The organism is Kitasatospora sp. NPDC051702 (assembly GCF_040681575.1).
Classification (GTDB): Bacteria; Actinomycetota; Actinomycetes; order Streptomycetales; family Streptomycetaceae; genus Kitasatospora.
On the sequence record NZ_JBFAZB010000009.1, the window covers coordinates 167,217 to 208,482 of the forward strand.

23 protein-coding genes (1 of these 23 running past the window's edge) are annotated in these 41,266 nt (G+C 72.2%); 14 read left to right on the forward strand and 9 right to left on the reverse strand.

The features are described 5' to 3' along the window. Positions 1 to 3,207 carry the 5' portion of a hypothetical protein gene (locus tag AB0N04_RS11210; protein ID WP_360213421.1) on the reverse strand. It extends 480 nt beyond the left edge of the window, so 3,207 of the gene's 3,687 nt are visible here — the first part of the coding sequence; it begins with the start codon at positions 3,205 to 3,207; its stop codon lies off the left edge, out of view. Positions 3,208 to 3,271: 64 nt separating this feature from the next. After that, positions 3,272 to 7,942 (reverse strand): hypothetical protein, encoded by a 4,671-nt coding sequence (locus AB0N04_RS11215; RefSeq protein WP_360213420.1) that lies wholly within the window; start codon positions 7,940 to 7,942, stop codon positions 3,272 to 3,274. 796 nt (positions 7,943 to 8,738) lie between these two features. Between AB0N04_RS11215 and AB0N04_RS11220 the strand changes: the two genes are divergently transcribed. The 3 genes from AB0N04_RS11220 to AB0N04_RS11230 all read left to right on the forward strand — a co-directional run bounded on the left by AB0N04_RS11220 (position 8,739) and on the right by AB0N04_RS11230 (position 13,304). Beyond that, positions 8,739 to 9,905: an exonuclease SbcCD subunit D C-terminal domain-containing protein gene (locus AB0N04_RS11220; RefSeq protein ID WP_360213493.1), complete on the forward strand. Its 1,167-nt coding sequence runs from the start codon at positions 8,739 to 8,741 to the stop codon at positions 9,903 to 9,905. Beyond that, on the forward strand, positions 9,905 to 12,910 hold the full coding sequence (locus AB0N04_RS11225) for an SMC family ATPase (RefSeq protein ID WP_360213419.1): 3,006 nt from the start codon (positions 9,905 to 9,907) through the stop codon (positions 12,908 to 12,910). The genes AB0N04_RS11220 and AB0N04_RS11225 overlap by 1 nt, the downstream gene beginning before the upstream one ends. Positions 12,911 to 13,076: 166 nt before the next feature. Continuing rightward, the gene (locus tag AB0N04_RS11230) at positions 13,077 to 13,304 is read left to right on the forward strand and encodes a hypothetical protein (protein WP_360213417.1); all 228 of its coding nucleotides are present in this window, start codon (positions 13,077 to 13,079) and stop codon (positions 13,302 to 13,304) included. Between the two features lie 17 nt (positions 13,305 to 13,321). Here the strand turns inward: AB0N04_RS11230 and AB0N04_RS11235 are convergent, their stop codons facing one another. Next, positions 13,322 to 13,855 (reverse strand): hypothetical protein, encoded by a 534-nt coding sequence (locus AB0N04_RS11235; RefSeq protein ID WP_360213415.1) that lies wholly within the window; start codon positions 13,853 to 13,855, stop codon positions 13,322 to 13,324. Positions 13,856 to 14,646: 791 nt separating this feature from the next. On the opposite strand from AB0N04_RS11235, the gene AB0N04_RS11240 reads away from it, so the two are divergent. The 5 genes from AB0N04_RS11240 (at position 14,647) to AB0N04_RS11260 (ending at position 20,726) form a co-directional block, all read left to right on the forward strand. Beyond that, the gene (locus tag AB0N04_RS11240; protein ID WP_360213413.1) at positions 14,647 to 14,976 is read left to right on the forward strand and encodes a helix-turn-helix transcriptional regulator; all 330 of its coding nucleotides are present in this window, start codon (positions 14,647 to 14,649) and stop codon (positions 14,974 to 14,976) included. Between the two features lie 7 nt (positions 14,977 to 14,983). Further along, positions 14,984 to 17,197, forward strand: coding sequence for a hypothetical protein (locus AB0N04_RS11245; RefSeq protein ID WP_360213411.1), 2,214 nt, complete (start codon positions 14,984 to 14,986; stop codon positions 17,195 to 17,197). After that, positions 17,194 to 17,901: a helix-turn-helix domain containing protein gene (locus AB0N04_RS11250; RefSeq protein ID WP_360213409.1), complete on the forward strand. Its 708-nt coding sequence runs from the start codon at positions 17,194 to 17,196 to the stop codon at positions 17,899 to 17,901. Before AB0N04_RS11245 ends, AB0N04_RS11250 begins: the two co-directional genes overlap by 4 nt. Positions 17,902 to 18,020: 119 nt before the next feature. Then, complete coding sequence (locus AB0N04_RS11255; protein WP_360213407.1) at positions 18,021 to 20,366, forward strand: Helicase associated domain protein; 2,346 nt, start codon at positions 18,021 to 18,023, stop codon at positions 20,364 to 20,366. A gap of 66 nt (positions 20,367 to 20,432) precedes the next feature. After that, a complete protein-coding gene (locus AB0N04_RS11260; protein WP_360213405.1) occupies positions 20,433 to 20,726 on the forward strand; it encodes a hypothetical protein in 294 nt (97 codons plus the stop codon). Between the two features lie 109 nt (positions 20,727 to 20,835). On the opposite strand, the gene AB0N04_RS11265 is transcribed toward AB0N04_RS11260, so the two are convergent. Next, on the reverse strand, positions 20,836 to 20,961 hold the full coding sequence (locus AB0N04_RS11265; protein WP_360213403.1) for a hypothetical protein: 126 nt from the start codon (positions 20,959 to 20,961) through the stop codon (positions 20,836 to 20,838). 24 nt (positions 20,962 to 20,985) lie between these two features. On the opposite strand from AB0N04_RS11265, the gene AB0N04_RS11270 reads away from it, so the two are divergent. Beyond that, the gene (locus AB0N04_RS11270) at positions 20,986 to 21,837 is read left to right on the forward strand and encodes a hypothetical protein (RefSeq protein ID WP_360213401.1); all 852 of its coding nucleotides are present in this window, start codon (positions 20,986 to 20,988) and stop codon (positions 21,835 to 21,837) included. A 33-nt stretch (positions 21,838 to 21,870) separates the two neighbouring features. Here the strand turns inward: AB0N04_RS11270 and AB0N04_RS11275 are convergent, their stop codons facing one another. Next, positions 21,871 to 22,272 carry a hypothetical protein gene (locus AB0N04_RS11275; RefSeq protein ID WP_360213399.1) on the reverse strand — a complete coding sequence of 134 codons (402 nt, stop codon included), beginning with the start codon at positions 22,270 to 22,272 and terminating at the stop codon, positions 21,871 to 21,873. 133 nt (positions 22,273 to 22,405) lie between these two features. On the opposite strand from AB0N04_RS11275, the gene AB0N04_RS11280 reads away from it, so the two are divergent. Further along, on the forward strand, positions 22,406 to 22,531 hold the full coding sequence (locus tag AB0N04_RS11280; protein WP_360213397.1) for a hypothetical protein: 126 nt from the start codon (positions 22,406 to 22,408) through the stop codon (positions 22,529 to 22,531). Between the two features lie 379 nt (positions 22,532 to 22,910). Here the strand turns inward: AB0N04_RS11280 and AB0N04_RS11285 are convergent, their stop codons facing one another. Then, positions 22,911 to 23,561, reverse strand: a complete 651-nt coding sequence (locus tag AB0N04_RS11285; protein WP_360213395.1) for a DUF6215 domain-containing protein — start codon at positions 23,559 to 23,561, stop codon at positions 22,911 to 22,913. A gap of 751 nt (positions 23,562 to 24,312) precedes the next feature. Here AB0N04_RS11285 and AB0N04_RS11290 point away from each other — a divergent pair. From AB0N04_RS11290 to AB0N04_RS11300, 3 genes are all read left to right on the forward strand, one after another. After that, on the forward strand, positions 24,313 to 26,385 hold the full coding sequence (locus tag AB0N04_RS11290; RefSeq protein ID WP_360213393.1) for a trypsin-like serine protease: 2,073 nt from the start codon (positions 24,313 to 24,315) through the stop codon (positions 26,383 to 26,385). A 363-nt stretch (positions 26,386 to 26,748) separates the two neighbouring features. Then, positions 26,749 to 30,654, forward strand: coding sequence for an ALF repeat-containing protein (locus tag AB0N04_RS11295; protein ID WP_360213391.1), 3,906 nt, complete (start codon positions 26,749 to 26,751; stop codon positions 30,652 to 30,654). A gap of 844 nt (positions 30,655 to 31,498) precedes the next feature. Next, positions 31,499 to 32,389, forward strand: a complete 891-nt coding sequence (locus AB0N04_RS11300; RefSeq protein WP_360213389.1) for a hypothetical protein — start codon at positions 31,499 to 31,501, stop codon at positions 32,387 to 32,389. Positions 32,390 to 32,607: 218 nt separating this feature from the next. On the opposite strand, the gene AB0N04_RS11305 is transcribed toward AB0N04_RS11300, so the two are convergent. From AB0N04_RS11305 to AB0N04_RS11315, 3 genes are all read right to left on the reverse strand, one after another. Beyond that, positions 32,608 to 33,096 (reverse strand): hypothetical protein, encoded by a 489-nt coding sequence (locus tag AB0N04_RS11305; RefSeq protein WP_360213387.1) that lies wholly within the window; start codon positions 33,094 to 33,096, stop codon positions 32,608 to 32,610. After that, positions 33,093 to 35,222 (reverse strand): hypothetical protein, encoded by a 2,130-nt coding sequence (locus tag AB0N04_RS11310; protein ID WP_360213385.1) that lies wholly within the window; start codon positions 35,220 to 35,222, stop codon positions 33,093 to 33,095. The genes AB0N04_RS11305 and AB0N04_RS11310 overlap by 4 nt, the downstream gene beginning before the upstream one ends. A 413-nt stretch (positions 35,223 to 35,635) precedes the next feature. Next, positions 35,636 to 36,493, reverse strand: coding sequence for a replication-relaxation family protein (locus tag AB0N04_RS11315; RefSeq protein ID WP_360213383.1), 858 nt, complete (start codon positions 36,491 to 36,493; stop codon positions 35,636 to 35,638). 715 nt (positions 36,494 to 37,208) lie between these two features. Here AB0N04_RS11315 and AB0N04_RS11320 point away from each other — a divergent pair. After that, positions 37,209 to 38,810 carry a replication-relaxation family protein gene (locus AB0N04_RS11320; protein WP_360213381.1) on the forward strand — a complete coding sequence of 534 codons (1,602 nt, stop codon included), beginning with the start codon at positions 37,209 to 37,211 and terminating at the stop codon, positions 38,808 to 38,810. The last annotated feature ends 2,456 nt before the right edge of the window (positions 38,811 to 41,266 follow it).

The following is a 41,266-nucleotide window of genomic DNA, read 5'->3' on the forward strand; positions in this document are numbered from 1 at the left end:
GCATCGCAGCTGCGGTGCGGGGTGCTGTACCCCGGCCACCCGCAGTGGGAGCCCGAAGCGCCCGGCTGCCGTGCTCCAGCGCGAGCAGTCGTGACCGACCCTCAGCTCGTAGACGTAGAAGCCGAAGAGCTCCGGCGCGTCGGGGCCGAGGCCTTCGGGCAGTGGTAGCAGGTAGTGCAGGCCGTCCGCGGCGGGGATCAGCTCCTGCATGAGCGCGTGGCCGGCGCAGTCGGCGGAGCTGCTCGGGGTGACGACCCGGATGGGCTCGGCGACGTCGAGCGGCGGTTCGGCGGGATCGGGCCGCTCCGGGGCCCCGCGCAGCAGCATCGGGTCGGGGGCGCCGGCCAGGACGCGGGCGAAGTAGCGGTCGGCCGGGTCCTTCGGCGGTTCGGCGAGTTCGAGGTAGAGCAGGCGGCGCCGCTCCCCGGTCGCGGTGTAGCGGTCCTGGTCACGCTGGTAGGGGGTGGCGGCGATGCCGGCGGACCGAAGCCGGGGGACCTGGCCGGGCGGTGTGGTGATCGGCAGCCGTAGCGGCCATTGCTGGACCGGGTCCTGCCGGACCGGGTCCTGCTGGGCCGGCGGCGGGCGGAAGGCGGGCACCAGGCTGTAGGTCAGCCGGGTCTCGCTCGGGGGCTTGTCGACGGGCGGTTGGTCGTCGTAGGCGTCGAGGAAGAGGAGCTCGGTGCGGTCCCGCGCCTGCGGGTCGCCGTCCCCGTCCGCCGGGCCTGTCCCGTCCGGCCGGCCCGTGGCGCCACGGGCGAGGGTGCGCGGCAGCGTGAGGGTGCCGACGGGGGTGCCGTCGCGGAGTACCTCGAAGGCGGCGGGCTGCAGCGCGTCCCAGCTCCAGTCCCGCTCCAGGCTCAGGTGCAGGCAGACCAGCCAGCGGTGGGTGAGCTCGGTCCTGGTCGCGAAGGTGATCGCGTCCCGTTCCGGGCTGAGCGTGTGCCGCAGCCCGGCCGCCGCGCCGAGGACCAGCCGGCGCCCGGCGCGTGCGGAGAGGGTGAGCGCGGAGCGGGTGAGGCCGAGCTGGCGGGCCAGCCGGTCCACCAGGTCCGACGGCGCGTCGACCCGTTGCCCCGAGACCGCCCGCTGCGCCGCGGAGGCGGGGTTGTCCTCCGGGTCGGGCTGCAGGAAGACGGCCTGGACCTGGGGTCCTTCGGGTGGGGACTGCAACAGCTGCCGCTCGTCGGCGGACGGTGCCCGGAGGTACACGCTCACGGGCGCCGCGCCGGTGCGCGCGCGGTCGCTGCCCCAGTAGCCGAGCTCCTGGTCCTCGCGTCCGAGGGCGGTCAGGACGAGGCGGACGTCGCGGGCCGTCGGCAGTCGCAGCGGGTCGGGGTCGGGCAGGGGGGTGGGGCCGGTCAGGGTGAGGTCCGTGAGCCGGTCGGTCGTGGGGAGGTCCTCGAAGACGGCGCGCAGCGTCAGCGGCTGGTCGGCCGCGGGAGGGAAGGCCTTGACCGCCGTGTACAGCGGGCGGAACGGCTGGGCGGTGTCGGAGTCGGTGCCGGAGTCGGTGTCGGCCGCAGGGTCCCCCTGGAGCGTGCGCACCGACACGTCGATGCGCAGCTGCGTGACGTCCGGATCGGGCCGGACGGCCTCGCGGTACTCGCTCTGGGCTGCGGGCAGGTCGGCGAGCAGCGCGTCCATGGCGTCCGGGAAGCCGGTGTACACCAGGTCGGGGTAGCCGAGCAGTGGCCGGTGGACGGTGTAGCCGGCGCTGCGGCCGTCCGCCCCGAGCCCGCTGTGGTCGACCCGGACGGCTCGCGGCGGGACGAAGCGGCGGAACGGGACGACGGCGACCGGCGCGGGCGCGCTCGGGTCGTGCTGGTCGGTGACGAGCGGACCGCCGCCGGCCAGGTCCGTCAGCCGGACGCGGAACTGGTAGGTGTGTCCGTAGCGCAGCGGGACGGCGTCGGCGTCCACCGCTCGGTAGACCGTGTCGGCGTTGGCGCCCTTGCGCCCCGAGACCTTGATGGCACTCGGATCGGCCAGCACCAGTGACCCGCCGCGCCAGGCGGTGAAGTAGGCCGGCAGCCAGAACTCGTCCTTCGCCTGCAGGGTGTGGTTGACGGGCGTGGTCTCGACGGCCAGTTCGCCGTCGAAGTGGCCGAACCCGAGCGGGCCGAGCGTGAGGTCGCCGGCGACGTGGGTCAGTGAGTGCCAGGGCGCGTCCGGGGCGCCGTCCTCGCGGACGTCCACGCGGTACCCGGCGACGCCGAGCGGTGAGTCGGGCGACGGCTGGGTGTCGTGGGCGTTGACGCCGAACTGGCGGTTGAGCCAGACGGTCACCTGGTCGTCGTCCCAGCCGAGCCGGATGCCGGTGTCCTTGACCGGGGGCAGTGCTCCTTCGGGCGGTTCGACGTCGTGCTCGACCTGTGCGGCGCTGCGCGACTGCGCTCCGTGCACCACGCGCGCGAAGCCGTGGTCGTAGGCGTCGGCCTCGACGAAGACCTGGTCGAAGTCGCCGGTGCCGGTGACCGGGAAGAGCACGGCCGCGAAGACCGGACGCGCGGTGGTCAGTGGCGGGATCCGGGCGGCGTAGCGTGCGAGCAGGGCCGGATTCGTGTTCGCCTCGGCCCGGTAGGCGCTGCCCGCGGCCGGGTCGGCGAAGAGGTAGCCGCCCTGGTCGACCGGGTCGGTCGTGCCCGGGGTGAGTGTCGTGTCGTACAGCAGGCCCAGTTCGCGGGCGAGTCGGGGCTGGCGCAGGACGAAGGTGAGCACCTCCTCCCATTCGAGCCGTGTGTCGGGCCGGTCGGGCGGCGGGACGTGGGGCTTGGTCTCCTTGAGTACGCAGTCGTAGGAGCGGTCGGTGACCAGGAAGCGCGAACGCGGCGTGGTGTAGCCGTTCGCGGCGCGGAAGCTGGGCGGGAGGAACTTGCGGACGGCGGAGGGCGGGCCTTCGGGCGGCAGGCCCGAGGGGCGGATCCGGAAGAGTGCGGCCAGTTCGTCGAAGAAGGCGCGACGGCGTGCGGGCCGGGTGGTGGTGAGCGCGGTGCGGCGGGCGCTCGCGGGGGTCGGCAGGTCGGTGAGGGTGGGCACGAACATCGCGTCGAAGGTGAGGTCGGCGTCGGCGAACGCGGTGCCGGTGCCGGGCAGGGCCGCTCGCGGGTCGCCCTGGGGCAGGACGAGCAGGGTCAGGGTCAGCGTGGGAGGCTGCCAACGCCCGGGCAGCAGAAGGATGTTCAGCGGTGCGCTGTTGATGGGCATCGGGGCACCTCCACGATCGGGCGGCACGGGGCAGGCGGTCCCGGCGCACGAGGGGCAGCTGGTCTCAGGGCACGGGGATCAGCCCGGCCTTGGCGGCGCCCGCGACGAGTTGCCAGTCGACGGTGACGTCGAAGGCGGTGTGGAAGGACTTGCGGGCCTTCACCAACCACGCCGCGGTGACGGTGCCGGCGACCAGGATGTCGCCGTGCAGCCTGACCGAGATCTCCCGGACGTCGACGCGGTCGACGTCGAGGTGGCCGTCCACGGAGAAGCTGAACCCGAGCAGCCCGGACAGCAGCGTGGCGCGGCCGTCCATGCCGAGCACGATGCCCGGCTGGAAGCGGTCGCCGGCCCGTCCGATGAAGTAGCCGTACTTGACGCCGGCTTCGAGGTCGATCAGGCCGGGGATGAGCGTGCCGCCGACCGAGCCGACTGCGCAGGCGTCCAACTCGACGGTGGTGGCGCCGGTCTGATCCGCGCCGATCTTGAAGCGCAGCAGCCCGCCGCCGTAGACCGCGGGGAAGATCTGTTGCTGGTAGCTGCCGGTGATCTCCAGGAAGACCGATCCTCCGCTCTTCGCGGCCACCAGGTCGGCGGCGATGTCGGCGCCGACCTTGAGGTGGCCGAGCAGCTTGCCGAACCCGCACTCGACCGGCTGTCCGTCCGGGTCGGCCACCGCGAAGTCCGCGACGGCGGTGAGGCGTACGGCGGTGCCGTCGCGGGTGAGCGAGACCTGCAGCGGGCCGGGCAGTCCCGGTGTTCCGTGGCTCGGCACCAGGCTGTTGAGCAGGTTCATCACTTCGGCCACCGGCTGCAGCGGGCCGGCCAGCTCGACTGCGGGCGTGGGGAAGTCCGTCGAGCCGGCGGTCGGCGAGTCGATGTCGTGGACGATGGTGAGGATCTCGCCGAGCGGCTCGAACCGTAGGTGCTGTTCGACCTGCTGCTGCACGATCCGCCAGTCCTTGTCGGACTCGACCCGCACCGTGGACGAGGCGTACTGCGTGCGCGCCGTCCACGAGTCGGCGTTCACCAGGAGTTGGTCCACCGCGGCGGGGAAGGAGACCGTGCCCCCGGTGAACCGCAGCCGTCCGGCGTCCAGCGTGAGTGGGAACGCCTGCGGAGGGTCGTTCGGGTCGAAGGGGACGGCGTCCGTCGTCGGCGGTGGGAAGAGCCCGCCGGTGCGCAGCAGGGCGTACGGATCGGCCAGCCGGGGTGTGTCGACGCTGGTGATCTCCGCCGTTCCGGTGTCGATCTTCGGCCGTGGGTAGAGGATCCGCTGGGTCTCGCTCGCGAACAGCAGGGCGTAGTAGTCGTCCGGGTGGTCGTTGAAGAGATGGGCGGGGTCGGCGAACCGGAAGGGGTACGGGTCGGCTCCGGTGGCCGTGGCCTCGCCCCGGCGGATCAGCGGCACACCCCGCTGGGCGTCCACCGGGGCGACGGTCTGGTCCGGTTCGACCCGCACCACGCTCCACTGGCCGGGCGCGGGGAGCGCGGGCGTGCCGTGGACGGCGACGGCGAACTGCCGGGAGGCGGGGTCGGCGCTGTCGGCGTGGACTCCGGTGACGCGCATCAGGTGCGGCGAGTCGCCGATCCGGATGGTGCAGTCCACCGGGCCGCCGAGCGGTCCCTGCAGGGTGAACAGCTGCTGGAGCTGGCCGGGCGTCAGTGCGCCGACGCCACTGCTGGAGACCTGCTCGGAGAGCGGGATCCGCTGGACGAAGCCCAGGTGGCGGTGGGCCGGGATCCGGCCGTTCGCGCCCCCGGCCGTGAGACCGTCGATCTCGACGTCGGCGTCGAAGTAGACCGCCTGGAGGCGGGGACCGGGCGCGCCGGCGGCGCCGTCGAGGTCCACGTACAGCGAGGTGTCCCGGATCTCGCGGATGTCGAACAGGCCCCGTACGACGCCCGGGTGGAAGGTGATGCCGGGAGCCTTGGGGTGGTGGAAGAGCCCGGGTGTGCTGGCCAGCCAGCCGCTGTCGAAGCGGACCACGGCCGCGCTGCCGCGGCGTTCGAGCGTGATGGTGCGTACCAGCGTCGCCTGGCAGGGCCAGAGGACCGTGGTGAACTGCACGCGCTCGAAGGCCGTCCGGCCGTGGAAGGCGTCGAAGGCGACCTGCGTGATCGTCACGGCGGACGTGGAGTCGTTCACCCAGCGGCTGAACACGTTGGCGCCGTAGCCGCCGAGTTCGATCCGGTTCAGCGGTACCTCGGTCCGGAAGAGCGCGTCGAAGTCGCCGGCGAGCAGGCCGAGGACGGAGCCGACGGACGACCCGGGCGTGAGGTTCTCCAGTTGCCTGGTGGCGCCGCCCAGCAGGGGGACCGGGGGGACCACCGCGGGAGCGTCGTCGGTGCCGGCGCTCACTCCGGCCCGCAGGCTCAGCTGGCGCGCGCCGGTCATCCGGTCGGCCGGCTGGCCGCTCGGTGCGGTGAAATCGGGGCTCCGCAGGTCGAGTTCGGGCGGCTTGCGGTACCGGCGGTCGTGTGGATCGAGCATGGCCAGGGCGATCAGGCCGAAGGGCAGTGTGAACAGCGCGCTCACGCCGGCGGCGTCCTGCCGGTAGCCGCGGACGACCTCCTCGGCCAGCGGGACCGGCACGAACGGGACGAGCGCGACGGAGTCGGCCAGGACCAGGGCGGGGAGGCCGTCGTCGCCGGAGCGCAGCGGCCCGTCGACGTCGCCGGTCATGGGGTTGGTCAGGTTGTGCACCGTCTCCCAGTGGAACTGGGGCAGCAGGAAGATCCGGGCGTTGCCGGCGGCGGTGTTGAGCATCAGGTCCTTGACCGTGACCGGGAGCCGGGCGGCGGCGCTCAGCGGGATGCTGACGCCCAGTTGGTCGGAGTTCGAGGAGAGGTCGAGCAGGGTCAGGCCGGTGGACGGGCCGAGCTCGTCGAAGACGGTGAGGAGCCAGTCCAGTGCCTGCTGCGCGGGCGTGGGGGGCTGGGCGGGATGGTCGGAGGGACGGAAGCCGAACACCGGTCCCGGTGGCGGGACCAGGTCGGGCGGCAAGGCGTCGTCGGTGCCGAGGCCGATCGTCAGGTCGGGGGTCGCCGGGTCGGACCAGGCGACCCTGGCCTGCACCGTCACCGCTTCGGCGGGCGGTTCACGGTCCGTGAGGACGGTGAAGTTCGCGGCGTAGGGGTCGGGGAGCATGGGCAGGACGTGGAGCAGCCCGAAGTCCAGCGTGAGTGTGCCGGAGTCCAGCCGGTCGGGTGCGGCCAGCGGCCCGGCGACGGTCAGGCGGGACGGCGGGGTGGTGGACAGCAGCACGTTCGCCAGGGACAGCGCCGTCCGGTCCGCAGGCCGGGGTCGGTCGGGTACCGCGGTGAGCAGGAGCCCGACTCTGCCGGGCTGTTGGCCCAGCATGCACGCCGCCTTCAGCGGAGTGTCGATGGGCTCGCCCGCGGCAGTACGCGGCCGGTCCAGCCGGGTACGGGCGGTGCCCGCGGTCATCAGCAGGTCTCCGGCGGGGAGCACGCTCTCGTAGTCCAGGGGGAACTCGTGGGGGAAGCGGATCTCGACCGAGGAGCGGACGTCGGGTTCGGACTCCCGCCACAGCCGGAACTCCTGGCGGGCCCGGCAGGCGGCGGCCCGTGTGCAGACCACGGACAGCGACTGCCCGTGGGCCAGGACGTCGACGGGGCCCAGGACGGCCGGCCCCCCGTCGAGGCCGGGCCACCTCGCGGTCAGCCCGTCGCTCACGGAGAGCAGCAGCGCGCCGGTGCCGGCCGCCTCGCCGAGTCCCTCGGGGGCCGATCTGACCACGGGCAGTGCCCAGGCCGCGCGGGCGACCGCCGCCGTGCCGGACGGAGTGAACAGGTCGGCCCGGGTCCGGGTGATGGTGAGCCGGTCGGGCGTGGGGGTGAACGGGATCAGCAACCGGCTGGAGCCCTGGTCGTAGGCGGGTGGCTGCGCGTTCGCCCGCAGGGCGAAGGAGCTGCCGTAGACGGTGAGGGAGGCATCGGGGCTGCTGACGGACCCGGCGGACGGCTGGAGCAGGAGGACCACCTCCACGGGGAAGCCCGCCGTGGTGCCTGCGGCCTCGGCGCCCGGCCCGGTGCCTGGTCCGGACCCGGCCGGGGGATCGGGCGTGAGGGTCAGCCGCAGGTCCACGGAGGGCGGCACCGTCAGCCGCCCGTCGGAGAGCTGCGGCGCGGCGCCGACGTGGAGGGTGCCGCTCTTGATCCGCAGGCCCGCCCAGCCGTCGCCCGGGGCCGAGCCGACGAGCTGGTCGACGGCGATCCAGACCGTGCCGCCCGGCAGGTCGAACTGCCCCAGGCCGGGCACCCCCTCGCTCGCCGGCGGCAGCGCGAGGATCGGCGGGCCGGCCGCACCCCGGTGGACGGTCAGCCAGGAGTGCGGCTGGAACAGGTCGAACCAGACCCGGCGGTCCGCGCCGTCGAGGAAGGGGCCGAAGGTGCGGGCCGGCCGCTGGGCCACCGCCCTGCCCGGGGCGGACGGGTCCAGGCCCGGGGCGAACGTCTCGCGGCGGATCAGGCGGGGCGCGGGGCCGGGCGGCCGTGGCGCCGAGGCGTGCCGGGCGATCAGGTAGTCCAGTTCGGCGCGGAGGGCGCCGTCCACGGTCGGAGCGGTTCCGGAGGCCGGAGACGGGCCGCCGGGCGCGCCGTCGAGCAGGGCGCGCCGCAGGTCCGTCAGTTCTGCGGGCGTGGTGTCCGGGCCGGGCCGCAGATCCCCGGTGTGCGCGATCAGCAGGCTGAGCAGGTCGGTGTCGGGCATGACGGTAGCCCCTCTACGCGCGCTGCAGTGCGTGTCGGAGGTGGTGGCGTCCGCGCGCAGCAGTTCCGGGGCCGGTCTCCGCGCGGCTACGCAGGTGGTGCCGGGCCTCCTGCGGCAGCTGCCCCTTCGGGGCCGTGTCGGGCCGCGACCGTACGGTGGAGCCCGCAGACTCCTGAACGGCCGCCGGTCCGGCTGGAGTCGTCGCGGCACAGGGCCGCAGTTCCAGCGTCCCGCGATGGCGCGCGGACCGCCAATGGACGCGTCAGGCGGGCGGTCGGGGTGCCGACGGCAGCAGTCGGTCCTCCCCGGACCCGGTACGTCGCGCCGGTACCTACACGCCGGCACTGACATTTCGCGGGGCCCGAGGCCCGCAGAAATCGAACAGATGATCTTCTCCGGCTGTGGTGCGCTCCGGGCCGCACCCCCAGCGGTTCCTCTCGGAGGTCTCGCATACGGCCCTGATCTGCACGAAGGCCCTTTCCCCGGCAGCCCGGCACCGCGTCCTCTCCGCCGTCCGCCGGCAAGAGCATGGTCTCGCTTCCCGCGCCCCGGGCGCCACCGTGCTCACCACCGGCAACCCCTGCACCACCTGTACGGGCGGATACCGCGATGACACCGTGGACAGCGGGGGCGTACTGACTCACACCGCTTCACCGGGGACGACCGCTCGCCACCTGCGGCAATGTCGCTGTGACCGACCTCGTGACAACCGCGCCTCGTAACAACCATGCCTCGTAACAACCATGCCTTGTAACAACCGTGCAGGGAAAAGGAGTTCCTATCGATGCCCGACACCATGCGACTGCTCCACACCTCGGACTGGCACCTGGGTCGGACCTTCTACCGCGAACCGCTCATCGACCACCAACGGGTCTTCCTCGACCACCTGCTGGCCACCGTGCAGGAACGCGAGGTCAACGCGGTCCTCGTCGCCGGCGACGTCTACGACCGTGCCATCCCGGGGCTGGACGCGGTCGCCCTCTACGACCATGCCCTGAACGCCCTGGCCGACCTCGGTGTCCCCGTCGTCATGATCAGCGGCAACCACGACTCACCCCGTCGGCTGGGCGTGGCCTCCCGCCTGATCGAGCGCGCCGGCATCCACCTGCGCACGGACCCGGCCACCTGCCACCTGCCCGCCGTGCTCCACGACGCCCACGGCCCCGTCGCGTTCTACGGCCTGCCCTACCTGGAGCCGGCCATGACCCGCGACGAGCTCGGCGCCGGAGCCCCCACCCACGAAGCCGTCCTCGGCGCGGCGATGGACCGCGTCCGCGCGGACCTCGCCGCCCGGCCGGCGGGCACCCGTGCCGTCGTCCTCGCCCACGCCTTCGTCACCGGCGCCGCGGAAAGCCGTGACAGCGAACGCGACATCACCGCGGGCGGAATCCCGACGGTGCCCGCGTCCGTCTTCCACGGAGTCGACTACGTCGCCCTGGGCCACCTCCACCGTCCTCAGCGGATCACCGACCGCATCCGCTACAGCGGTTCCCCCCTCGCCTACTCCTTCGACGAAGCCCGCTATGCCAAGACCATGTGGATCGTCGACCTCCACCCCGACGCCGCCCCCGCCATCGAGCCCGTGCCCTGCCCCGTACCCCGCCGGCTCGAGACCCTCACCGGCCGTCTGGACGACCTCCTCGGCGACCCGGCCCACGAGGCGCTGCGCGAGGCATGGCTGCACGTCACCCTGACCGACCCGCAACGCCCCGTCCACGCGATGGACCGGTTGCGTGGCCGCTTCCCCCACACCGTCCACCTCGACTTCGCCCCCGAAGGCGGAACCGACACCACCGCCACGTCCTACACCGCCCGCACCCGCCACCGCACCGACATCGAGATCACCCGGGACTTCATCAGCCACGTGAGGGGAGGGCGCGAACCCGACCCCGCCGAGGCAGGCCTGCTGCTGCGAGCCGTGGAGGAAGCCCGGGTCGAGGAAACCGTGAAGGAAACCGCCTGATGCGTCTGCACCGTCTCACCCTTCAGGCCTTCGGCCCGTTCCGCACCCGCGAGAGCGTCGACTTCGACACGCTCCGCCAAGGAGGCCTGTTCCTGGTCCACGGCGCCACCGGAGCCGGCAAGTCCACGGTCTTCGACGCCGTCTGCTTCGCCCTGTACGGGAACGTTCCCGGCAAGCGCCACGCGATGTCGCTGCGCAGCCATCACGCGGATGCCGCCACCGTGACCCAGGTCGAGCTGGAATTCACCATGGCGGGGCGCAGGCTGCGGATCACCCGTACACCCCAGCAGGAGAAGCCGGGCCGTGCCACCGCCCTGTCGGCCACCGCCCACCTGCTGGAACGGCACGCCGACACCGCCTCCGGACAAGAGGTGTGGAAGCCGGTCATCTCCGGGCATCAGGAGACGAACAGCGAGATCAGCGCCTTGCTGGGGATGAGCCGGGACCAGTTCTGCCAGGTCGTGCTGCTGCCCCAGGGGGAGTTCGCCAGGTTCCTGCGGGCCGACGCCACCGAGCGGGGCGCGGTCCTGAGTCGGCTCTTCGGCACCCACCGCTTCACGGCCGTCCAGCGCTGGCTCTCCGACCACGCGAAGGAGACCGGCCGCCTCCGTGACGAGGCCCAGGCGGGGGTGTGGCGCGACGCGGACCGCATCCAGCACGCCGCCGCGGGGGTGGGCATCACCACCACCGCACCCACCCCTTCCCCCGACGCCCCGGACCTCACCCCCGCGCAGACGCTCGAGTGGGCGCACGTACTGAGCACCGCTGCAGGCACGGCCCACCACGATGCGCGGACCGCGCTGTCGACAGCCCGCGACGGGCATTCCGCCGCGACGAGGCACGCGGAGACCGTCCGTGCCCTCGCCGAGCGCCAGCACCGCCACCGCGCTGCGGCCCTGGCACTCGCGGAACTCCGCGCCCAGACGGACCACTTCGGGGCACTGGAGCAGACTCTGGAGCGTGCTCTGCGCGCCGAGCCGGTGCGCGCACTGCTGAGCGCCCTCGACGCCGCCGACCGTGAACACGCCGCGGCCGCCGAAGCACGGGACAAGGCCACGCAGAACCTGCCCGAGCCCCACACCCAGGCCGGCGACGCGGACCTGGCCACTGTCGAGAACCGGCTGGCGAACGACCTCGGACACCTGGACGCCCTGCGGCACGACGAGGAACGAGCCGCCGAGCTGACCACCGCCCTGGCGGCCCTGGACGCGGAACTGGAGCAGGCCGAAGCCGACCAGACGGAGATCGCCGTCCGCCTGCAGCAGGCGGACGAGGAACGCGCCGAGCACACCGCCCGGCTGGAAGCGGCCCAGCACGCCCACGTCGAAGCCGTCCGGCTCGGCGCCACGCTGCCACAGCTCGCACGGCAGCTGGAGGCGGCCCGCCGAAGCGACGCCCTGGCCGGCAAGAGTGCCAAGGCCCGCGCCAAGGCCGAGAAGTTGAAGGAAGCCGCGCTCACGGCCGGACAGCAGGCCAGGGACCTGCTCGACCGGCGCCTCGAAGGCATGGCCGGTGAGCTCGCCGGACAGCTGGAGGCCGACCGACCCTGCCCCGTGTGCGGCTCCCCGACCCACCCCAGGCCCGCCACCACGGGAGAGGGCCACCCCACCCGGGAGGACGCCGCGCAGGCCGACAAGGAATTCCGCAAGGCCGACCGGGCCTGGCAGAAGGCCGAAGTGGACGCCGCGACGTACTCCACGGAAGCCGAGGCGGCCCGAGAACAAGCAGGCGACGCCACGACCGCAGACCTCGAGCAGGCCCACCAGGACGCCGAGCGTACGCACGCCGAACTGCTCGGCGCGGCCGCCGACATCGCACCCGCCGAAGAACAGCTGAGGCTCTTCGACGAACAGCACACCGAGCGCACCAGGGAAGTCGCGGCGCTCGGCAAACGGATCGGCGACTACGTCGGACGGCAGGAAACCCACGCCGGCGAGGCCGAAATCCTCGGCCGACGGCTGAAAGAAGCACTCGACGGGCACCCGAGCGTGGCCGACCGCATCGCCCACCTGACCGGACAGCGGGCAACCGTCACCGCCGCCCGCACCGCGATCCGGCATGCCGACACCGCGGCGGTCAATCTCGCCCGGGCCCGCAGGGGCGCCGAGGAACAGGCCACCGACGCCGGTTTCGACACGCTCCCTGACGTTCGGGCGGCACTGGTCCCGCGGGAAAGGACCGACCACATGGCGGAGGAGCTCGCCGCGTGGCGCACCGAGCAGGCCACCCGGGCGGCCACGCTGACGGACCCGGCCGTCGCGGCGGCCGCGCAGGAGGACCCGGCGGACCCACAGGCCGCCGACACGGCCCTGGCCGGGGCCACCGAAACCCTGGCCACCGCCACCGCGGCCGAGACCGCGACCCGTGCCTGCCGCGAAGCCCTGGCCTCACACCTCGACGACCTCACCGCGCACACCACCCGTCTGGGCCCGCTGGTCGAGGAGCACGCGCGCGCCAAGCACCTGGCCGAACTCGCGGCCGGGACCTCCACCGACAACCAACTGCGCATGCACCTGGAGGCCTACGTCCTCGCCGCCCGGCTCGAGGACGTCGCACGCGCCGCCAACACCCGCCTGAAGCGGATGTCCCTGGGCCGCTACCAGCTCTCCCACACCGACACCCGCTCCGGCAGGGGCCGCTCGGGCCTGGGCCTGGAAATCCTGGACCAGTGGACCGGCCAGACCCGCGACACCAAGACCCTCTCGGGAGGGGAGTCGTTCTTCGCCTCCCTGGCCCTGGCCCTCGGCCTCGCCGACATCGTCGCCCACGAGGCCGGCGGCAGCCGGCTGGACACCCTCTTCATCGACGAGGGCTTCGGCAGCCTCGACGAGGACACCCTGGACGAGGTCCTCCAGGTCCTCGACGAACTGCGCTCCCACAGCCGGGCCGTCGGAGTTGTCAGCCACGTCGCGGACCTGCGCCGCCGCATTCCCACACAGATGCACGTGCGCAAGCACGAGAACGGCTCGACCATCAGGGCCCTGGAGTGCGCACCGGCCCACTGACGCGACCCGCGGCAGGCGACACCCACGACGGAGAACCCGTCCCGGCGTCGCCTGCCGCGCAGCCGGCGCCGCTCGGCAGCCCGCGCACCCCGATCCCCGCATGTGCGCTGCAATGTGCGATCCAGGGCGACTTTCAAGCTGTGGCGTGCAGCGTGGAGGTGAGGTTGTGACTGACGACCTGTTCGCGTCGATCGACGCGTTGCCGGCGCGGCCGCGTCCGGTGGACGACCTGCCCGTGCCGGCGGAGCGGGAGCGGCTGCGCAAGCTGGGGGAGTACACCCAGGAGACGCGCCGCCCCCGGCCCGTCACCACACGGCTGCCAGGGCACTCCGCCGTGGGACCGGACGCTGCACGCGACGCTCTACTCGGCGAAGGGGCGGCGGGTGCGACCTGACAGGGAAGGGCTTCCTGCTACCGGGCCGGGACTCCGGGGGCGACGCCGGGGGCACTCGACCTGCGCACCTTGACCTTGGTCTTGGTCAGCCGCGTGAGCGCGGCCGTGACGTCGGCGGCCTGAGCGTCGGTGAAGGCCGTCTTGAGGATGGTCGCGGACACGGGGGCTCCGCTCGGCCTCTTCACCAGGACCGACCAGGCCAGGGGAGTGTCCGTGGCTCGGGTGACCGACGTCCACGGGAACCTCAGCTCCCCGGACGCCGTACGGATGACGGCCTCCTGATCGGTCATCGCGACCGATGTGGGACCCGCCTGGCGCTGGGCGGCACGAGCAGCGAGCTTCTTGGCAACCACTGCGATGTTCTGGACCTGGATCAGGCAGGCGATGAGCGCGGCGACCGCGAAGAGGACACCGCCCGCTGCGAGGCAGAGCAGCGAGAGCAGCAACCAGGCGCCGGCGACCGCCCAGCGCACAGCCGGTGCGGGGAAGTTGGCTCTCACCGCGGCGGCGAGCTCCTCAGGTGCTGCGTCGTACTCCACCTGGACGTTCACGTTCGTTCCTTTGTTCGCGAGGGCACATCATGGCTGGGACACCGAACCCGGCACAAACGCGATGCGGCAGCCCCGGATGGGACGCCTACGACCTGTGTCGGAGGGCCCGCGAGACGAAGGCGCGCCAGGACACCGGGAGCCGATGCGGACCCTGGCCCGGGCCGACTGCGGCCAGGTCCCGAAGGAGGAGACCACCTGGGAGTACCGCCCAGGTCGGCCGGTCTCCCGCCCATGAGCAGGCCGCATCCTGGCCTGCACCCGCTCCGTCCGTCCTGCCGTCATCCGGCTCTGCCGCGTCGGCTGCCCTGGTGCTGCGCTGCCGCGCCCGGGACGGCCGCCGAGCGGGCCTGCGTGGTCGAACGTGCCGTTGGTCAGCCTGGTCAGACGCTCCGGGATGTGTGGGGTGCGGGCGCGGTGGAACCCGAGCTTCGGTGACCAGCAGCAGGGGTTGGTCTTGAAGGGGCCGGCGGAACTCGGGCTCGTCCTCCGGTCCGTCGCGCGACCAGCGGCGGTCATCCCAGCCCTTGTCTAGGGGGCTGGCAGGTGCGCCCGCGGTACGCGGGATAGCGGCCGTCGGGCCCGGTGCGGAGGTGGGGGCGGTCGTCGTCACGCCCTGCGAATGCCGCCCCGCCCCGCCCGGACACGGGAACGGCGCCGAAGCCAGTGGTCATGGTCCTGCCCGGCCGGGCACTGTGAGCTCGTTGTGTGGTCACAAATGCGATGTTTATGCGATGAATAATGTTGCATTTAGAGAGTTCTTCTGCGATATCTTCTTTGCTGGGAGGTATGTGATGTCTGAGATTTTCGCGGCGGTGGACGCGCTGCTGGCCAAGGCCCGGGACGGCGGGGACCTGCCGGAACCGGTCGAGCGGGAACGGCTGCGCAAGGCCGCCGGCCTGACGCAGGTCGAGGTGGCCGCGGCTCTGGACACCCGGCGGGAGACGTTCGCGAAGTGGGAGGCCGGGACGGCGCAGCCGCGGGCGCCGAGGCGGGGCGCGTACGCCTTCCTGCTCGCGGGCCTGGCCGAGATCCACGGCGTCCAGGGCCCGGACGGCTGGCTCACCCTCGCCCGCCAGGCCCGTCCCCTCGAGGCCGGCACCGAGACCACGGAAGGGAAGTGACACCCTGATGGACCGCAAGACGTACACCGCCGAGCTCGCCGGTCTGCGCGAGCTGCGCACCGAGATCACGGCCGCGGAGAAGGCGGTCGCTGCCGCGCAGAGGGAGCTGGACAAGCTCAACCAGCAGCGTGCGCGCCGGGTGGCCGGGCTGGCGGGGTACGAGGGCGCCCAGGCGCCGGCCATCGCGAAGGCCTCCGGGCTGTCAGTCGGTGACGTCGTGCGGATCGCGCCGCTGCTGGACCCGACCCCGGCCGCCGTCCGCGCCCCCAAGGCCGATGACCAGGCCGCCGCCGCCGCTGCGCCCGTCGAGGCGCCGAAGGCCGCGCCGGTCGCCGAGCCCGCCGTCGCGGTCGCCCCGGCGCTGACCCGCCCGGCCCCCGTCGTTGAGCAGCAGGCCCCGGCCGTCGAGGCGCCGACCGAGGTCGAGGACCAGGCCGCCGCCGTCGAGCAGCCTGTCCCGGCCGCGCCCGCCGCTGCGCCGGTCGTCCCGACGGCTCCGGTCGCTCCGGTCGCTGCCGGGCCGCGCGAGCTGCCCACCCTCCCGGAGGGCCCGGCCGGTGCCCGGTTCGAGGCCGTCACCACGGGCCTGGTGTCCAAGCGCCCGAACTTCACGCAGCAGGCCCGCGCCACGGTGTTCCTGGACGCGGCGACCGGCGACCTGGCGGTGCGCGACCGCGTGGTGCGCCTCGACCTCGGCGCCCGTACGCCGGGCGAGATCCTGGACGCCGTCCTGCACACCGCGCCCGGCACCGAGCGGATCTACATCACCGCGGGTGCCCCATGGCACGACGGTGCCGAGCGCTACTCCACGCTCAAGGACGCCGTGGCGGCCTGGCTGAACACCTCCAGCGAGCGGTGGACCACCGCGGTCGGCTCGGGCCGGGACAAGCTGGCCGGTCACTTCGTGCACCAGCGCCAGCCGGTCGGCCGCTACGCCCCCGCCGCGTCCCCGGAGGGGCCGGTGACGGAGGTCCGGTCGATGGGGGAGTGGTTCGACCCGGACGGCGCGGACGTGGTGACCTGCCGTCAGGCGTTCACGCTGTTGTGGCAGGCGCTGCGGCGGCACTGGGACGACGCGGTGCTGATGGGCTCGCCGTCGCAGACTGGCCGGGACCTGTGGTCGCGCACCATCCCCACCACGGGTAAGTGGGCGGGCGGCTACCCGGTCCTCTCGGAGGAGCTGCGCGGGCTGCTGCACGCGACCGGCGGGCAGGGCCGCACGGAGCTGCTCATGCCGCCGCGGGTGCCGGAGCAGCTCCCGGCGCTGGTGGAGTACGACCGCACCTTCGCCTACGCGAAGCACCTGTGGAAGTCTCCGGTCGGCACCCCGCGCCGGATCACCGCCGCCGCGTTCGCCGCGATGACCGAGGCGGAGCAGGTCAAGGCCTTGATGTCCTGCTCGCACTGGAACGTGCGCGTGACCGTCCCGGCGGGCTGGAACCACGTCGGCCTGCTCCCGGCCCCCGTCACCGGTGACCGCGCCTGGATCTACCCGTCCGAGCCGGGCACCACGTTCACCACCTGGGCTGGCGGCGCCGAGGTCCACCTCGCCCTGTCGAACCACCTCGCCCCGTGGAAGGTCGAGATCCTCGGCGGCCTGCTGTTCGAGGACGGCAAGCCGCTCGACGAGTGGGGCAAGCGCCTCAAGGCCGCCTGGGCCGACCTGACCAACCTCTCCCGGATCCACGGCGATGAGCGGCAGCGCACCGCCGCCTACCTCGCCAGCCGTGCCGTTCGCTCCGTGCTGCTGTTCGGCCTCGGCGGCTTCGCCCAGCGCCCGCGCCTGGTCTCCGGCACCACCCCGCTCGGCGAGGCCCTCCCGGCCGGGGTCGAGATCCTCGGCCAGGACGGCGAGGTGGTCACCTGGCAGCGGCAGGCCGGCTTCTCCCGCGACCCGTACGCGCACCCGGAGTGGGCCGCGTACGTGTGGTCGGGGGCGCGGGCGGCGCTGCTGGACATGAAGTACCGCCAGGGCAAGGAGGTCATCGGCTACGCCGGGGCCCTCCACGCGAAGCCCGGCACTGTCGTGTACTTCGGCACGGACGGCATCGCCCTGACCGAGCGCCAGCCCTGGCCCTACCGGGGCGAGCCGGGCGACTACCTCCTCAAGGGCCACCTCACCGGCCCCATCCAGCACCCCACCACCCAGGAGCAGTACCTCAAGCTGCGCGGCCTGGGCCGCACCGAACTCGCCGCCACCGAGAAGGGAGCTGACCAGTGAGCCCGGCCGACCCGAACAACCCGAACGAGGCCGCGCGCCTGACCCAGGAGCTGATCGACCAGGGCTACACCAAGCGCCAGGTTGCCAAGATGCTCGGCCGCGACGCCTCGCTCGTCTCCCAGTTCTTCACCAAGGGCAAGGGAGCGGCGTTCGTCGGCGCGCTGCGCCAGGTCGTCCGCGCGGTGCGCGGCGGCGAGCGCGACACCGAGGCGCTGTCCGGCATCGCCGAGGCGAACACCAAGCGCCGCACCACCAAGACGGGCCAGAAGGCCCGGACGCGGCAGAAGGACGTCGTCGGCAAGCCCGGCGAGTCGATGGCCGGCCGCGCAGGGAAGCAGGCCATCAAGTCCGGCGCGAGCCACCTCGCCCCGGTGGTGCACGAGACCGGCCAGGCCGGCGGCCGCCTGGCCTTCACGGTCCGGATGAAGGCCAACCAGTACGTCTACAGCGCGGGCTCGGAGAAGGACTCCGGCGGCGTCCGGCGCGGGTTCATCCCCCGCGCGGACGGCACCGAGGAGCGCACCTACGGCTCCGCCTCCACCGGCGGTTTCGACGCCGCCGAGTGGTCCCAGCGGGTCGCGGACCACCACGGCGACGTCACCGAGGCGATGCGGGAGTGGCTGGTGGAGACCGGCCGCGCCGTCGAGGACGCCGACATCGCCTACCTCGAGGTAAGAGGTTGGATCCCCGAGGACCAGCAGTAGGTCCGGCCGGCCTCTCCCCATCCATGACCTGGCCCCGGGGAGAGGCCGCCCGCACGGACCCTCCCACAGCACCGCCCGCGCCGCCCCGCCGTCTCAGCATCCGAAGGAGAAGCACCGCCGTGGAGACCACCACCGCCACCGAGGCCGACGCGCCGGCCGCGTTCCGCGCCGCAGCCGCTCAGCCGGTCCCCGCGCAGCCGACCGGGGCGCTCAACCCCTTGCCACTGCACTGGTTCCAGAAGGACGCGGTGGCGGCCGCAGTGCGCGAGGTGAAGGACGGCGGCCGCGCCACCGTCGTCGCCGCGACCGGCTCCGGCAAGACCCTCATCGCGGCCGGCTGCGCCCGGCGCCTGGCCGCGAAGGGCCGGGTGCTGGTGCTGGTCCCGACGATCGAGCTGCTGGAGCAGACCGCCGAGGCCTGGTCGCTGCGAGGCGGCCGCCGGGGGCTGGCCGTGGCGGCGTGCTCGCGCGAGGAGGCGTTGGAGAGCGCAGAGGCCGGCGGCCGGATCCACGCCGAGGTGACCACGCAGGCGGCCCGGCTTACCGACCTGGTCAACGGCGCACCCGACAACCAGCCGGTCACCGTGTACGCCACGTACGCCTCGCTGGAGCGCATCGTCCAGGCCCACCAGGGCTGGGGCCTGGCCCAGTGGGACCTCGTGATCATCGACGAGGCCCACCGAACCGCAGGCGCCGAGGGGAAGGCGTGGGCCGCGGTCCACAACGACGCGCAGGTCCCGGCGAAGCGCCGGCTGTACTTCACCGCCACGCCCAGGATCGCCGACGACCGGCGGGCGAAAGACGGCCTGGCCGACCTCGTCGACGCAGACGGCCAGGCGCTGCCCGTGCTCTGCTCCATGGACGACGAGGAGATCTACGGCAAGGTCTGCTTCACCTGGACGCTCGGGCAGGGGATCGAGCACGGCTACCTCGCCGACTACCGAGCGCTCGTGCCGGTGGTCACCGACGAGGACCTGCGCGAACTCCTCAACCTCCCGGCCGTCGCCGACCTGCGCTCCCAGCGCAGCAACGAGGAACTGCTGCGCCTGGCCCTCCAGGTCGCGGTGCTGCGCGCGGTCGCCGACCTCGGCCTGCGCCGCGTGATCACCTTCCACTCCCGGGTCACGGCGGCGCGGGAGTTCGCCGGCAGCCTGCTGGAGACCTCGGAACTGCTGCCGGACGCGGAGCGGCCGGAACGGCTGACAGCGCTCGCCGTGGCCGGTAGCGACCGCCTCAAAGACCGCCGCGCCGCGTTCACCGAGTTCAAGGCCCACACCGGCGAGGACGGCGAGGAGTGCTGCATCCTGTGCAACAGCCGACTCCTGACAGAAGGAATCGACGTCGCCGCCGTGGACGCGATCGTCTTCGCGGACCCCAAGTCCTCGGTCATCGACATCGTCCAGGCCGTCGGGCGGGCGCTGCGCCAGTCCTACCGGCAGGGCAAGGTGTCCTGGGTCATCATCCCGGTCTACCTGCCCACCCCCGAGGTCGGCGACGACACAGCGGCCGCGGAACCGTCCGAGGTCCACGACGCCGGCGAGGCCGTGAAGGCCGAGGCCGACGCCGAGATCGAAGCGTCCTCCTTCCGCACCATCTGGCGGGTCCTGCGCGCCCTCGCGGCCCACGACGCCCGGGTGGTCGGCCGGATCACCGAGCTGCGCGCCTCCCGCTCGCAGGGCACCACGCACACCACTGCAGCCAAGCCGGCCGAGGGCGAGGCGGCCGCGGCCGGGGAAGGCGAGCAGCAGCCGGCCCCGGTGGAGTCGCCGATCGAGTGGCTGCGGATCAACGCGAAGCAGCACGCGGCGCGGATTCTCCAGACCGTCAAGCTGCGGGCGTTCAACCCGCGCGCGGTGGAGTGGCAGCGGATGCACGCCGTCGCGGCGGTCTTCCACCTTCAGCACGGCCACCTCGACCCCACCGACAAGGACAAGCACGGCGAGCTGATCTCCTGGCTCACCCGCCAGCGCCACCTGAACGGCCAGGGCCTGCTCGACCCGGCCCGGGTCTCCGAGCTGGACGCGCTCGGCATGATCTGGTCGAAGAACGCCAACGCCTGGGAGCGCGGCTACGCCTACGCCGCCGCGTTCCACCACCAGCACGGCCACCTCGCGATCCCGGCCACCGCGAAGCTCGACGACTACGCGGTGGGCGCGTGGATGCGCCGCCAGCGCAAGGCCGACAACCTCACCAACGACCAGGTCGCCAAGCTCGACGCGCTGGACGAGCTGTGGCGCCTGGAACCGGACTGGAACCGCTCCTACCGCCGCCTGCTCGCCTACCTCGCCGCCGGCGGAACCCTCGATGGCCCCGCCAACCGCACCGGCCTGGGCGACGACCCGGCCTTCCGCCCCGGTACCTGGCTGCGCAAGCAGGACAAGGCCCGTACCGAGGGCAAGCTGACCGACCACCAGACCGCGCTCCTGGACGCCCTCACCCGGCACACCGAGACCGTCGCCGGCTGACCCGCACCGCACACCCCGCCGTCTCGGCCCAGCCAGGCCGGGACGGCCACCTCCCGGAGGAGACGAGTGACCATCCTGGCCAGCCAGGCACCCGCACAGCACCCCACGGCCAACCCGGGGCCGACCGGCTCCCCGCGGGTGCTGGTCCTGGACCCCAGTGCCATCGCCGACCCGGTGGAGCGCGAGCAGGCGTTCGTGCAGCTGCTCCGCTACCAGGCCCAGGTCCGCACCAGCCACGTGCGCCTGGAGGAGGGGGACCGGGTGGAACTGCTGGAGCCGGTGCACGCGACGTGGATCGACCCGCGAACGGGGAAGGGGCCCGGATCCACGGCGGATCTCGGCCCCTTCGTCGTGGGGTGACAGCGGTGGGCCCACCAACACCACCAGCAGGGAGAAGGGCCGGCAGCCGAAGATCCGCCAGGACGGGGTGAGCCGCTGGAAGCTGCCGAGTCGGGGGAACTCGTTGAAGTCACCGAGCAGGTAGGCGTGCGCCGAGCACGCCCTGGACGTCGCCGCCACCGCCGGCCTCCTCGCCCGCGCCGGCTTCGGCCACCTGGCCGCGTTCACGACGGAGGTCGAGCACCCGGTCCCGCACCGCCGCTCCCTGTTCACCGACCTGGTGCTGCGCGACCCGGGCGCGAAGGTGCCGGTGCTCCTGGTCGAGGTCGACCGCGAGAACGAGGGCGTCGGCACGCTCGTGGAGAAGCTCGTCTCCTACCGGGCCTGGTGCGAGCTTCCGGCGAAGGGCACGGCGAAGGCGGCCTTCGAGGCCTCGCTGCGCCGCCCCGGGCACCGGACGCACACCCTGCGGCTGTGGCCGACCCGCTACCCGCCGACCGGCCACGAGGGGCTGCCGCCGGTCGCCCTGGTCCTGGAGGCCGGCCGCAAGCGCGACCAGCCCGGCAAGCGGCTCACCCCGCAGCAGAAGGCGGAGAAGGCCGAGCGGGACCACGAGCGGCTGATCAACCGCATGACCGCGGTCGAGGCCGCCTCCAAGGCCACCTGGCACGCCCCCGCGTACGGCGGCGACGCCGTCCACGCCCGCAACCATCACCGCGCCCTGCCCGTCGTGGCCACCACCTTGGCGCTGCTGCGCCGCCACGGGGCCGGCGGTCCGGTCTGGTGGCGGTTCGGCCGGGACGGCTGGCACACCCTGACCGAGGCGCTGGCGAACCCGGACGGCGACGAGCTGCTGGCCGTCGAGCGGGCGGAGGCGGATCGGGCCCGCCGGGTGCGGGAGGCAGCGGAGCGGGAACGGCGCCGTCCGGCCTGCCGCCGCTGCTCGGCTCCGTTCTCGGACGAGCGGTGGGCCGAGAAGGAGCGGGGCTGGGGCGACGACGGGCTGTGCGCCGGCTGCCGCCAAGCCGACGCCGACCAGGCGGAGCGGGAGGCCGCCGAGCGTGACCGGGCCGCCGCCGAAGCCGCGGCCGCCGAGGCGAAGCGCACCGGTACCTGGTGGCGCCGCGCCTGACCCACCCTCACCCGCCAGGGACGGCCGGGGAGGTCACCACCGGCGGCTGGGCTTCGGGCGCTGGCCGCCGCCGTGGTGGTGGCGCAGCACCACCTCGGCCACGTGGACCCAGGCCCGCTCGATCCGGTCCTCCTCCCTCAGGGCGGCCTCGCGGGTCCTCTCGCTCAGCCCCGCCTCGCCGACCACCGCGGCCAGCTCGGTGTGCAGATCGCCGACCATCTCGTCCCAGCGGGCCAGGGCCCGCAGCGCGGCCCGCACCCGGGAGGTGACCGCGTGGGCCGGGTCGGTGCCGGCCGCCACGGCCTCGGCGGCCGCGCCGCGCAGCTCAGCGACCGTCAGGTTCTCCAGCCCGGCCCGCCACTGCTCGGTGCGCACCGCGTGGGTGGCCAACAGGACGGCCTGCTGGACGAGCTGGTTGGTCGAGGTGCTCGGCACGGGCGTGGACTGGTCTGGGCGGGGAGTCGGCACGGGCAGGCGCCCCGCCAGCGCGCCACCGGGGCCCAGTGCCCTGCGCTGCTGACCGCTCACCTTCCCCACACCGCGCCAACGAGCAGCCGGCCCGCCGGACATGGGCCGGGCCGGCACCGAAGCGCGGCAGGGCGCCGGTGTGGGTGGCGCCGAGGGCAAGCTGACCCAGCAGCAGACCGCGCTCCTGGACGCGCTCACCCGGCACGCCGAGACCGTCACCGGCTGACCCGCCCCCGAGCCGCCGTCGCGAGCAGAGGGTCTGTCCATCGGCCGCCGCTAACTCAACCCACCCGAGTTACACCGTGTTCAATGGACAGACCCCCTTCTCGCGCTGCGCCGGAGTCACCTGGGCTCCGCGCTCCTCATGGAGGCTTCGCGAACCCTGCGACCAATCGATGACGTCCATGACCTGCCGTACGCCGCGAACGCGCCGGCGCCCGCGTCCTTGATGAGGACCTGCGGGCGGACGTCGAATAGCCGCTGATCACCGTTGGGCAGCACCGTCAGGAAGTCCGGGGTGTGCTGGGCCGGCGGTGGACGTGCTCGAAGTCCAGGTTGTGGTGTGATGAGTCCGGGCGCGAACCGACTCCCGTCCTGGGGCGGCCTTACTGGGTGGGATTCCAGCCGGGGAGGGTCGGCAGCACCGCTTCGGCGACGCGGCGCAGGTCGGCGTCCTCGGGGGTGTGGTTGTCCTGTCGGAAGACGGCGAACTGGTAGGCCGGGCTGCCGGGGTCCTTGGGGTCGGTGGCGACGATCAGGTTCCGCGTGACAGGGCCCGGCTGGTCGTGCTTTCCGATGATCACCAGTGCGTTGCTCGAGTAGGTGACCGCGGGGTGGCCGAGAACGGTGGCCCGTTCGGTGTGGAACTGCTCGCTGCCGGCCATCGTCCAGACCGACGACTGGCTGTCCGTGACAGCGACGACGCTGCGCTCCAGGCGTATCTCCGCCACCGCGACCCCGTCCGAGAACATGCCGGGTCCTGCGCTCGATACGTGGTCACCCGGTGTTCCGAGCAGGGACGGCAGGTCCGGGCGGTTGAGCGCGGTGCACAGATCCAAGTACTTCGGCGGGTCCGCGGGCCCGGGCTGGCCGCAGACCTTCGGTCCCCGCTCCTGCTCGAACGCGCCCGTTCCCCACAGCCCGGCCATGACCACGGCGACCAGCACCGCCACAGCCGCCACCTTGACGCCCGTCCGGTCCTTGACCTGTTCGGCGCTCTTCTCACCGTCCTGCTCGACGACGACCTCGGTCTCCACCCCTGAACCCTCTCCACACGAAACTCGACCATGATCGTAGCGGTCGCACACGCATGGTCTGAGTTCTGCGGGTTTCCTCCGCTGGGTGCGGATGCCAGAAGGTCCGCGCGAGTCCCGGGCGGCGAGTGGCTCAGCATCGTCGAGGCTGCCTCGGTGAGGGTGATTTCACCGACGTGCCGGTCACCGGTGTGGGCAGCCGGCAGCCGGATGGTGGTGGGGGTGGGCGGCATCCACGCGGCGGCGCGGGCTGCCGACATGGCCGCGTCCCGCCGCCAGCACCCGCCATCCCGGTTCGGGGCGGAGGACTCCCGAGAACGGGGATTCGTGCACCAAGCGGAATCCGGGCAAGCAGCGACTGAGCGAGTATCTGTCAAAGGGGCTGCGGTGAGTGAAACGTGACCGAACTGCAATAGCCGCGTTCGGGCAGTGACTATTGCTATATATGTCCGGATTGGCGACCCCTCCAGCTTCTCTTGCGGCCCTCAGGGCTAGGGGTTTTGACTGCAGGTCACGTGGGTGTCAGTGGTGTGGTGCATGCTTTGACGTGCACGGATGGCGGTAGATAGCGTCCGCTTGTCTGTTCATTGCCAGCCCGGGGGGCGTTGGCCTCTCCCGGCATGCCCTTTTTCTGTTGGGAGTTTCTGTGCGTATGGTCCGTAGATTGGCCTGGCCGCTTGGTGCAGCCCTGGCGGCACCGTTGGTGGCCGGTTCGATACCGGTGGCGGCGGCAGCGGCTGAGGCCGCGGCCCCGGTGGCTGTGGAGGATTTCTCCTACCCGGACGCCGCGAAGATCCTCGCCGAGCGGAAGATCACTCTCAAGGCCGGGGACGGGCACATCGTGCTCGCCGACTGCGGTTCGGCGCCGAGTCTGGTGGAGCTGTATGCGCGGGCGGCGACGCCGAGCCGCGTCTGCTTCAAGGTCACCGGGCAGGCCGGCTACCTTGCACTGCAGATTCCGGGTATCTACGACATCAAGGGCGACGACCACACCATCAAGGCCACGCTGAACACGGCGGGCCAGGCCACCACGCTCGATGTCCCCAAGAACGCCTGGGCAGGGGTCGGCGAGAGCCTGGGTGACGCCACCACGCTGCTGGAACTCAACGCCACCAACGGACCGGCCGCGGCGGCTCCCTCCAGCGACTTCCCGACTGTGGGAACCGTCACGGTCGGACAGCCCGGCCACAGCGCGGACGCCCGGTCCTGCACGGCCACCCTCGTCGACCGCTACTGGGCCCTCACCGCAGCGGGCTGCTTCGCCGGCGACCCGGGAGTACTCACGTCCGGTGCTCCTGCTGTCTCCAGCAGCGTCACCATCGGCGGCAAGTCGGTCGCCATCTCCCAACTCGTCCCCCGGACGGACCGCGACCTCGTCATGGCCCGCCTCGCCACGCCCGTGACCGGCATCGCGCCCACGGTCATCGCCACCTCCGCGCCGGTGGCCGGGGAAAGCCTGCGCGTGCCCGGCTACGGCCGTACCGCAACCGACTGGCTCCCCACCACGGTCCACACCACCACCCACACCATCGGCGCCGTGGCTGCCACCAGCGTCGACTCCGCACCTGTGGCCGGCGCCGCCGCGATCTGTTCGGGCGACGCGGGTGCGCCCCTGCTTCGCGACAGGAACGGCGTTACCGAGATTGCCGGGGTCGCGTCGAGGTCCTGGCAGGGCGGCTGCCTCGGCGCTCCCGCCACGGAGACCCGGACCGGTGCCACGAGCACCCGCGTCGACGACGTGGCCGGCTGGATCCAGCAGACCGTCTCCGCGTGGGGCACCAAGGTCGACTACTCCTCCGCGGTCGTGAACTCGGTGTACAACCCGGACACCAGGACGGCCGAGATCTTCGCGCTGGGCACCGACGGCGTCCTCGCCCACAACTCCAAGACCGGGAACCAGGACTGGAGCGGCTGGTCGACGCTGGGCGACTGGAAGTTCAACGGCATCCCGGCGACCATCTACAACCCCGCCACCAAGGCGCTCGAGCTGTTCGCCATCGGCCGCACCGGCGAGCTCTGCCACAACTACTGGGACCCGTCCACCAAGACATGGGCCGGCTGGAGCACCATCCCCAGCAGCGGCAAGCTCAAGGCCAACCCCGTCGCCGTGTTCAACCCCTCCAGCCGCACCGCCGAGGTGTTCGCCCTGGACACCGACGGCTACATGACCCACTCATACAGCACCGCCGGCGCCCGCTGGGACGACGTCCACCGCCTCGGCAACTGGCAGTTCACCGGCACGCCCACCAGCCTGTACAACGCCGCCACCGACGCCGTCGAGCTCTTCGCCACCAGCAGCACGAACGAGCTCGGCCACATCTACTGGGACAACAAGGCCAGGACCTGGGGCGACTGGACCACCGTCGGCGGCCCGGCCGTGGCCGGAAGCCCCACCGCCGTGGTGAACCCCGCCAACAACAGCGCCGAGGTCTTCGTCACCACCACGGGCGGCACGATGGCCCACACCTACAGCATCAACGGCGCCCGCTGGGAAGCCCTCAGCGTCATGAGCGACTGGCAGTTCAACGGCACCCCCACCGCCGTCTACAACCCCGCCGCCAACGCCGTCGAGCTCTTCGCCGTCCGCACCACCGGCGAACTCGGCCACAACTACTGGGACAACAAGACCCGCACCTGGGGCAACTGGAGCACCATCAGCGACTGGAAGTTCGCCGGCACCCCCTCCGCCACCTACAACGCCTACAGCAACACCCTCGAACTCTTCGCCACCGGCACCAACGGCACCATGTCCCGCGCCACCTACAAGGACAGCCAGTGGCTGGTCTGGGAGACCATGGCCGGCTGGACGTTCGCCGTCACCGGCTGACCCGCACCCGTTGCCGGCTTCCGGGTCGAACAGGCCCGGAGCCGGATGCAGCACATGACTCACCGCTGGCCTGCCGCACCGCTTCCTGATGGTGCGGCAGGCCGTGGTGCGGGCGCTTCATCGCGCCCCACACGCTTCTGATCGATCTCCAGGGCCATCGCCGTCCGTGCCGCCGGTTGCGCGGCACTTCGGCATGCCCATAAAGAGCGGATTCGTATACCTATGAGAGTGTTTCTGACATCACGAGCCAAACGGCCGCGACTCGCGGCCGGGCTCGTGATCGCCGGCCTGGTGACCGGGTTGCTCACGAACCCGGCCACAGCGGCGGACGCGCCGTCGGCAAGCGGGCCCGACCCGGACCGGGTGAAGACGGTCGCGGCCTGGCAGGCCGGCGGGCCTGCCGTGCGCCGCGCCGCCGAGACGGCGCTGACCGGCTCGGCCGACGACCTGAAGAAGTTCCTGGCGAGCGGTCAGGCCGCAGCCGCAGACCAGGACCTGCGAGCCCGGGTCGAGGAGCTGATCGCCTCCTCCGGGCCCGGGGTGCGTGAGGCGGGCACCGAGGCTCTGGCGGGATCCCCTGCCGACCTGCAGAACTTCCTCACCAAGGGCTACATCAAGCCCTTCGAGGATGACCAGCGTGTGCGGATGTCGCAGATCATGGTTCTCGGCGGTCCCGGGGTGAAGGACCTCGCGGGCAAGGCGCTGGACGGGACCATCGACGATGTGAACCGCTTCCTGAACGAGGACCAGTTCAAGGCGAGGGACGACGACGACCGAGTCCGGCTGTCCCAGCTGATGGTCGCCGGTGGACCGGAGGTGAAGAAGGCCGCCGGCGCTGCGCTGGACGGCACGATCGAGGACGTCCACCAGTTCCTGCAGTACGGCTACCAGACCGCGGCCGCCCACGACCAGGAGACCCTGACGGTCTCGCAGCTGGCCGACCTGACGAAGAACGCCTCCACCCAGGCCGGGCAGCAGACACAGGTCGCACGCGACGCGGCGGGCAAGGCGCTGGACGCCACCAAGCTGGCCAAGGACGCGGCCGAGCGTGCCGCGGCCGAGACCAAGGCCGCACAGGGCTCCGCAGGCCAGGCGTCCAACGCCGCCGGACGCGCGGCTGACGCCGCCGACCGGGCCGCTGGCGCCGCCCAGACCGCCTCCACGGCCGCGAAGGCCGCCAACGAGGCCTCCCGCCAGGCCGCCAACGCCGCGGCCAACGCGGCAGCGGCCGCCACCAAGGCCGGCAACGCCGCCGCGCGCGCCCTCGGCGCCGCCGCCGCGGCCGCCGGTGACGCGGGCAAGGCGGACGAGGCCCGCGCCGCCGCGGCGACCGCCCGCCAGGCCGCTGTCGATGCCCGCACAGCCGGTGAGGCCAGCTTGTGGGCCGCAGCCGCGGCAGCCCAGTCCATCATGTCCGCACAGGCCGCCGCCTCCGCAGGGGCCAACGCCGCAGCCGCGGCCCAGGCAGCCGCGGACTCCGCCACCTACCAGGGGGTCGCGGCCGCGGCCGCGAACCGGGCCCGCCAGGCCGCGGCGAAGGCCAAGAGCGCCGCGACCGAGGCCACCCGGGCGGCCAACGCCACCATCAAGATCGCAAACGACGCCGCAGCCGCGGCCGGCGACGCCCAACGAGCCGCCAACGCCGCCGCCGCACACGCAGACGCGGCCGCGGCAGCGGCCGACGAGGCCGCCAAACACGCCGGCGACGCCTCGAGCTGGGCCAACACCGCGCAGACCGCGGCCACCGCGGCCGGCGCCAGCGCCGACTCGGCCGCAGCCTCCGCCACCCAGGCCCACAAGGTCGCCGACATCGCCCGCGCCTCCGACCAGGAACGCCTCGACGCCCAGCAGGCCACCGAGATGGCCGCCGCCGACGAGGCCTCCCGCGCAGCGGACCAGAAGGCCAAGACCGCCGCCTGGGAGAGCGGCAAGGCCACCCAGCTCGCGGCCGACACGGAACAGCTGATCAAGGACGCCACCGCCACCGGGACCGACCCCAAGACGGCGCTCCTCAAGGGCCGCCAGGCCGCACTATGCCTGCTGGACACCGCCGGACCGTGGACCAAGGCCGCCGCCCAGAGCGCCCTCGAAGGCGACGACAGCGCCGTCCAGACCTTCCTGAACACCGGCCTGACGGTCGCCCGGGACCGCGACGACCGCACCAGCGTCATGGCCATCGCCCAGGGCCCCGGCAAGATGGAAAAGCGTCTCGCGGCGGAGACGGCCTCCGTCGGCACTCCCGAGCAGGTGCGCGCCTTCCTGGCCACCGGCCAGTACGACGGCAAGGACGACGACGACCGGATCCTGCTCACGAAGATCATGATCGCCGGCGGGCCAGGAGTGAAGGAGGCCGCCGGCAAGGCCCTCGACGGAACCATCGACGACGTCCACGCGTTCCTGGCAACCGGCCAGTACAAGGCACGCGAGGACGACAACCGCGTCCTGGTGACCAAGGCCATGATCAGCGGCGGACTCGAGGTCAAGGCCGCCGTCCAAGCCGTCCTGTCCGGCCCGGCCGACCGCCTGGAGCCGTTCCTGCAGACCGGCCTGCTCAAGGCCCAGCAGCGCGACGCCGTCACCGCCGCCCACGTGGCCACCGTCCAGTCCTACCTCGCCACCATCGACGGCTCGGTCGCCCTCGCCCGCCAGTACGCGGCCGAGGCCTCCCAGTCCTACGCCACCGCCCGCGGCGCCGCCGACGAGGCCGCCGGCTACGCCAACCAGGCCCGCGCATCCGCCACCCAGGCCACGGACTGGTCCGGCAAGGCCGCCGCCTCCGCCCAGCAGGCCCAGACCTCCGCCACCCAGGCCGCCGGCTACGCCAAGCAGGCCCAGACCTCCGCGGCTTCCGCCAACGCCGCCACCCGCAGCGCGAGCCTCTCCGCGGCCATGGCCACCGGCTTCGCAGCCCAGGCCCGCCAGTACGCGGCCTCCGCCAAGACCGCGGCCGATCAGGCCCAGGTCTCCGCCGCCGCCGCCAAGAAGAGCGCCGAGGAAGCCGCCAAATCGGCGGCCGAAGCACAGGACGCCGTCTGGAAGAAGCAGCAGGCCGAAAGCGTCCATGGGAAGCTGCAGGACCAGACCTCCAACGTCGACGAGAACGGCCGGGTCTCCTACATCGAGGCCGTCCCCCAGGACGACCTGAAGCCGGAGCCGGTCAAGGACAACCTGGCCCGCTGTACCGCCGGAGACTTCGTCCAGGGACGCAGCGACATCCTCCTGAAGGCCGCCGACCCCAAGGTCTGGCACGACAACGGGTCAGGACAGACGGTCTGCGACCTCACGGTCACCGTCAAGATCACCGGTACGGTCAACTACGTCCTCAGGACCTGCCCGGAACCGGGCCTGTCGATCGACGCCTGCCGGGGCAAGTACACCGTCTGGGACACCGTCGTCATCGGCAGCACCCCCGTGAACGACCAGCACGACGAGACCCGCCAGCTGACCTACTTCGACTACAAGGCGCACTACGCGCCGGACGCACAACGCGGCCAGTTCCTCTGGCACCTGCTGACCGACGACATCGTCCGCTGCTACCACGACTTCGGCTTCAACAAGTCCTGCGCCTGGGCCGCAGCCGCCTTCATCCCCTACGGCAAGCTTGCCGAGGCTGCCAAGTCCGTCGTCGCCTTCCGCTTCGCCCTCGCCTCCGGCATCGGCATCGACGAGGCCAAACTCGCAGTCCAGGCCACACTCGACGGCTACAGCAAGGCAGCCATCAGCAAGCTGACCGACACCGCCGACGCCATCGCCAAGTTTCGCCTCACCCTCAAGGACGGTTCCGGAACCGAGGCCGCACTCGAGGCCCTAAAGGCCAACGGGGCCGTGGATCGTGCCCTGGTCGAGCAGCTCGCGGCCGAAGCTACCGTGGCCGACCTGAACAGGGCTTGCCACGGAAATCTCGCCGGGTGTGCGACGGGGACAGCCTGGGATGGAATTAAGGCTACCCAGCCCAATTATGTCGGAAGCGAGCTTCCGCGATCGTTCGAGCTCACCGCAGGTGGCACCCGAATATGGGTCCACGGAAACGCGACAGAACATATAGCGGAATACCTTTCCGGAATGGCTCAGCGTGGGGCAACGAAGGTGCAGGTAGATGTGGCAACCCAAGCTCAGCTCAAGAGCCTACAGGCTGCTATCGGAGAGGCGGCAAAGGGTGGGATCCCATTTGATAAGATGGTGAATGTCGGAGGTTGGGAGTTGAAGATCGGTGCACCGCGAAGCCCGGGGCAACTTCCCGTTCTTTTTCATGCCCTCTATGTGGGATGATTTGGGGTAGCTTGTGATTTCGATAATCGATTCGATGGGCTGCGAAGATGCGTTCGCGGAGAGTGACTCATGGATCCCGATGAAGGTCACCTGGGAGCCTCGACCCGCAGCTAGGCCGCTGTACCTCAGAATCTCAGGGGTGGCCGGTGGCGAGGTCGAGATGAAGGTTGACCCGCTCACGGGGATGCTCACTCAGGTGGTCGTCGTCGACGCGCCTCCTTGGGTCGAGAGAGAGTTCCAGATTCCCATTAATGCGCAAATGAAGGCGTACTCGCCGGTAATCGACCGATCCCTCTGGGGTTGGAGTGATAATTCAGACGGGGCATCAGTGGATAGCCCCATTGCGTCCTCGGTAGAGGATTTGGGATTCGCCCGTTCGGAAGGCTGGGTTGCGCTAACATTTTCCGATCGTGACCCCGTCCGATATGTGTGCTGCAGGGATGCTGCAGTTGCAATTTCGAGCGAGGGGGAATTGGTGGCTATCGTGGCAACTATGGGCCGAACATAAATCAGTGCTGGATGGGTCGAGTTGAGGCTGCGAGCGTACGGGTCGCTCCTTCGCTGTGCGAAATCGGTCCCATAGATCCCACTGCAAGTGATTGCTGAAGTGGGTGATTACTGCGGCTCTAGCGGGACGTCCGGGATGCGATGCGCGCCGTCGGCCTTCCCAAGGCGATTCGCGGTCTGGCTAAGCAGCAAACAGTATCCTGATTCCGCGTGAGGGTGTCCGCTAAGCGGACACCCTCACGCCGTTTCGGTACAGGACAGCTCGACCAGCGCCCGTCGAGAAGTTCCTCGACGGGCTGCGCAGCAGACGGCCGTCCCCGAGTCCGGTACTGCCCCGGTGGCCCCAGCCGGGGTCCCGGAGGAACAGGGGCCGCGACCGGCCGGGGTGCACGACGCCGGCGAGGTGGTGAAGGCCGAAGTCGACCGCGAGAACGAGGGCGTCGGCACGCTCGTGGAGAATCTCACCTCCTACCGCACCTGGTGCGAACTCCCGGCGAAGGGCACGACGAAGGCCGCCTTCGAGGCCTCGCTGCGCCGCCGGGGCGCCCGTACGCACCGCCTGCGGCTGTGGCCCACCGTCTACCCGCCGATCGGCCACGAGGGGCTGCCGCCGGTCGCCCTGGTCCTGGAGGCCGGCCGCAAGCGCGACCGCCCCGGCGCCAAGCGGCTCACCCCGCAGCAGAAGAAGGAGAAGGCCCAGCGGGACCACGAGCGGCTGCTCAACCGCATGACCGAGGTCGAGAACGCCTCCGAGGACATCTGGCACGCCCCCGCGTACGGCGGCGACGCCGTCCACGCCCGCGACCATCACCGCGCCCTGCCCGTCGTGGCCACCACCCTGCCGCTGCTGCGCCGCCACGGAGCCGGCGGTCCGGTCTGGTGGCGGTTCGGCCGGGACGGCTGGCACACCCTCACCGACGCGCTCGACAACCCGGACGGCGACGAGCTGCTGGCCGTCGAGCGGGCGGAGGCGGATCGGGCCCGCCGGGTGCGGGAGGCGGCGGAGCGGGAGCGTCGCCGTCCGGCCTGCTGCCGCTGCTCGGAGCCGTTCTCGGACGAGCGGTGGGAGGAGAAGGAACGGGGCTGGAACGATGACGGGCTGTGCGCCGGCTGCCGCCAGACCGACGCCGACCTGGCGGAGCGGGAGGCCGCCGAGCGGGAGCGGGCCGCCGCCGAAGCCGCGGCCGCCGAGGCGAAGCGCACCAGCTCCTGGTGGCGCCGGTCCTGAACCGCCCTCACCCACCGGCAAGCCGCTGACCTGCGGTGGGGAGTTTCGCCCCGGGCTCGCTGGTGAGTTTGCCCGCGCCGGGGCCCGCCCGCCCCGCGTGGAAACTCCCCACAGCAGGTCAGGGGCAGCGGGTATGTCTGAGGGCCCGTCGCCCTACTGGACGACGGGCCCACGGGTGCTGCAGACGGCCGTCTTCAACCCGGCCCTGCTACCTGCCGTCAGGTGCCGTGTGTGGTGGCGATTGCCGCAGCTATTGCGTCGGGCGGGAGCATCAGGTCGATCACCGGATGGGCACCGCCGTCGAGCGGGACGAGTAGCCGTGCTGCCCATCCTTCGGCGGCGCGGACGGCCCCAACCGGCGCGTCCGTGCGGACCGGCAGGACGGTCAGCAGGACCCAGTCCTTGCGGCGGGCCCACCCGTGGCGGTGGTGCTGGTGGTGTTCGGCGAGACGGTCAGCGACGGCGCTTGCGTGCTGGCGGTGAACGCTTCCGACGTACCGGCACCAACCCTGGGCGTCCCAGGCCGCGTACACCGCGCTCGGCACGGTGATCTCGCGTCGGGCAGCCTCGACAGTCGCCCGGCAGACCAGGCCCACGTTCGGGTTGCTGACGCCGGCGAGGGCGTCGGCATCCAGGAGCGGCGCCAGGATGCGGACGGTGGGGGCGAGCTGCCGACGGACCTGACGGGGGATCGGTACTGAGCTCACGCGTCGTCACCGTCCTCGAACTCGTACTCATCGTCCTCGTCCTCCGGGTCCGGCATCACGTCAGCCACGGGGCCGAACTTGATGAGGGTCTCGGTGATGTTGTTCAACTGCTGCCGCAGGGCGTCCACGCTGGTGACGAGGCCGAACACCTCGCGGCCGCGGGGGTTGGTCTGGGTCATCTTGGCGAGCGTGAACGCGGCCTTGCTGGCGGCCTTGATCGAGTTCTCCAGGATCTTGCGCTGCCGAGCGTCCTCCGTCTCCGTGGTGCCGCCGCCCCCGCCCTTGCTGTCGAGCTTCTTCTTGAGCTCGGCGATCGACGCGTCGGCCTCCACCGGGCTGGCCGCGTAGACCAGGTCCCACTCGTAGTCGATGGAGACCATCGCGCCGGCCTTGTCGACGACCGGGTCGCCGTCCCGCACCACCACGCCGTCGATCTCCCGCTCGATGGTGTGGAACTGCTTGGGCACGATGCTGGGGTCGGCTGCGACGTGTGCGTAGGCGATGGAGTGCAGCATCCGCTTCCCGCCTTCCGTGCCCGCCAGCACCGCCAGCAAGGCGTTGGGGGTGTGCCGCAGCGGCGCGGTCCGCAACTCGCGGGCGGCCGCGAGCTTGGAACCGCGGTCGCGGGTGATGAAGCCGGACAGGATCGCGGCGGTGCCGCCCAGCACGGTCAGCTCGGCCACGGCGTTGCCCTCGCCCCGCAGCGCCCGCTCGAGGACGTCGTTGAGCACCTTCAGGGGATCGGTGCCGCGGGTCAGCTTCCAGTCCCGCTTCCACACCGTGTCGGTGATGGTGCCGCCGTTGCCGAGGGCGCGGACGAACTGGTCGATGGCCGGGGAGCTGCGGTAGGCCGACAGCGCCATCGGCGCGATCCGCTCGCTCACCTTCTGGCGGTCGGCCCGGCCGATGCCGAACTCCTGCTTGATGAGCCGGTTCATCCTCTCCGCGTGCCCGGCGAGCGTGCACTGCTGGTGGAGGGCCGCGGACCACAGGCGGTGCGGCGGCAGGCCGAGGAGCTTGTGCATCGTGGCCGGGCCGACCTCGCCGAGCAGCACCTTGTACGTGTCGGCAGCGACGAGGTGGTCGCGCAGGGCGTGCCGGTAGACGCGCTGCATGCCCTGGGTGTTCTGCGCGCCCTCATCCCACGGGGTGACGTGGACGTGCAGGTTGGCCACCAGGTCGTCGCGGGCGGCGACCAGGTCGGGCAGCGGGGAGCCGTCCTCCGCGACGGCGCCGACCACCACGATGGCCGGGAAGGTAAGGGTGTGGCCCTCGCGGCGGGTCGCCTCGGTGAGGACCCTCTCGGCCAGACCGCGGCGCACGCGGGCGGCCATCTCTGCCACCTTCGACCGGGCCGAGCGCTGGTCGGCCGGCCGACGCGGGCCGGAGCGGTCCACCGGGCCGATCACCGCGGCGACGCACGCTGCCGCCGCCTCGTCGATGTTGCCGCCGGTGCGGGCCAGCCACATGCTCACCAGCCGGCTGTTCCCATCGCCGGCGACGGTATACGTCTCCTCGACGCCGTCGTCGTAGACCACCCGGACCAGGAACAGCGTCAGGGGCTCCTTGATGCCGTGCTGCAGCACGCTGTCGGTGTAGACGTTCCGCTGGCCCTGGGCCCCGTACGTCTGGCGCATGCTCTCGGTCACCGCGTCGGCCAGGGCCATGCGGTCCGCGACCCGCACCACGAACAGCGCCCTCGGCTGCCCGGCTTCATCGATGAAGGTCTTGTAGACGACCGGGGCGTTCTTCTCGTGCTTGTCGTCCATTGCGGTGTGCAGCTTGTGCACCCACCGCTGGTTGAGGAAGTCGGGCAGCACGTCCAGGTCGGTGAAGCGCCGGTGCGGCGGGATGGCGTACAGGGTGCCGCCGACGACGGGCTTGGCCATCAGAAGGCCAGCGTCGGCCGTCTCCCCGGCAGCTTCGACGAGCTTGCGCAGCAGCACGGGGTCCACGGCGCCGCCGGTGACGATGTTGGCCGCGTCCTCGTCCAGCGAGTTGACCGGGTTGTCGAGCAGGGTCTTGCGGAAACCGCGCAGCTGCGTGACTGGTGCCGGGTCCGGCACCTCGTCGGGGCGGCGCAGCAGCGGGGGAAGACTGTCGTTCTCGAACGCGTCGAGGCTCATAAAAAATCGCCCTTCGGGGACTAGCGCGCCGCAGGTCGGGCCTGCCATCCCGGGCATCGGGCCAGGGACTCCACTGCGCGCCGTCACGAGGGCGGCGGGCGTCGTCACAGCTCCCCACCGGTTCAGGGCCCGGTGCGTCACCATGCCGACCGGCGTTCCACGGAGCTAGGCGAGCCACTGGTCGGTCCCGAAGGCGCCAGCCGCTCTTCACTCCACAGGTCCAACCCTGTGAGGTGCAGTTCCGTATAACCGGAGCGGTACGCGTCCGGCACACTCTCACTGCGCCGGCACCTGCCAGTGTAACCCGCCGCCAGTTCGACCGGCCGCAATTTCGTTGCCCGCAACGCGTTGAGACGATCCGCCACCTCGTCTCAGCGCTACGCGATCATGGAAGAGGTCGACCGCATGACCGGTTACCGCAGCTCCGTCCACCCGCACGGCCTCCCGCCCTGGCTGCTGAGCGGGTGCCAGATGGGTGCGGCCGGGCCGCGCTGCACGAGGTCCTCGATGCGGGCGGCGCCTGCCGGGACGGCGGCCAGCAGCTCGGTGACGGCTGGGTTCTCCTCGGCGGCCAGTCGCAGGTCCGCCACCGCCGAGCGCACCCCGGCGGCCGTCGTGCCGACTAGGACCATCAGCAGCCGCGGGAACGCCCGCCAACGCCGCTCCCACGCCCGGCCCGATCCGTCCTCGCCGGTCTGCTCCCACAGCCGGGCGCAGGCCGCCAGCTGCGCCGCGGTCTCCTCGGCGCCGGCACCGGGGCGGTGGCGTTCGACGAACGCCCGCAGGCGGTGCCGCTCCTCGCCGGTGCCGGCGGTGTAGGCGAGGTGGGCGGCGGGCCGGTACACCTCGGCGCCGCCGGCGGGCAGCTCGGGGGCGGGCAGGAGGTCGAGCGGGCCGCAGGACTCGCCGCGGGTGCGGGCGTCGGTGACGAAGGCGGCGTGGATCCGGCCGACGTCGAGCAGGTGCTCGCGTCCGTGCCGCACCGCCGGCTTCTCCGAGCCCGGCACCGGGACGCCCGGGCGCAGGGCCTCGGGGAAGGTGGCGGTGACGGCGGAGCCGGCCGCGGTGAGGTGCCAGGCCTTCGCCCGTCCGGCCTGCGGCAGGATCACGAACTCCGCCAGGCCTTCGACCTGGAGCCGGGTCAGCCGCCTCTGGGTCTGCTTGATTCCGGCGGCGCCGCCGTGCAGCTGGTGGAGCTGCTCGGCGGTCGCCAGGGTGAAGCGGTGGAGCGTCACCAGGACGTCGTGGTCGGTCTCCAGATCCCCGTGCACGAAAGTGCTCCCTCATTCCGAGACGCGGGCTTCTCCCGCGCTCGGAGAATGGAACCCCATGAAACTCACCGGACTTCTGTCCACCAACGTTGGTCTGTCATAACGTTTTGATAACTCCCGCCATCAAGGTATCCCGCGTTCTTACCGGTCCGAAATGCGGTCCGTAATCCCGTCCGCCAACCAGTCCCAACCTCGCGGCCCTCTTCGGTCCAGTCAGCACGGCTCTGACCTGCTGGGATGGCTATCGAGGTGCCCTGGTGAGTTTCCTTGATGGCCCATCAAGGAAACTCACCAATACCTTGGTGACCCTGGTGAGTTTGCCGGACCGCTTCCGTTCCCCCTGCCGTTTCCCCCTCCGCTGCCCCTACCGGCCACCTCACGCCCGGAGAGGAAAACCGCGCAGCTCAGGGCCCGAATCCGAGCCGCGCGCCCGTTCTGACAACCCTCTTCTCCCGTCTTTCTGCTTTTGGTTTTGGTCTTTGGTTTTGGCGTTGTCGGTTGGTCGGTTCGGGTTGTTGCACCTGCGGTGGGCTTTTCCTTTTCTCGCGTCCGGCTGGTGCCGGCCGCGCCTTGGTTGGGGGGTGGCGGCGGGGCCGGATCAGGGGTGGTTGGAGAGCGCGCGGCGCGCCGGGCGGAAACGGGCTTGGCGGCTGTCAGGAGCGCCGGATATCCCTCAGAGGCAGCAGCAGCCGACCACGACTACCGGGAGACGCCTGTGAGCACCCGTCAGCGCCCCGAACACGACCACCAGGCCGACGCCGCCGATCCCGCCGAGCCGACCCGGCTGGGCCGGACCGCGTACCGGCGTGGCGCCGCCAACCCCAACGGCTCGACCAACGCCCTGCGCTCCGACGTCCTCGGCGCGCTCGGCGTCCTGAAGGTCGCCACCGCCGACCAGCTCCAGCGACTGCTGCGCCCCGGGGCGGCGTCGAACACCGTGATCCGGCAGGCGCTGCGCGACCTCGCACTGCACGGCCTGGTCGCCTCCGACGGCAACACCCGGGACCGGCACAAGACCTGGCGGCTGGAGGGAACGGCCGGACTGGAGGCGGCCGGGCAGGTGCTCGGCCTGCCCCGCTCCGACATGGGCTCCACGGCCCGGGGCGCCGGCCGTACTGGTGCCCGGCATGCGATGGCGGTCAACGAGACGATCACCGCCTTCGTTCTCGGCGGCAGCGCGCCCGGGGCCGCGGGCGGGGTCGGCACCGTGACCGACTGGGAGACCGAGGTGGAGTTCCTGCTGCCGGGCGGCCGGCGCAAGGTGCGCCCGGACGCGGTGTGGCAGGCCCCGGAGATCGGCGTGCCGGTGCTGATGGTCGAGGTCGACCGCTCCACCATGGCGCCGGAGCGGGTCGCCGCGAAGTTCACCGCCTACCGCGAGCTGTTCCGCACGAAGGTGAAGAGCACCGACCCCGTGCTGGCCGACGGGGATCCGGCCGACCGGATGGTCCACTGGTGGCGCCGTGCCTGGCCCGGCCACACCCGGCCCGGCTACCCGCCGGTCGCCCTGGTTGTCACCGGTGCCGGACCCGTCGCCCTGGCCAACCGCCAGCAGAAGGTGAGGGATCTGGCGCGCGATGCCTGGGGCGGTTCCTGGTGGACCATGCGCTCCGACAACGCGGGCGGGGACGGCTGGCGCGAGTACGACGACGCGGTGCCGGTCATCGCCACCACCCTGGAGCTGCTGGCCGAGCACGGCCCGATGGGCCCGGTGTGGTGGCGCTACGGCCGCGACGAAGCCCGCTACTCCCTGCTGGAGGCGCTGGAGAGCCCGGACACCCGCGCCGCGTACGACGAGCGCCAGAAGGCCCGGGAGAAGAAGGCCGACCAGGAGCACCAGGAACTGATGAAGACCCTCGCCTGTGCTGACTGCGGGGACGTGCCATGGCGCCAGAGCTCCGAGGAGTACGGCTCCAAGGGACGACGGATCTGGACCCGCCGCCCGGGCGGCCTCTGCTGGTCCTGCCACGAGAAGGAGCAACAGCGGCGCGAGCAGAAGCGGGAGGCCAAGGCCCAGGCACGGCTGGAGGCGGCCCGCGCGGCCAACGCGAAGCTGCGCCCGTGCTGGACGTGCCGGGGCTCGATCGGCGGGAAGCCGGGCTCGTTTCTGGAGCTTCGGGAGAAGGCCGGCCCCGACCGGTTGGAGTGCCCGCACTGCGAAAGCGACCGGGAGGATCAGGAGCTGGGGCCGCTGGTGCTGCCGGTCCCGACCAAGCGCGAGCAGATGGCCGCGCTGGTCTCCACTCCGGATGACCCGTGGTGGGAGGACCGCGTGCTGCACGCCAAGCTCTGCCCGGCGAAGAGCCGTCGGGTGTGACCTGTTGGTTGTGGTGGGCGTGTTTTGGCCTTGGAGGCCGGGTTGTCTGGACCTTTGGTTGGACCTGTCGGGGTTGGCGCGGTCTGGGGTTTGGTGACTGTGTGTGGCGGTTGAGTGGGGTCGGGGGGTGGGGTGGGGCTGTTCGGGGGCCGGTGGGGTGTTGTGGGCCTGTATTTGGGGGCGAATTCCGCCGGTAATTCCGTCCGGTTGTTTGGTGGATTGGTTGTCGGGTGGTGGTGTGAATTCGGGTTGGATTTTTGGGGTGGGGGTGGTGGCGGGGGTTGGTGTTCGGTTTCGTCCGGGCGGGGCCGCCGTCCCGTCCGGTGGCCGTGTCTGCCTTGCTGCGCCGTCGTCCGGGTCTGCTGCGCCCCCCTGCTCGGCGGCCGCCGTCCCGGGTCCGCCGTCAAGGCCCCGCCCTGTCCGGGGTGGCCGTCTGGGGCCCCTCTGCGTCGCCGTCTCGGCCGGTGGCCGTGCCCGCCTCGCTGCGCCGCCGTCCCGGGTCCGCCGTCCGGGCCCCGTCCCGTCCGGGGTGGCCGTCTGGGGCCTCCTCTGCGCTGCCGTCCAGGTCGGGCCGCCGTCCGGGCCGTGCCCGCCGCGGCGCCCTTCGCTGGGTGGCTGGGTGGCCGTCAGGCCGCCTCGGGGGCTGTTCTGATGGTCGTCCAGGAGTGCCCGGTGGGCTGTCGCGTGTGCTGTCGCGTTGCCTTCGCGGTGGGGTGCTGTCGTGTGGTGTGACGTGGGCGGATACCCCTGTTCCCCTGTGTGTGGTCTGGGTGCGACAGGTGGGTGCGACAGGGTGTGGGGGCGGGGCCGCGGTTGCTGCTGGGTGGTAGCCGTCGGGAAGGCCGGCCTTCTCGACGGCCTGGTCCTGGTGGTGGTGGTGGTGGTGTTCGGCGGCCGGTGGCCGGTGGCCGGTGGCCGGTGGCGGGTGGCCGGGTGGTGGGTGCGGGGTGCAACGCGGTGTTGCGCTGGGGTGCAACACGGGGTCGTGTTGCGGGTCTGACCAGGCGTTATGTGGCCGGGAGCGGGGGCGCGCGGGCGTGTTGCAGTGCCGTGTTGCACCCGCTGCCCGGTCCGCCGGCCTCGGCGGGTTCCCGCTGCTCGCCCGCGCCGTCCCGCCCGGTGCCGTGCCCCGCAGCTGCGCCTGGTCGACGTCCTGGTCGGCCGCCAGGCCGTCCCGCTGCGCCCGTCTCGGCCGTCCGGCCGCTGTGCCCGTGCCCGCCCTGGCCACCCGGTGCCGCGCCCCCGCTGCGCCCGTCCTGGCCGCCGTCCTGGCCGTCCCGGCCCTGGGCTGCCCTGGTCGCCTCCGGGCGCGCCCTGCCCGCCGCCCGCGCGGCTGCCCAGGGCCGCCGTCCAGGCCCGCCGTCCTGGTCCGGTGTTCGGTTCGGTGATACTGCTCCGGGAATTGCTCGGTTGATGCTGGGCGGGATTTCCTGGATGCTCTGGAAGGGCGGTCGCCGTGTCGGCTTGGAGGGCCGTAGGGCCCTTTCCAGCGTGCCCGAATTCGATTCATCGCCGCTGCGCCTCGAAATGGTTTCGGATTGCCGCATGAAAAGGAGCGTGAGGGAATTCGGATTACCGCCGGGAGTGCGGCCTGATAGAGCCTGGATGGACGGTCGCCGCGAGGTTGCCTGTTCGCGTCCCGAGCCCGTTTGCGGACCGGTAGGATAGAGCTGTACGACGCTCCGGTAAGCACCGCCGGAAATGCTTCGGATGTCCGGTCGGGATTTTCGGTTGAGGGCCCGTCAGGGGCCGCCGTCCGGGCCGCTCGTGAGGGGCTGCCATAGGGGCCGGGGAGGCCCGGCCCGGACGGGTGGCCCGGAGGCGTCTCCCGAGGGCCGCAGGCCCCGCTCCGAGGGCGGTGGATGGGCCGACAGCCCAGCAACCGCAAGGCGGGACCGGCCACCGGCCGGGACCGGGGGAGGCTCCGGGGGGTGGGGTTGTGGCTGATACCCGAAGTCCGCGACACATCGTCAACGCCGAGGGCCGCAGGCCCCGGCCGGCACCCCCGCCCGATCGGGGGAAGGGGCCACTACCCGAATTCCGCGTCACATCGTCAACGCCCACGCCCGGGCGCAGCCCGGGAAACCCTGCCAGCAAACCGGCCCGTAGGGCCGTGAAAAGCACCAGCCGAACAAGGCGGGAATGCCGACCGGTTGACGGGCCGTAGGCCCGGGATAATGCCCCGGATTGGCGGAGCGCAGCGACGCCCGAGCCCCGCCCCCAATCACCCGCACATGCCCGCGAATTCGCCACCGGCGAATTCCCCCAACCACCCACCCACCTGCCGAGGCGCAGCCGAGGCCACACCACGCACGGTGACGCCGTAGGCGGCACCCCCCGGCTGACGCCGCGTCAGCGGCGCCCCGGCCGCCAGGCCGGGGGTAAGGCCCCTAGGGCCTTCCGCCCCCAGATCGGACGAGAACACGTCAGAACTCCAGACACACGAGACCAACTCA

Excerpts from the sequence above, each read along its gene's own strand:
- AB0N04_RS11215 (WP_360213420.1), bottom strand. The coding sequence starts at position 7,942 with ATGCCCGACACCGACCTGCTCAGCCTGCTGATCGCGCACACCGGGGAT.
- AB0N04_RS11220 (WP_360213493.1), top strand. The coding sequence starts at position 8,739 with ATGCGACTGCTCCACACCTCGGACTGGCACCTGGGTCGGACCTTCTAC.
- AB0N04_RS11225 (WP_360213419.1), top strand. The coding sequence starts at position 9,905 with ATGCGTCTGCACCGTCTCACCCTTCAGGCCTTCGGCCCGTTCCGCACC.
- AB0N04_RS11240 (WP_360213413.1), top strand. The coding sequence starts at position 14,647 with ATGTCTGAGATTTTCGCGGCGGTGGACGCGCTGCTGGCCAAGGCCCGG.
- AB0N04_RS11245 (WP_360213411.1), top strand. The coding sequence starts at position 14,984 with ATGGACCGCAAGACGTACACCGCCGAGCTCGCCGGTCTGCGCGAGCTG.
- AB0N04_RS11280 (WP_360213397.1), top strand. The coding sequence starts at position 22,406 with ATGGGCCGGGCCGGCACCGAAGCGCGGCAGGGCGCCGGTGTGGGTGGC.
- AB0N04_RS11310 (WP_360213385.1), bottom strand. The coding sequence starts at position 35,222 with ATGAGCCTCGACGCGTTCGAGAACGACAGTCTTCCCCCGCTGCTGCGC.